The sequence below is a fragment of the Nonomuraea typhae genome, assembly GCF_009760925.1.
Lineage (GTDB): Bacteria > Actinomycetota > Actinomycetes > Streptosporangiales > Streptosporangiaceae > Nonomuraea > Nonomuraea typhae.
On the sequence record NZ_VRLV01000015.1, the window covers coordinates 1 to 56582 of the forward strand.

A 56582-nucleotide genomic window follows, 5' to 3' on the forward strand; every position below is an offset into this window, starting at 1 on the left:
CTAGGAGCTGTTCGGAGTTCGGATCTAGGGAGGTCCGGTGGCGGCCTGGACGTGGCTGGTAGAACTCGGATGTGGCGCGCTTCGATGTGACCGATGCCGAGTGGGCGTTGATTGAGCCGTATCTGCCGGTGGCGGCGACTGGGCCGTTGCCTCGGCGGGTGCGTGATCAGTTCAACGGGATCCTGTGGCGGTTTCGCACCGGATCTGGCTGGCGTGACGTTCCGGAACGGTACGGGCCGTGGTCCACGCTCTACTCCCGGTTCAATGGCTGGGCCAAGGCCGGGGTGTTTCAGGGGTTGATGGAGGCGCTGATCGCCGAGGCCGCCTCGCGGGGGCAGGTCGGGTTGGAGCTGGTCAGCGTGGACTCCACGATCGTGCGGGCGCATCAGGAGTCGGCCGGGTTGGCGATCGCCGGGGAGACCTTGGATGCGCTGGAGCAGGCGCTGACCGAGGAAAAGGGGGCTCCGCTGCCGGCGCAGCCGCCGGTGCTGCGAGTGATGCGCCGCAGGTCACACCCGGCGCGGATGACGCGGACGCATCGTCGGGCCACGATCGTGGCGCCAGGCGGCGACGCCGGAAGGCCCGGGCGAAGGTGGCCGGGCTTGGCCGATCCCGAGGCGGGTTGAGCAGCAAAATCCATGCCGCGGTCGACGCCGCTGGGCTGCCTCTGGCCTTCGTGCTCACGCCTGGGCAGGCCGCCGACTGCCCGCGGTTCATCACCGTCCTGAACAAGATCCGCATCCCCGCTCCGGCAGGGCGGCCCCGGACCCGCCCCGATGCCGTGGCCGCGGACAAGGCCTACTCCTCCAAAGCCAACCGTGTCCATCTGCGCCGCCGCCGCATCATCGCGGTCATCCCGGAGAAGAGTGATCAGCGGGCCAACCGAAAGAGGAAGGGCTCAGCCGGTGGGCGGCCCGTCGGCTTCGATCCAGGTCGTTACCGGCAGCGCAACACCGTCGAACGCTGTTTTCAGAAGATCAAGACCTGGCGTGGCCTGGCTACCCGATCCGACAAAGCCCCGGAAAGCTACGAGGCCGGACTCCATCTGCGAGGCTCGATCATGTGGTTGAAGTTACTCACCCTAGCCACATGATCCGAACTCCGAACAGCTCCTAGGACGCGTTCGCTGATCGGCAGCAGCTCGGCGTACAGGGCGCGGGCGGCGGGGCGTCACCCGCCTCCCCCGTCCAGCGGGCGAGGTTGGCGCGGACGGCCAGCGTGCTGGGGTGCTCGGGACCAAAGGTTTCGGCCTGGCTGGGCCGGCTGTCGGCGTCGATCCACCACACCAGCGCGTAGTCCAGACGGCGGCCGAAGGCGTACTGCAACGCCAGCTCGCTCTTACCGACACCGCCCAGCCCGACCACCGCCTGACTGATCACCCCCGCGCCGGTGCTGGCCTCAAGGGTGGCCGCCAGCAGGGCCAGAGCCTCGTCGCGGCCGACGAACCACGGCGCGGCAATCCCAGCAACCCGGCGGGCGCCTCGATCTGGGCCGGCGCCGGCAGGGGCGGCCTCCGCGCCGCGTGCAGGTCGCCCGTGACGATGGTGCCCGAGTTGTCCCGCACCGCGGCCGAGCGCGGCCCGCTCGCCTCCACCCGCGCACCCACGGGCTCAAGGGGAGAAGCGGCATCATCGTGGACACTCACAACCGCCACGATGGCCAAGCCCGCCACTCCGGGCAACTCCTTCCGCCGAATCCGGATCAGGCAGACGTTCAGGCGAAACACATCGGTCGCAGACAACACAGAACGTCGATTTCTTTACGGCGCCCCGGGTGGCGTCGCGGTCAAGGTGCTGCAGAGGGCATCGCCACGGGCGGGCACACCGGGCGCTCCCTGATCCTGGACCTGGTCTTGGCCCACCTACCGCCACCACGGTGCTACCGATGCTGCGCGAGCACGACCACGCCGGCCAGGCCGCCGAGGTGGCCTCCCCGGAAGCCACCGCCTGACTCTTCGGCACCTCGATCGCGTCGGCGAGGCCACGGACCCTTACCGCAGCTGCGATCGACGCGGCCCGATTGGCACCGCGCCGCTGCCCTTGCCCGACGAACTGCCCAGGGCGCTGCGCGCTCGACGACTTCTCCAGCCGGTCACCGGCGAGACCTCCAACGCCCAGCTCACCACCGCAAAGGCACCAAACCCCGCCGCACCACATAACCGGGCAACACAGCCACCACCCGGAATGTCACGAACGCCGCGAACACGAAGACCAGAACGTCGGGTGGCCCAGGGCGTCGCAGCCCTGGGCTCCCACAGAACCGTGCTTAACAGTCGCCCGTTACACGGCTCCTCTCACCATTTCCAGCAGAACTGGCGCTCCCACGCCCAGTGCTTGAACACAGCGGGGTCTCGATCGAGGAGCCCGGTCCACCAAGCCCTGAAACGTTCATGAGCGCGCAGCCGTCGGTATTTCTTCCTGGCCCACCGCATCAGGTAGGTGTTGCCGCGTCGTAGGAGTGGATATAGCTGCGACCGATAGAACCGGCCGTAATAGGTCATCCAGCCCACCAGGATGGGATTTATCCACCGGGCGAGCTCATCGAGGTCGTACCTGCCGCGCATGTGGATCCGCCAGGAGCGGACCAGTTGACTCATGGCCTTGAGGGCCTCCGCGCCGACCGCGGACAGGAAGGAGGTGAACGCCTTCCCATCCGGATAGCGGGCCTTGCGGGGGCCGAAGGTGTAGCCGAGAAAAGTGAACGAGGTCTGCTCGAACGAGGTCTGCTCGAACGAGGTCTGCTCGAACGAGCCACGTCGCCGCGAGTCCCGGCAATACACGATCTTGGTCTTGTCGGGATGCAGCCGCAGCCCGGCCTGTTCCATCCTCTCGGCGAGCGCGGCCAGCACCTGGCGGGCCTGACGCTCGGTCACGCAGTGCACCACCGCATCATCCGCGTAGCGCTCGAACTCCGCGGTCGGGAACTCGCGTTCCAGCCAGGAATCGAACGCATAGTGCATGAACAGGTTAGCCAGGACGGGCGAGAGCGCCGACCCCTGCGGGGTTCCCCGGTGCCGCTCGACCAAGGTGCCATCAGCCTGCTGGATGGGAGCGGCCAGCCACCGCTTCACATACAGCAGCACCCAGCGCTGGTCGGTGGTGATGTTGGCCTGCACCGCCTTGACCATCAGGTCCCACGGCACGCTGTCGAAGAACTTCTCCACATCAAGGTCGATGATCCAGTCCTTGCTCCAGCACCGCTGACGGCACTTGGCCACCGCATCCAGCGCGGACCGGCGCGGCCGATACCCGTAGGACTCGTCATGGAAGATCGACTCTGTGCGGGCCTCCAGCGCCAGCGGCGCCACCGTCTGCGCCACGCGATCGCCCACGGCCGGCACCCCCAACGTTCGGGTGCCTCCCCCGGGCTTGGGAATCTCCACCGCCATCACCGCAGGCGGGAAGTAGGTCCCCGACTACATCCGATTCCAGATCTTGAACAGGTTGTTCCGCAGATCGGACCCGAACGCCTCGATGGACTCCTTGTCCACCCCCCATTACAGGAGCTTCATCACTACTACGAGCCGGTCCGCCAGCGGACGCCGCGACAGTACTCAACGCCTCACGGTTCCTGCCGCCCGGCGCGCTCCCTGTCGCCACCCAAGCCGCACGCGACCTGGGCAGCGGTATCGACGTCCGCCTTCCCACGTTCCATGCAGAAGCCGCAGACCGGACTCGCGCCGCCTCCATGCCGGACACCGCCTGGCCAATAGACGGGCACCCGCCAGGCTCATCCCGGGCCCATTCAACCGACCCGGTTTCGATGTCATCTACTTGTTACGACACGTCATCAGCGGTTCGCTCGCGCTCGCCGTCCCGGTCCCCACCTGACGCATCACGTGCGCCTTTCCCCCAACGCTCACCACGACGGTCTTCAGCCAACGCAGCTTGGGGCGGTTTGACGCCTCCCCCCGCACGGCGACGCCGAAGGGCCAGACCATCATCTCCTGCACAGCACCACATCCAGCGAGATCACCTACACAACAACCTCACCTTCTGCGCTCGTGGCGCACATAAAGAACAAGCTCAGAGCCAGCTGGTGTCCTGAACCAGGGTCTCTAGCTCGTTGATGAGGCGCGTCACGTGGAATCCGTCTGCCACGGCGTGATGTACCTGCGCCGCGACGGGAAGTCGCACACGGCCCTCTCGCTCGATGTAACGACCGAGCGTGAAGATCGGCGACAGGTGGTCCCAGTCATTGTCGATGTTGAGGTTGAATGCGGTGAAGGACGCCCACGGGATGCTGGAGATGTCGAAGGCGTTGGGGGGCCGGAACCCTTGCGGAACGAATTCGGTGGCCTGACTGTGCTTGGCGAGCAGCGGGGCGGCGACATCGTGGAACGCGCCGAAATCGGGGTCGTATTCAGCGAACACGCCCGCGAAAGTCTCGAGTTCGGGGTTGAAGACCGTGAAGGCCGGGTGCACGACGGGCCATACTGCCGGGGTGCCCTCCTCGGTGAGGCACATCTTGAACTCATCGTGCCGGTTGACGATCGTGGCGAGCGCCCAGACCTGCGCGATGTACGACTTGCGCGGTGATTGCCGCAGCGCGGCGACGAACGCGGTGACGTCGATTTCGAAGGTCATTGAGTATGTGCAGGGAACGCGCCGGAAGTGGTGGAAGTGCTGTTGCCGCGGCCACGTGTCCATGTTGAGGGGTTCGGGGGCATGATCCATGTGATGGATCATGCCAGTGCTTTCTCGGCGCGGCTATGGGTTACGACGGTTTGGGATGATGCTTCACTTCATGCACCAATTTGCGCCTGGTCTTGCCCTGGTTTGGTGGACATCTGATCTCTGAGGAACCCTGGTTCCCGAAAGAAGGAGTTCACTGTGCCGAACAACTATCCGCCGGAGTCTCGCCGGCAGATGGTTGGTTTCTAGCGAGTGAGTTGGCCCCATCTACGGCCGACGGATTCGCATGATCATCGCAACACGCGGTCATTCGACTGTTGCGACGATCTTAGCGAACAGCTCGGCGGGCACTTGCCAGTCGAGGGTCTTACGCGGGCGGTTGTTGAGTTCCGCAGCGACGAAGGCGAGGTCTTCGGCGCTGTAGATCGACAGGTCGCTGCCCTGGCGAGGGGCTACGGGCTCCGCCGTGCTGGAGGCGGGCCCGCACCCCGATGCACGATCTTCGCATCCCGTGACCACGCCACCGCGTCGCCGATGACACGACACCCGAAGGGATTCTTCGTGGCCGTCCCTCACACCATCGGCTACCACCCGTACCACTGCCTCAGCAGGCTCTCACCGGCAGGGCATCAAGGGCACCCGTAACGACCGGTCGTCGGTCCGCCGCTCTGGCTGCCTCCGCCCGGGAGGTCGCCGAGCGGGCCACCTCGATGGTGGCCGTCTACTCCCGGCCGGACGGGGCGGTGGAGGACGCGACGGCGCTGCTGCGGCAGGCGCAGCGGCTGCTGGAGCGGGCCATGATCGCGCAGCGCGCGGCCGGGATCTCCTGGGAGGAGATCGGCGCGGCCTCGGGCGTGCGCTCCAGCCTGCCCATGCCTCAGACCTGCCCGAGTGCAGACGCGGCAGGCGCGCCAGCCGTAGCGCCGGGCGCGGCCGGACCGGCAGCAGGCGTGAGCGCATCGGTGAGGGATGCGGCCCGGCTGGTGGGAGGAACTGCGGGAACGGGGGTGGCCAGGTGCCGGGTGAGCGAGGTCGCCGCGGTGGTGGCACCGGCCACGATCAGCAGCACGGTCTCGGGCGTATACCCGAAGTAGAGCAGGAACGCCGTGAAGCGCATCACGAGGATGAGGACGCCGATCCCGGCACGCGGGGGGCGCAAGCGGAGGGAGAGCATCGGGGAGGACCACCTGCCTTCGACAAGGACGTCGACCACGGAACAGGCCCGCCGGATCGGTGATCCCCGCACGGCGCCAACCGGCACGGGATCGCGGGCGTTGAGCCCATGATGACCCACTTCACGAAGGCCGGTCGGGCGGCCGGGCAGACGAGCGCGGCCGCGTGCGACGGTGGCGTTCGCCGGAGTTCACGGGTGTTCGGAAACGCTCGGACTCGTGCCCGATCTGTGCGGGCCCGCGCGAAAACGGAAGACCCCGCCATCGGTCCGAAATGACCGTGTTCAATGGGAGGGCAGTGCAAGAGTCGTTGAACAATCCGGCACCTTGCGATGCACGTTGCACGGCATGAGGAGAACGATGGCGTGCAGCCCGGGGAATCCGCCTCGACCACGGAACACCTCGACCGTAACAGGGGCCCGCTGCGCCAACAGCGGGCCCCACCTCCCCGACTCGGCACCTCATCACGCGGACACCAGCGCCCCACCCGGACGGACCACACAGCGCAGAGCGCCTCCTCCAGCACGTTGCCGACCAGCGCAGCATGAACAACGCCGCCCCGTCCCAGCCGGCGAAGGTGGCCTGCCGCACCAGCCCCGGCCCGCGCCGTACGGCGACCTCGACGGTGAAGCCGTCCTCACCGATCTCTCTCCGGCCAACAGCACGTTCACGTGCTGGCCGTCGCCGACTGGCCGGGCCGGCCGGTACCCGTGGGTGCCCTTGCCCTGGTAGCGCTGGTCGCGGGCGTAGATGACCGCTGGTTTTCCGTCGCCCAGGGTGCGGCGGTCCAGCTCGAACAGCGCTGTCGCGGCGATCAGATCGCTGAGTTTGGCGTAGCCGTAGGTGCGGGCGTCGAAGTCGGGTTGCTGCTTGGTGATGATGTGTCCAATGTTGGTCAGGCCCGCCCATCCGTCGTCGTCGGAGTATGCCTCCACGGCGTTGCGCAGGAGGTTTACCAGGGCCGTGTCGCCCTTGAGGTTCGCGGCTGAGGTGCGCCGGGCCGGAGCAATTGCCGTACCGGTGGGCAGGGCGGCGGTGGAGGCTGCTGAGCTTCACGGCGACAGGCCGCCGACGACCGGGGGTCCCTGATGCCTAGCCTGGCCAGGCTCCCAGGCGCCGAACTCGCTGACGATGACGGATAGGCCCGGATATCTGCGGTCGTCAGCCGAGCAGGAACGTGCGTGCTTGTTCGGCCACCGGTTCGGGTGCCATCCAGAATGCGGAATGGTCCTGGTCAGCAAGGGTGAGCACGGTGACATCGGGCAGGAGTGCGGCCAGTGCGTAGGCGCCCTTGCGGATGAATTCCTCACCTTTGCCGCCGACGGCCACCGCGATCGGCACCTTGATCGACCAGCGGTCGGTCGGCAGCGGCTTGCCGTCCTGCAGGCCGCGCACGATCCGGCCGTCGTAGGCGTAGGTGTGGGCGTAGGCGGCCATGGCATCCCAGGAGGGGTCCTGCTTCATCGCGGGGATGTACTCGGCCGGTACGCGGATCATCTCGGTCATGAAGTATTCGACGGCCTCGCTGCGCTTGCCCGCCGCGACCAGGGCCTCCTGGTGCTCGGCGTAGCCGGCGGGTGCCGGCGGGCGGGAGTCGTCGACGATGAAGGGCGGCTCGTAGAGGTAGAGCCCGGTTACTTTGCCGCCCAGTGAGGATGCCGCGTCGAGGGTGATCGCGCAGCCGCCGGATCCACTGGTCAGGGCCGCGGAGCCGCCTGCGATGTCGATCAGCGCGGCGATGTCGTCGATCTCGCGGGCGGGGTCGTAGGGCTGGGGGTCGCCGCTGGCGCCGCGGCCGCGGCGGTCGAAGCTGATTACGGTGAAGTGTTCGGACAGCGCCTTGGCCACGCCCGCGACACCGGTGTGGTCTTCGGCGACGTTGCTGATCACGATGATCGCGGGGCCGGAACCGGCCTTTTCGTAGGCGATCGTCGTGCCGTCGGCGGAGGTGACGGTGGAAAGGTCTGTCATGATCGTTTCTCCTTCGGTTGTCGGTGCGTGTGGATGGGCGCCGTGCCCGGTGTCCGGCAGGCCGCCGAGCCGGTCGAGGGCCTCGGCGTACCTTTCGGCCATGTGCAGTTCGACGGCGTGCTGTAGCGCCTGGAGGCCGGGCAAACTCGCGGCGACCTCGACGGTGCGGCCTTCGCCGGCCGGGATGAAGGTGACCGCGGTCGGGAAGGTGCCCGTGCCGATAACGATCCCGCTTCTGCGCAGGTGACCGCCCTGGTTCAGGGGCGGCGGTAGCACAGGGCGACGGCGCCTGTGGCGGGGATGGTGGTGGCGTGGGACAGCTGCCATGTCGAGGCGAGGCCGTCGGGCAGCAGGCGCACTCCGCCGCCGAGGGTCGCCGGGACCACGGTCATATGGAGCTCGTCGATCAGGTCGGCCTTGAGCAGCGCCTTGATGATGCTGGCGCTGTTGATAACGAGGATGTCGCGGCCCGGCGCGGTCTTGAGGGAGCGCACCTCGGCTTCGAGGTCGCGGGAGATTCGGGCGTTGCTCCATTCCGTCTTGTCCAGGTCGGTTTGCTGCAGGGTGGTGGAGATGACCACCTTCTCGACCGTGGCGAGCCAGTTGCCCAGGTCACGGGTGCGGGCCGAGCTGCTGGGGTCGCTGGTCAGGCCGGGCCAGACGGAGGTGAAGCCCTCCCAGTTGATGCGGCCGACGACCGCCGTGCTCACCCCGCGCCAGATCCCCTCGTACATGAGCTCGCTCTGCTCGCTGGTGATGTGCGCCATTGCCCAGTTCATGTCGTCCTCGGGGCCGGTGCTGGTGTATCCGTCCATCGAGACGACGGCGTCGGCGATGACCTTGCGCTGCTGTTCGGTGTTCTCAGGCATGGAGGTTCCTTCTCATCATTCAGGGGTGTCTCGTTGCGGTGTGGTCGGGCGAGTCTGCGGCGAGCTTGTCGAGGCTCTGGCCGAAGCGGATCTCGATACCGGACGTGTGCGCCGGGTCGTGTGCCGTCACTGGTTTGCGCGGTTGCGGTCGTACAGCAGGCAGATCGCGCTGCTGTCGGTGGTGTGGGCGGCGGTGAGCGACCATGAGGCGGCCGTGCCGTCGGGGAACAGACGGGCGCCGCCGCCGAGGAGTTCGGGGCACTGGGTGATGCTGAGCCGGTCGACCTCGTCGGCCTCCAGCAGTTGCCGGATGACGCTGCTGCTGGCCAGGACAATGATGTCGCCGCCTTCCTCTTTCCTGAGCTGTTTGACGGCGGTGGCCGGGTCGGTGGTGGCCAGGCGCGCGTTGTCCCAGTCCGTCTGCCCGAGGGTGCCGGAGAAGACGATCTTGTCCACGTCGTTGAGCCAGCGCGCGAAGGTGCGGTCATCGGGGTCGGCGTCCTCATCGTCGGCGACGGCGGGCCAGAAACCGGCGAATCCCTCGTAGTTCTTACGGCCGAGCAGGGCAGTGGTGGCTGTGCCGGTGACGGCGACCATGTGCGAGCGGGCGCCCCGGGTGAGGGCGTGCGGGACGACCCAGCTTCCGTCGTATTCGCCGCCCGGGCCCGTGACGCGACCGTCGAGGGACAGGGCGATGTTGGCGACGACGGTACGCGGACGGCGGATGTGTTCGGTGGTCATCACTGACCCTTTCGGTGGCCGGCGGGTGATGTGCCGGCGCTCGTTGCCGGTGTGACCAGGTTGTCTTGCCGGGTGGCATGCTGTCGTCGTCAGACTTGGTGAGATCGAGTCCGGGCTTGGGGGCGAGGTGGGGATGGTCGGGTCGGCTGCCGGCCTGGTCCTGGTCGGCCGGCACAGGCACAGTGCCGCGATCTTGGCGGCGTATGAGCGGGCTCGCTCGCGTCGGCCGGTCACCGTCCTGGTCTGTGGTGAGGCGGGGATCGGCAAGTCCCGGCTGGTGGCCGCCGTGACGTGGGATCTGCCTGGTGAGCCGCTGGTTCTGGCGGGGGGTTGTCTAGAACTGGGTGCGGAGGGCGCTCCGTACGTGCCGTTCGTCGCCATCGTGCGCGAACTCGTCCGCCGGCTCGGCCGCGAGCGGGTGCGGGCTCTGCTGCCGCAGGCGGGATCGGTGCTCGGTGATTGGCTGCCGGACCTTGGTCCGGCGCCGCGGCAGTACGCGCGGATCAGGCTGCTGGAGGAGATGCTGGCATTGATCAGCCGGGTGTCGGAGATCCTGCCGGTCGTCGTCGTGATCGAGGACCTGCACTGGGCTGATGCCTCCAGCCGGGAGCTGTTCGCCTACCTGGCCCGCAATCTGGCGGGCAGTGCCGTCCTGCTGATCGGTACGGTCCGTACCGGCGAGCTCGCCGCGGGACACCCGAACCGCAGGCTGCTGGCCGAGCTGAGCCGCGGCGGCGACGTGGTACGCCTGGTTCTGGACCCACTGGAGCACGAGCACGTGGCCGAGTTGCTCGCGCTGCTCGACGGGCGGCCGCCGGAGCGGTCGCGGAGCGTCCGGATCCACCGGCGTAGCGGCGGCAACCCGCTGTTCGTCGAGGCGCTGCGCAGCGCCGATGAGGCGGCGGCCGACGACCTGAGAACCCTGTTGCTCGATCGGATCACCAGCCTGCCCGACCCCGCACGCGAGGTGATGGCGATGCTGGCGGTGGCCGGCGCCGACGTGACCGACGAGATCCTGTACGAGATCGCCACCATGCCGGAGGAACTGCTGGTGTCGGCCCTGACCGATCTGGCCGGGCGGGAACTCGTGACGGCCGGCGAAGAGGGGTATGCGGTCCGGCACGACCTGATCCGGGAGGCGGTGTACGCGTCGCTGCTGCCGGCCAAGCGGCGTCGCATGCACGCCCGGTACGCCGGCGCACTCGATTGCCGCGCGGCCGGAAGTGCCGCGCTGGCAGAGCACTGGACGGCTGCCGGGGAGTTTGCGCGCGCATTGCCGGCCGCATGGCGAGCTGCCGAGCGCGCCGGCCGCCAGAACGCCTACGACGAGCAGCTCCACCTCCTCGAAATGGTACTGACGCAATGGACGCGGGTCGCCGACCCGCCACAGCTCATCGGCGCCGACCGTACGGCCGTGCTGGAACAGGCGGCCTCAGCGGCCTTCGCAGCGGGCAAGTCCGCGGTCGGCATCGCCCACTGCACCGCGGCGTTGGACATGCTCGACCCGGCGATGGATGCGCACCGCGTGGCCGGGCTGCTCGGCCTGCGCGGCCGCATGCAGAACCGCACTGACGGCACCGGAGCACACGACTTGGAGCGCGCGGTCACGCTGCTGCCACCGGGCCGGTCGGACGCCTCGGACGCGCTGCGTAGCCGCCTGCTGTCCGCTCTGGGCTTCATCGGCGTCGTGGCACATCATCCCGACCGGGTACGGCACCACGCGGCCGAGGCGCTGCGCATCGCCGAGCGGCTCGACGACGACCGGCTGCGAGCGCCGGCCCTGCTGATAGCGGCCCAGCTCGACGGCACCGCCGGGGAGCTGGAATCGGCCAGACGCACCTTCGGTGAGGCCCGCCGCATCGCCGAGGCGGCCGGGGACGAGCACACCTTCCTGACCACTTTCCAATGGGAGGCGGATGCCATCGAGGCCTGCGGCCAGTATGCGCAGGCGGCGGACATGGCCCACGCCGGGCAGCAGGCCGCGCAACGGCTCGGCCAGGCCCGATCCCGCGGCAGCATGCTCGCCGCGGCACGCGCCTTCCCCCTGACGTTCCTGGGCCGATGGGACGAGGCCCTCGCGGTCGTCCAAGACGCGCTCGCTGAAGGCCCGCCACCACTCTACGCCGCGTTCCTGCGCCTGGCAGCCGCCGACATCGCGCGCTGCCGAGGCGAGATCGGCCGGTTCGAGACACTGCTGCGTCAGCTGACGGAGTTCGCCCGGCACACGCTCGCGGCGACCGAGGTCAAAGCCGGCCTGGCCCTGCAGCGGATTGCCTGGGCGCTCGACCAAGGTGACCCGGACTTGGCCGATCGCATCCTCGGCGAGCATCTGGCGCCGCCACCCGCCTGGCCGCCGCACTACCTGCTGCGGCTCGCCGTGCTCGGGGCCCGGGTGCAGCGCATACGACGGAGCTCGGCCCCGCGCAACCGGCAGGTCGCCCACCACAGCGCCGACCGGCTCGCCGACCTCGACCGCATGATTGCCACCGTGCGGCCCGCCGCACCGACGCTCACCGCCTACGGCCTCACCTTCCACGCGACAGCCACTTCTGACAACTTGCCCGCCTGGGACCAGGCCGCCGCGGCCTGGCGCGACCTCGGCAACCGCTACGAGACCGCGGCCGTGCTGACCGATGCGGCAAGCACCGCCCTGGCGACCAACAACCGGCCCGGCGCCCGCTCCCGACTTCGCGAGGCGCACGCCATCGCCACCGATCTGGGCGCTGAACCGCTGCTCGCACGCATCAACGACCTCACCGACCGTGGCCGCCTCGGCGACGCGGCCACGGCCCCGGCGCGTCGCGTCTTCGATCTGACCCGCCGCGAACTGGACGTGCTGCGCCTGCTCGCCCACGGACGATCCAATCCCCAGATCGCCGGGGAGTTGTTCATCACCACCAACACCGTCGCCACCCATGTGGCCAGAATCCTCACCAAGCTTGGCGTCTCCACCCGCACAGAGGCCGCCACCCGAGCCCACCAAGCCGGCATCTTCGACACCTGACAGTAAGCTGGGCCCCATCAAGCAGGGGATCCTGGAATCGGCCATAACGTTCAGCTTCCAGGTCACCGACGCCACTGACCGCGGTCTGCTTATCTGGACCGCAAGCGGCCGACGGCCATGAGCTGCATCGATGACGCCGTGGTATCCAGAGGCATGGACCGAGGCTTCGGCCAGACGGTTTACCGTCATCTGTCTTCGGTCGCTCATGGCGCCGAGGCCGGGCTCGTCGGCTCGCTGCTCGAGATAGCGGTCGCAGGCACGCATATGACATTCGGCAAGAACGCTGACTGAGCGTTTGGTCCTGGGTGTGGTTGGTTTGCCCTGCTTCCGGAGCGCTGCGTCGTGAGGCTGTAGTTACTGGTGGGTCTGCCGCTGCAACTGGGACGACAGAGGGGCACTTCGCTCACAAACCTCCTGTCTCATCCCAGAATGCCCAGCTCACAGGGCTTTGTCCTGGTGGCCAAGCCCGCCCGGGCGCGGTACATCGGAAACATGACTCCACCCGGCAGCTACCCCAGCGACCTGTCCGACGAACGCTGGGAGCTGATCGCGCCCATCCTGAACGCCTGGCGAGCCGAGCGCCGGGGCCAGGGCCTCGACATCGGCCGCCCGCCCGAACACGACCTACGCCACGTCATGAACGCGATCTTGTACGTAGACCGCACCGGCATCCCCTGACGCTACCTACCCCACGACCTCCCGCCCTGGGCCACGGTGTACGGCTACTTCGCCAAATGGCAGCACGACGGCATCTTCACCCAGCTGTCCGGGCTGCTACGCGCCCTCGTCCGCACCCAGCAAGGCCGCGATCCGGAACCGACCGCCTGCATCCTGGACTCCCAGACCATCAAGACCTCCGCCAACGTCCCGCTCTCGCAGCAGGCACAGACGCAGGCGAACGCATCATCGGCCGCAAACGCCATATCGGCACCGACACCCTCGGCCTGCTGCTGACCGTCCTGGTGACCGCAGCCAGCGTCTCCGACACCGCCGCCGGCACCCGGCTACTGACCCGCATCGCCGCAGCCCACCCCCGCATTCGCAAAGCCTGGGTGGACTCCGGCTACCGCACCACCGCCATCAACCACGGCGCCCGCCTGGGCATCGACGTGCACCCCGTCCACCGCCCACCCGGAACCAGAGGCTTCACGATCATCCCGCGACGCTGGTGCGTGGAGCGGACCTTCGGCTGGCTCATGCACCACCGGCGGCTGGCCCGCGACTACGAGACCCACCCGCACCGCTCCGACGCCATGATCCACCTCGCCATGATCGACCTCATGGCACGCAGACTCACCGGCCAAGCCACACCGAACTGGCGCGGAACCTAACCCAGGACCAAACACCAATCAACCGACCAAACGCTCAGTGAGCAGCACGCGAAGCACTTCATCGTTCCAGTGCTCGTCCATGTGTCCATGGCCGAGCGCTTCATCGCCCACTTCGCTGGAGCACGGTCTGGTGGAACCCCGCGCGTGACGATGCACTCAGCTTCTGGGTCGACCACGCCCCCCGCGAGGCAACGGCAGTGCCAGACGAGACCGGCGACGAGCAGGCAGGGAATACCGCACCCTTGGAATAGGTGCTCTGCCCCAGTAAATGATCAAGTGATGGGCATCGGGCAGATCGTCGTGCCCGGCACGCCGCGCGACTCGCTGTACATCCTGGACTGCCTGATCAACATCGACGCCGGGCTGAAACCCGAGCTGGTCACGACCGACCAGGCATCCGATTCGGACACGGTATTCGGGATCTTCTCCATGCTCGGCTACCGGTTCGCACCGCGCTTCGCCGACCTGGGCGACCAGCGCTTCTGACGCGCCGACCTGCCCGACGGCACGACGCCGGCGTATGGGCCGCTGGAGGCGATCGCCCGCAACAAGATCAACAGGCGGAAGATCACTACGCAGTGGGCGGACATGACCCGGGTGGCCGGATCGCTGGTGACCACCAGGTGCGCGCCTACGACCTGCTGCACATGTTCGCCCGCAACGGGCGCCCGACCCCGCTGGGGCAGGCCTTCGCCGAGTACGGCCGCATCGACAAGACCCTGCACCTGCTGTCGATTCTGGACCCGATCGACGACACCTACCGTCGCAAGCTCAACAAACAGCTCACCGTGCAGGAGTCGAGGCACCGGCTCGCCCGTAGGATCTGTCACGGCAACGGCGGGCAGATCCGGAAGGCGTATCGGGAGGGCCAAGAAGATCAACTCGCCGCGTTGGGGCTGGTCGTCAATGCGGTCGCGCTGTGGAATTCCAGGTACCTGTCGGCCGCCGTCGACCTGCTGCGCGCCCAGGGCGTCCCGGTCAAGGATGAGGACGCTGCCCGGCTCAGTCCGCTCGGGCACGCCCACCTGAATGTCCTGAGCCGCTACGCCATCTCCTCCTCCGCCCCCGCCGAATGCCTACGCCAGCTCGGCGAGATCCCTGAGCTGTCCGATGGCGAGGGCGCAGTGGATGAGGAGGGCGTATAGAAAGCGCTTGGCTGACCGCTTCACCGCCGGGTGCTGTCCCTACGCCTGCTCCTTGTAGACCGCCTCGATGTTGTTGCCGTCCGGGTCATCCACGAACGCGCAATAGGCGCGATACTCCGGCCAAAGCCGGGGTTCGTACCGGGACTTGCCGCCAGCCGCCAGCGCGGCCGCGTAGAAGGCGTCGACCGTGGCCCGGTCGCGGGCCGTGAACGCGATGTGCGCGCCCCGTGTCACCGTGGCATCCCCCGCGGGATAGAGCCCGAAGGACGGGGTGTCCAGCTCCTCCTCCCAAAACTCCGCTCCACCGTCAGCCTCCTCCCCGACGACACCGAGAGGCTTCAGTGCGGCGGTGTAGAAGCGCGTACTCGCCTCGAGGTCCGATGCGATGAAGGTCACGTGGTGGATGAAGGGCCATCTTTCTGTCATGACCGCGAAGTCTACGAGAGTCCGGCGCCGACACCTCGCGCCGGGCCTCATGTAGTTCGCCGAGCACAGCGCGGCCCCGGGAGCATTAGCCGGGGGCGCCGGGAAACGAGTGACTCTGCGATAGCTGCGCGGCTCGCGACCCCTTTCCTCGAGGAGCCTTCGGTGCGGATCGTCTACTCCCGCTCGTCCACCGCAACGCAGGCGCTGCTGCGGCAGCGGCACATCCTCACCGAGGCCGGACTGCTGGTGCGGACCGAAGGCGTCGCCGAAGGGTTTCGCCCGGCCGAGGGGGTGCTGCTGTTCGAGGACCCGGCCACCACCTCCAAGATCCCCGCGCGGGAGCGGCCCGCGTTCGCCAGGGTCGCCGCCGCCGCGCACCCCGGGGACGTCCTGACGGTGTCGGAGCTGTTTCGGCTGTGCCGCGACCTGATCGACATCCACGCCGTCCGCGACTGGTGCCAGGTCCGTGGCGTCGCCCTGCGCGTCCTGTCGGGACCGCTGTCGAACTTCCATGACCTCTCGGCGAACGACGCGACGACAGCGCTGCTCATCAATGTGATCACCGCTGTGGGGCAGTTCCAGCGCGACCTGCAGAACGAGCTGACCGCCGAGGGGATCGCCGCCGCTGAAGCCGAAGGCCGCTACCGCGGTCGGCCGCCCGCCCTGGCCGGTGCCCGGCTTGAGGAGGTACGGTCGGCGTTCGCCGACCATGGCGCTTCGATCGCGGCTCTCGCCCGTGCGCATGGAGTCAGTCGGGCTGCCATCCGAACCGCACTGACCGGGCTACTGCCCGGCCAGCCGGGTCCGCCCTCGCTCATCCCGACCGAGGGCGGACCCGCTGCGCGAGACGACCCTGCCGAAGCGTCCAGCTAAGTTACTCGCGGGTACCGCCAACGGCTGTCCGCAGGTTCCTCAACCCCGGTGGTGGCGGAAGGCTCGGCTATCTCTTCCGGGTGATGTGCAGGCGGATGCGGAAATCCCTGGGGAGTTCGCACAAGACACCAGAGAAAGATCGCATTTCTAAAGGAAGCAATATGCACACGAAATTATTGAAGGTGCAAGATGCACTTGACATCGCCTGCAGGAGGACGAATGGCCATTGGTCAACTGGCACTTTCACGTCACAGTCCAACTCCAGCCGCATGCGTGGCCGGCCGTTGACGGGGTCCGGCCAGGCAGGGTTCCGGAGAAGGGGCGGAGAGACCATGATCGTCCGGCTGTCCGTGCTGCGGGCAGGTGAGCGATGAGCTCGCTGCGCTGGCTGCGTGGAGGCAACCTGCCGGCCGAGGCCGGCAGGTTGCCTCGGGCGAGGCCGGCTGGTCGGCGAGCTGAGCGCGGCGCTGGAGCAATCACGGCTGGTGACCGCTGTCGGCGCGGCGGGCGTGGGAAAGACCCGCGTCGTGGTGCACACCGCTCGCCGCCTGCTTGAGCGGCGCCGCTATGCCGATGACGTCTGGCTGGCCGACCTGTTCCCGCTCGACGATCCCGCGGCGCTGGCGCACGCCGTCGCAACGGCCTGCGGCCTGGCCGCGTGTCTCCGATCGCAGCGACCTCACGCCTTTGACGCAAGCCCTGGCCGACCAGCAGCTTGCTGCTGGTGCTCGACACCTGCGAGCGCCTGATCCATGCCGTGCGAAATCTCGCATCCTTTCTGCTGGCCGCCGCGCCCAGACTGCAGATCCTGGCCACCGGCCGTGACCCGCTCGGCCTCGACGGCGAACACCTGGCCCATGTGGAGCAACCCCTTGTTTGGGAAGGTCAGCTGCCGGGGCCGTCGCGCATCACCTAGCCATGCGTATGGAGACGGTGCGGGAACGCCCCCTCCACGCGGCGTAGGGCTGGGGTTACCGCTCGCGGCTGGCGTGCAGGCCCCCGGGTAGGGAGCACTCCTCGTACGTGGGCATCTTTGCCGACGCCGAGCTGCGCATAAGGCGCATGCCGTCTCCCCCTCGAGCTTGATCGAGGCATGGGGTCCCGTTGATCAGAGCCGGTCTCGGTGATCAGATGAGCGTACTGATCTAAGGCGGGAGGACCTGGCGCGATGACCGATGACATCGAATACGACCCCTACAGCCATGCGATCCAGGAAAATCCCTATCCGGTCTACGCCGAGTTGCGGCGGCGGGCGCCGCTGTATCACAACACCGAGCGCGACTTTGTGGCCTTGTCCCGGCACGCCGACGTATTGGCCGCGATGCGCGATCCGGGCCTGTTCTCCAGCGTCTACGGCGATTCCCTGGATCTGTGGGGTCCAGAGGCTCCATTGGCGAGTTCACTGATCGCGATGGATGCGCCCAAGCTACCGGAGTACGCGTAGGTTCCTCTGTGGTCGGCGGACGTGAATAGGCGCATACTGGCAGCTCTGTGGACCGGCATGGACCCGTGAACAACCCTGCGGGATTCCGCGAGTTACTACACGATTCCATGAGTAGCTAATGTAATCTGCACGTTTGTGAACGATTCCGATAGTCCTCCGTTGAGGCTGGTGCGTTCAACGAAGGCCGATGTGCCGCCGACGAGGGCCGACCGGGTCATCGAGGACGGCCTGGCCGAGGTGGTGACGCTGGGACGCCGCAATGCGGCGGGAGCAAGTGAGGCGGAGGAGCGGGACTTCTTCGCGGACACGATCGCCGAGTACCAATGGGCGCGAGACGCGGCCGGCCTCGCACCGAGCACTCTCGACCACCTGGTGCAACCGGTACTTGAAGTCTGCGATCACTACGACGTCGTGGCCTGGCGGCTGACGCCGCGGATGTTGGACCGATACCTTGCCGGTCCAGGCAAGCGGGCAAGTTCAACCTTGCGTGGGAAGCTGATGCGGCTCGACCACTACTTCGCGTTCCTGGAGCAGCGGTATGCGGGCGAGATCTTCCGGCGCTTCGGGGTGGCGGTGGAATCACCGGTCGACGATTTCAACCGGCCGGTGCACCGGGGCGACTTCGGGCTGAGAGTGCCGCCGTCGCAGCGAGCGATGCGGGAGTTCTTCGCCCGCTGGCGGGATTCTCTGGAGTCTGCGCGGAAGGCGGTGGTGGCTCGCCGCGATTACGTGATGGGAAAGATCGTCTACATCTCCGGGGTGCGGGCGGCCGAGTTATGCGGGGTCAAGCTCTGCGAGGTGCACTGGGAGTCCGGCCAGTGGGGCCGCTTCCTTGTGCACGGCAAGGGCGCCCGCAGATCGGGCCCCCGCCAGCGGCTGGCCTACTTGTTCGAGGAGGGCCGCGACCTGCTGTGGTGGTATGTGGAGGAGGTTCGCGGGGAATTCGCCGACGATCCGGAAGACCCAGCGGCGCCACTTTTCCCGTCCGAGCGGATCCCCCGGGCGATCTCCGCTCTGAACGTGGCCACCGGGGGTCTGGCTGTGACGCCATCGACGTTTCGGCGCGCCCTGCGACATGCGGGTACGCGGTTCCTGACCGGCCCGGTCACCGAACTTTATCCGCATCTGCTCCGGCACGCCTGCGCGACCCACAACTACGAGCGCGGCATGGGCTTGTGGGAGGTCCAGAAGCTTCTGGGCCACGAACGACCGACCACGACCGTCCAATACCTGTCGGCCGCCCACGCGGATCCGGAGCGGGCGAGCCTGGCCGCGTCCAGCCGGGCCGTGCAGCGGTTGCACGTTGACCAAGGAAACCTGCGATGAAGTGGAACCTGCGCTGGGCCGCCGCCCAGCGAGACATCTGGCGTCCCAGCGAGTTGCTTGCCGCCTTCAAGGAGGTTGGGTTCGAGCCCTCGTTGAGCAAGGTGGCTCAGCTGTGGAGCAAGAAGCCGATCAGCCTGCGGCTGGACGAGCTCGATAAGATCTGTGCGGCCTTGGACTGCACTATAGCCGACCTGCTGGAGGCTGAGCCCCTGGCCGGCGCTGGCGCGAGCGAGCACCAAGCGCTCAAGGCGGTCGGCGACGGCGGCGCCGACGGAGCTCGGCGACCGACTCCTCGCCAGCGGCGCGCCACCGGTCGTCGCTCGCTGCCGCCGAACTGAACGGGCGTGATATCCATGCCCCCGGCCTTACCGCGCGGACTCGGCAACTGCCCCACGTGCCATGGCTGGGGTGTGCTGGTCGACCGGCGCGCCTGCCAGGCGTGCAGCGATTGGGTGAGCAAGAACCCGCGCCGAGGCGTGTGCCTGCGATGCAGCCACATCGCCAACCTCAACCGCAATCAGCTGTGCCGTTTGTGCCTGGTGACCATACGCACCATGGACAAGACGTGGCTGGCCGATCCCCGGCCACACCGCTCGACGCCGCTGTTTCTGCTGCTACCGGAGGTCCGGTTGCCGATCGCGCGGCCGCTGGATCGCACACCCGCGGCTCCGCGTACGCTGCCGCCCCGCAATCCTGCGTGGGTGTGCGCCGAACTCGCCACCCCGCCTAAAGACGATCCGGAGGTCTGCCCGCCGTTGCCATCCGGGCAGCAACTGCTGTTCACGGCCCCGCGCACGCTCACCCTTCGCCTCGTCGCCCGGATCGCCGACCGGGTCCCGGCCGGCTATCTGCGAGCTGCTGAAGCCGCCCACGCGTACGTGGCCGAGAACGACTTCACGATCGCGTGGCGGCGCAGGTTATGCCGGATGCTCGGGCTCGTGCTCGCAGCGGCCGCCGCCGACGGGCTGGACCTCGTTGACGAGGCCGCCATCGCCGACGCCGATCTCGCCGACTCCCTGATCGTGATCCTGGCAGGAGTCGGGCTGCTCAAGCGCGAGACATCCAGTGACTCACCGCCAGGGCGCCGAACGCCGTCTGGGGCACGTTCATGCTCCACGTGCCTCAGCTGGGGCCTAGAGCCAACTTGCGGACGCTGCCGGTACTGGGCCAGGACTTACCCGCACGGCCGCTGCACCCGCTGTCACCACGACGCTCATGTCGGAGCGGCCGGTCTGTGCCACCCCTGCACCGTTGTGGTCACCGAACTCGGGCCGCAGACCATGGCCACCGGGGCCAGGCAGCTCACTCTCGGCGGAGCCTTCGCGCCCCGGCTGAGCACCCCGAAGGGGCTGCTCGGCTACCGCCCGCGGCACTGGAAGAGCGCCGACCTGGAACGGGCACGGCGGCCAGACCCGCCGCCGATCTCCCCACATCTGGTCGATCCCGCGCAGACCGTTGTCGTCCAGGTCCGGCGTGACTGGTCTGTCATCACACCCGGCAAAATCCTGCCGTCGCTGACGGCGGACGCCGATGCGGTGATCGCCGATGTCCGTCGTGAGGCCACGGAACTCGGCTGGAACACCTCGACCGGCGCCCAGGTCATGCGCACCTTGCGGATCCTGCTTGGCTGGATCGGCGCGCAAGCCCCCATCCCGGAGGAGGACATCCGATCCCTCCCTGGCCTGGTCCGCCACACCAGCGCCACTCGGGTCGTGTTCATGCTGGAGCGGCGCGGGCTCGTGATCCCAGCCCACGACCGCACTACCATCGCCGAACAACGCTGGGTGGCCAACCGCATCCAACGGTTGCCCGCCTCCTTCGCCGAAGAACTTGACCGCTGGGTCACCGCCATGCGCGGACATGGCCGCCGCCGGCGACATCCCCGATCCTGGGACGTCATCGGCAATTACCTCCGCGCCGTGCACCCCATCCTGCTGCGTTGGAGCACCAAGCACACCAGTCTGCGAGAAATCACCCCTGACCACGTCAAAGCCGCGCTCGACAACCTCACGGGCACTCCGGCGCAAGGCGCTCGAACAGGACTGCGTAGCATCTTCTCGATGCTCAAGCAGGAACGCGTCACCTTCCGGGACCCGACCCGCGGCATCGTCTTGCCCGCGATCTCCAATGTGCCTGTCCCACTTCGCGACGACCAACTCCGCGGCCTCATCGACCGGGTCCATGCCCCGCTCGACCGGTTCGTCGTCGCCCTCGTCGCCATCCACGCACTACACACCAAGGACCTGCCGGCTCTCCGACTCGACGGTGTCGACACCGCCAACGGCAAGCTCACTCTGCGCCGGGACCAGCGCAGGCATACCTACTACCTTGACGAGTTCACCCACATCCTGCTCGCTGCTTGGCTCCACGACCGGCAACAGCGCTGGCCCACCAGCACCAACCCGCATCTGTTCCTCACCGCGGCGACCGCTTTCCACCGTGACGACGCTCCCATCAGCATGAGTTCTCTTACTTTGATCTTCCGCCGGGTCGGCATCAATGCCCACCGGATCCGCGAGGACCGCCTGCTGCACGAGGCCACCGTCACGGCCGACCCCGTCCACCTCATGCGCGTCTTCGGCGTTTCGGCCGGCACGGCGATGCGCTACGTTCACGCGGCTCATCCCGAACGCGCGACAGTACCGCCCTCGCGTTGAAGCCGGCAGAGTCGCGGCGGGGAAACTAGTCGAAGGGGATGCCGTCGAAGGTGCCCGACAGAGACGGGCGGGTGGAGAACGCCGTCCAGGTCAGCGTCACCTCGTGAGTGCGCCCGCCGCTCTCGGCGCGGAGCGTGGCGGTGGCGCGGCCGTCCGGGGTGAGCTTGATGGGGCCGCTGACCCACAGATCGCGCACGAATTGGACCTTGTCCAGGGTGATGTCCTGGCCGAAGGCGACCTGGCCGCCGCGCAGTCCCGGCTCGTGCTGCACCGTCGTGTAGAGGTAGCCATTGGGGTTGCGGCGGGCGGTGGCGTCCGCGACGGTGGCGAAGGTGGCCGCGAGGATCCGCCGCTGGGCGGCGCTGAGGTTGCGGACCGGCTGTGGCGGCACGTCCCCGACCGTCTGTGGGAAGGCGCCGATGGCACGGTAGTTTTCGCCGGTGCAGTTCTGGTCACGGACCTGCTTGGTGGTCAGGAAGGTACGCAGTGTGCCCCGTACGCAATCGCCCAACGGCCCCGGACGGAAGGACATCGCATGCCACCCGAACGGGACCCGGACGACAGTGGCGTTCGGGAAGGCCCGCAGCGAACGCTCCACTTCGGCGGGGCTGTTGCTGACATCGAAGTCCCCCGCTATCACCAGGACGGGCACCTTGGGCAGCGCCTGTCCGGGCGGGCGAGGTGCGCTGTTACGCGGGGTCGGCCAGTTGACGCACCACTCCAGGCCGCTGACGCCGGCGGAGACAAGGTCGGCGATCTGATAGGGCGCCAGCGGGCGTACCCGTTCGTAGTACCGCTCGGCCTGCGCCTCACGCTCGGCCGCCGATGCCAGCCGGTCGAACGGGAAAGCGCCGTCACCGCAGCGATAGGCCAGGTATCCGGCAGGATTCGGGTGAATGCCCGGCGGAGAGGTCTTGGGCCCCAATCGGGCCAGACGACGCAGCGGAGCCGGATCGCCGCGCAGGTAAGCTGCCGCGGCCGCGTTGATCTCTCGGCCGAGCACCGGCTCTTCCGGGATGCTCATCGTGAAGGTCCGATACAGCGTCACCTCCGGGTCGGGCCTTTCCCGCAGCCGGTTCACCAGCCGTGTCCAGGTGCCAGAGGCGCTGCCCGGCAGGGCATCGCACGCCTTCGACTGCCCGCAGAGTCGATCGAGGTAACGGAGCTGGGAGCGGGCCTGCCAGCTCGCGTACCCGTCGGGTTCTACGACCACGGTGCTGTCCAGGAACACCGCGTCCAGACTGTCGGGGTATCGGGCCGCGTATGCCTGGGCATACAGGGTGCCGTAGGAGTTGCCGAAGAAGCTGACCTTGCCCAGGCCGAGCGCCCGCCGTATCGCGTCGAGATCGTGCGAGGCCTGGTCGGCGGTGAAGTAGGCGCCCTGTGATCCCACGCTCTTGGCGCAGGCGGCGACGGTCTCGGGCTTGAAGAAGTCGACCCCCTCACACGGCGGCGGCGAGGACTTCCCGAGGCCGCGCGGATCCATGACCAGGAGGTTCTTCCGCTCGAGCACGGGCCCGAGGGTTTTTTGAAGGTCGGGCACAGTTGGCACAGCCGCCAGTGGCCCGCCGCGATTGGCCACCACCGTCCCGTCGGCGTCCTTGGCCGGGATCCAGGTGAAGGCCACGGAAAGCCCTTTGGAGGAGGCATTCTCCCAGTCGAGAGGGACGTTGATGGTGCCGTCACAGGGGGTGCTCGCGTTCGCGCACTTATGCAGGCCGGTCGGAGGGGTCCTGGTCAGAGGGGTCGGTGTGCCGGGCAGCAGAGCCGCGGTCAGTACGAGTCCCAGGGCTTTTGCGATCATGCCTCCAAGCTTCGTTTCCCGTGCTCCGGATTTCTTCGGCCTCTTGGAGGGTTCCCTCTGGGAGCCTGCTCCCAGAGGGATCTGCGACCGTGAGATGATCTCGGTGCAACACCACTGGTGGCGGTAAGGGCGGCTCACGACGATCGAGTGCACGCTCGGCGCCGGCATGGGGTGCCTCGCCCTTCCGTCTTGAGGAGTTGCGTGCCAGGCAGGCGCTGTTCACCCACCTCCCCTCCCTCTGCCGACCGTCTGCCATGAACTCGCCTGCGTTAGATGACCTGGGACTCCACCACGCACGGTTCCCCTGACTACAGGATGAGGAATCCGCGAACCCGCGTGCTTCACACGAAGGTGCGCAACTTGGTCTCCAGCGGCTTCACAGCCCGTCGGCTCGAAACGCTCCGGCCGGCCATCCAGCAACTGGCCCGGCACCACCTGGAGGCTTTCCTGGAGCAGGGCGAATTCGACTTCGTCGAAGCAGTCGGCGACATCCCCGTGCATGTGATCGCCGAGCTGATCGGTATCCCGCCGGAGGATCGTGGCGATCTGCTGCGGATGACGAACCTCATGCTCGAGTACAACAGCGAGAGCGGGCAGTCACCCCCGGGGTTCTGGGAATCGGCGATCAAGGTGAAGGACTACTTCACCGGACTCATCGCCGACCGGCGTCGCCACCCGTGCGATGACCTGGCCACCGTGGTGGCCACTGCCGAAGTGGAGGGCGAACAGCTCAGCGATGACGAGATCGTCACGCTGATCGGAGTGCTCAATATCGCGGGCAGCGAATCCACGGCCAAAGTCATCACGAACGCCTGGTACCAGGCTTGGCGTAACCCCGAGCAGAAGAAGCTCATCTGGGCGGGAGCGATGGACGGGTGGGTGGAGGAGACCCTGCGTCATGACAACTCGGCTCAGCTGATCGCCCGCCTGCTCACCGCCGACACCGAGTTGCACGGGGTCGAGGTGCCCGCCGGGTCGCGCATCGTCTTGCTGGTGTCCTCGGCCAACCGTGACGAGAGGGTCTTCGGCCAGCCCGATCGATTCGATGTCGGCCGAGGCCCGGACGTGTGGCGAAAGGCGATCCCGTTCGGATGGGGCCCGCACTTCTGCCTGGGGGCGGCCCTGGCCCGGCTGACCGCGAGCACCGTGCTGGCCGAACTGGTGCGGACGGTCGCCGACTTTGACGTATTCCCGGACGGTGCCACCTACCTGCACCACCCCAACCTGCGAGGATTCGCCTCTTTGCCCACCGCCGTCCACCGGCGGTAGCTGCAGGCAGCGCTTATGGGGTGAGCAATCCCTCGGTGAACCACTGCTCACCCTGGAGGACCTGCCGGCTCCGATGAAGAACAGCGAACCAGCCCTGAACCAGCGTTAGGGCTCATGATTCTGTACGAGAAGTACAGCGCACCCACGTGGCGGCGGCGCTGATCCGCCCCGACGGGCACGTCGCCTGGACCGGCGAGGACGCGAGCGTGGCGGTCGCGGCGAGGTGGAGGTGAGGATCTTCGTCGCGGGCGCAAACGGCGGCGTGGGCCGCGCTGTCGTGACCACCGCGCTGCAGTATGGGCACTTCGCCACCGCTTCGAGGCCACCGCCATCCCCCGCCGCGCCGAGCTACCGACGGTCGTCGAAGGCGCCCTCGCCGACCAGCCGGACCAGGTCGAGCGCGCATTGGCCGGGCACGACGCCGTCGTCTGCGCCGTCGGCAACCCGCCGTTCGTCGTCGCCGCCACGCTCAACCTGGTCACCGGCATGCGCGCCCAGCACGTGTCACGGATCGCGATGCCGCCGGCCTGGGGCGCCGGCGCCTCACGCGCCGTCGAATGCCCGCGAACAGGAGGCCGCGTCACCTGCGTATCGTCATCACCGGAGCCAGTTCCGGCATCGGAGCCGCCGCAGCCAGACGGCTGCACCATCTCGGGCACGAGGTGATCGTGGTCGGCCGCGACCCGCCCGCACCCGCCAGATCGCCGGCGAACACCACACCGCCGACTTCGCCCGCCTCACAACCATCCGCACCCTGGTCGCACACCTTGAAGGACCCATCGACTTCCTGGCCGCCTCCTCCCGCTCCCACCGCACCGTCACCATCGACGCCTGCCTGGCCGAGGGACGGCAGGGCCTGTCGCCGCACCACGCCTACGCCAGAGCCCAACTCGCCGCCGGCAGCCTGCTGTGCGAGTACGGCTGCCGCCACCCGGGCATCGACGTCGGCGACTTCCACCCGGGCATCATCGCCTCCGATTCCGGCCGCTACCTCGGCCCCGCCGGAAGGATCCTGATGCTCGCCGCCTGGCCTATCCTCGCCTCACGCCATCAAGGCGCCGGGCGCCTGGCCGACCTGGCCCTGGCCACCACGCTGCTCGGAGGCGCCTACACCTCACCAGGCCGTCCCGGATCCCCCACCTCAACGACCCGCAGCTCGGCACGATGCTGTGGGACCTGGCCGAAGCACTGACATGACCAACAGCAGACTCACCGCCCCCAGCGGCGACGGGCCCCTACTACATCCCTGGCGCCCCCGCACATCCACTTCAAAGCCACGCGGTACGGCAGGCCGCTGCTGGCGCAAAGGGCATTGGTCATGATGGGTCACTGCTGGGCGCGAGCGAGCCATTTCCGGGTCATGATGTCGCGGCACAGGCTGGTGAGCAGGTCCGCGGTCACGGGATCCTGGCTGACCGACGGGGTCGCCAGCCAGGAGGTCACCACGGCGGCGACCCGCTCCAACCCTGCTTCCACGGCGGTGAGCGCCTGGCTCGTGGGAAGTTCTCCGAAGGGCAGCGATTCCAGGGTGTTGCGTTCGCTCAGGGTCTCGCTGCAGGCGTCCGGCCAGCCGCCCAGGGCCGCGATGCGTTCAGCCACCCCGTCGGTGTGATCCCGGAGCGTGCCGGCCAGTTCAGCACGTCCTGAAGGGCGGCGATCGCCAGATTGTCGATATGCGTGGTCGCCTTCGTGGTGGTCATCTTCAAGGGGCCCTTCGCCGGGCGGGTGGGTGGATTCGGATTCGGCTCCAGAGGTGTGTGGGAGGGCCGTCAGCGGGTGATGAAGGAGAGCAGGTCGTTGTTGAAGTCCTGCTCGAAGGCCCCGGTCAGACCATGTGGCGCGCCGGGATAGACCTTGAGCGTGGCGTCCTTGAGGAGTTCGGCGCTGCGCAGAGCACTGGCGGCGATGGGCACGATCTGGTCGTCGTCCCCATGGGCGACCAGGGTCGGTACGTCGATGCGCTGGAGGTCCTGGGTGAAGTCGGTCTCGGAGAATGCCTTGATGCAGTCGAGCGCGCCCTTGATCCCGGCTTGCATGCTCCACAGCCAGAAGGCGTCGAGCACGCCCTGGGACGGTTGCGCGCGCTCGCGGTTGTAGCCGTAGAAGGGGACGGCCAGTTCCTTGTAGAACTGGGAGCGGTCGGCTGCGACCCCGGCCCGGATGGCGTCGAACGCCTCGATGGGCAGGCCGCCGGGGTTGGCGTCGGTCTTGAGCATCAGCGGCGGGACGGCGCCGAGCAGGACGGCCTTGGTCACCCGGGCGCTGCCGTGGCGGCCGAGGTAGCGGGTCACCTCGCCGCCGCCGGTGGAGTGGCCGACCAGGATCGCCTCGCGCAGATCCAAGGTGTCGAGCAGGGTGGCCAGGTCGTCGGCGTAGGTGTCCATGTCGTTGCCGTGCCAGGACTGGCCGGAGCGGCCGTGGCCGCGCCGGTCGTGCGCGATGGCGCGGAAGCGCAGCTCTGCGGCGATCGGTCAGATGACTGCATTACCATGCGCCTATTTGGTGATCACTAACGACCTCCGCGGGGTGGAAGGGGGACGATGAGCGACTTCGAGCTCGTCGACTCGCATGTGCATTACTGGCAGCCGTCGCGGCGGGACTGGTATCCGGTGCTGCGTGATGTCGCTCCCAGCCTGAACCGCGATTACCTGCCGGGCCACTATGAGGGTGATACGACGGGTGTGCGGGTGTCAGGGCTGGTGCACGTGTCCGCGGTCAGCAAGCCGGGGACGTTTCTGGACGAAGCGCGCTGGCTGGATGGGTTGCGTGTGGAGATCGGCGTACCGCACGTGCTCATCGGGACGATCGATCCGGCGGCGCCGTACGAGCGGATCGAACGGGACCTGACGGCCCAGGCGCAAAGCCCGGCGTTCCGCGGCATCCGGGTGCTGGAGGGGCTCGACCCGTCCGCTGAGACGGCGGCTCGGCTGTTCGCGTTGCTCGGTGCGCGCGGATGGGTGTTCGACCTGCTCACGCACCCGGCAGGGATGCGGGAGTACGCCCGGGCGATTGAGAGCGCGCCCGAGACGGCGTTCGTTCTGGAGCACATGGGCTGGCCGGAGCGGGACGACCAGGAGGAGTTCCGGCGATGGCGTGAGGGCATCGCCAGGCTCGCGAAGCTCGGGAACGTGGATTGCAAGTTGTCCGGCCTGCCCATGGCCTTCATGACGATGGACCCCGGGCGGTTGCGCCCGTGGATCGGGACCTGCTTGGAGCTGTTCGGCGTCGACCGGTGTTTCTTCGGGAGCAACTTCCCGGTGGACGGAATGGCCGGCACCTACGGAGAGCTGATCGACGCCTATCAGAGGGTTACCGCAGAGCTGTCCGACGGCGAGCGGCATCGGGTGTTCGCCGCCAACGCCCGGCGCCGCTATCGCATCGAGTAGCGGGATTCAGGTCGCGCGGTGGTGGAGCCGCCATTGGCGGGGGGTGAGGCCGTAGGTCTGGCGGAAGCGGCGGGAGAGGTACACCGAGTTGGTGACGCCCCAGGAACGCGCGATCGCCTCGATGGTGCGGTGCGCGTGCTGCGGGGTGATCAGGTCCTGGCGGATGCCTTCCAGACGCCGGCGGATGATCCATTGTTCGAGGCTCAGGCCGCCGTTCTCGCAGAGCCGGTAGAGGGTGCGGACGGAGATGTGGTGAGCGTGGGCGATGCGGGCAGGAGTGAGGTCGGGTTCGGTCAGGTGCAGGCGGATGTAGGCCAGGATCTGCGTGAGCAGGGTGCTGTCGGTGACGGCGCGCTGGGGGTCGGGGGTCGTGACCGACACGATGAGGGCGCGGGTGAGTTCCAGGGTGGCGGTCGCCAGGGCCTGCGCGCCGGGGTCGGCGCTGAGCCGGTCCGCGTCGCGATGCAGGGCGCGGATGTGATGCAGCAGCAGCGGGGCCACGGCACTGGTGGATAAGCGCGGGATCGCGGCACGAATCTGGTGTTCGGGCAGGCCGACATGGTCGGCGTCGACCATGAACGCCACCGCGTGCCCGGTACCGGACCACCCGTAGTCGTAGCCGGCGCTCTTGTGCGCCATGACCAGGGCCTGCGGGCCGCGGACGCGCTGCTCGTAGTCGTTCCACGCGAAGGCGGCGTTGCCGCGGCTCTGGGTGGTGACCGAGATGGTGTTGACCGGGTCACGCCTGACCTGCCGCGTCGTACGCCTGATCGTGAATCCTGAGCCTTGGGTGGAGAACATCGTCAGCGGGCCGAAGCACCATCTCTCCAGCCGGATTCTGACCCGCGGGCCTTCGTGCTCGATGGTGCAGGTGCCGCTCTCCTTGGCTGCGATGCCCCAGAAGGCGTCAATCCGTTCGTTGACGGGATGGGTGTCGGTATCCACCAGCAACAAGGCGTCCCCCCGAATATCGCGGTCTCACAAGGCACGGCGAAGCAATCTTCGATGCCCTCATTTTCACTCGGGGTTCGTGGGGTCGTGTGCCGCGTCACCGGCGCTGTGAGAACAACGGCGGGCCGTGTCGGCGTGGCCAGTTCACAACGCGGCACGCACGGTACAGAGCGGGTTTACGTGGCCGGTGACGATCTCAGCGGGAATCGCCCACGCCGCCGTCCGCTGAGGAGCCGCCGATGAAACCCGACACGCCTATCCACAACGCCGGCCGTACCGTCGCTGCGCCGTCATGTCGCCAGGAACTCCAGGATGAGCTCATTCCACTGCTCATGGTGGGTGAACGGCGCGCCGTGCGGCGCGTCGGGGATGGTCACCGCCGAGCTTCCCGCGATCGCCCGTGCGACGCGCGCCCCGCTGTCCTCGAGCGCCACGAACGCATCCCTCTCACCCTGGATGATCAGCGTGGGCGCGGCGAGGTGGCCCAGGTCCGCGCCGGGGTCGGCGGCGCCCCAAGCCGCCAGCGAGTCGGCGGTTGCCTTGGCGGAGGCGTCCGCGGCCTGTCTCAGCAGGTACTGGCGCGTCGGCTCATCCAGCGTGCCACGCCCGTCGACGGCGAAGAACCTGAGCAGCACGTCGTCGAGCATGGGGATGCGGTGGCGTCGCGAGGCGATCAGGAGCTCGTGCGCGAGCGGGTCCGCATACACCACGGGGCTGCCCAGCACCAGCCGGGCCACGCGTCCCGATGCGGCGGCGTAGCTGACGGCTTCGGCGCAGCCGGTGGAGAAGCCCACCAGCGCCGGCTCAATCAGGTTGAGGTTCTCGATCAGGGCCGCCAGGTCGGCGGTGAAGGTGCCGAGGTCGTAGCCGTTCCAGGGCTGGCTGGAGCGTCCGAAACCACGCCGGTCGTAGCAGACCACCCGGTGCCCGGCTGTGACGAGCGCGCCGATCTGGGGCTCCCAGAACCGGAGCGACAAGGGCCAGCCGTGCACCAAGACGACGGGCGGCCCGTCGCCGACGTCCTCGTAGCGGAGGCTCACGTCGCTTTCCACCTGTAGTCGCGGCACCCGCTCAGCATGCCGCCGGGGGCAGGTCCGGCAATCGGTCACATGACTGCACCGAAGGAGACGAATCATGGACATCATCGGCCGGGCCGGGGAGCTGACCGCGCTGCGGCGGGCGATCGATCGCGCCCCCGGCGTCCTGCCGAACGTCGTGCTGCACGGCGATCCGGGTGTGGGCAAGTCCGTGCTGCTGCAGGCCACTATCGATTACGCCCGGCAGCAGGGCGTCAGAGTGGTGGGCGGCAGCGGCTTCGAAAGTGAGGCGCAGCTGGCCTTCGCCGGGCTGCACCAGTTGTTCGCGCCGGTGATGGAGTATCTGGACCGAGTGGAGCCGTTTCACCGGGACATCCTGCGCCGGGTGCTGGGGCTGCAGGACGGCCCCGCACCTGACCGGCTGGCGATCTCGGTGGCGTCTTTGGCCGTGCTGGCCGCCGTGTCCGCGGACGGGCCGGTGCTGATCGCCGTGGAGGACGCGCACTGGGTGGACCATCCCACGCGCGAGGTGATGATGTTCATCCTGTTGCGGCTGCAGCCGTACGACCTGCGGGCTGTCTTCGCCCGCCGGCCGCTGACGGCCACCGAGCGCGTCACGCCCGGCATCGACATGCTGGAGGTCGGGCCGCTCGATGATGGGGCGTCCGGGCAGCTGCTGGACCTGCTCCACCCGGGCCTGCCGCCGTCGGTGCGCGAACGCGTGCTTGCCGAGGCCGCGGGCAATCCCCTGGCGATCACCGAGCTGCCGCAGACCTCCGTCGGCGTGGAGTTGCTGCCCACCGGGGCGTCCCTGCGCACCCGTCTCGAAACCGGGTTCGCGGGGCGGCTGCTGGAGCTGGCGCCGCGGATCCGTACCACGCTGCTGGTCACCGCGCTCGACGGCGACCGGCTGGAGCATCGGGCCGAGCTGTCGCCGTACGAACTGCTCGAGGCGGAGCGGGCGGGCCTCGTGACGCGCGATTCAACCCCGTCCGGCTTGCGTTTCCGCCATCCCCTGGTCAGGTCGGCGATCATCAAGACGGCCTCGCCGGAGGAGACGCGCCAGGCGCACGCCGTGCTGGCCGAGCAGCACCAGGCCGACCCCGAACTGCGCATGTGGCACCTGGCGGCGGCCACGGTGGAGCCGGACGAGCGGGTGGCCGGCGAGATCGAGAAGGCCGCCCGGGCGGTGAGCCTGCGGGGCGGCAGCGGGCTGGCGGTCAAGGCGCTGCAACGAGCGGCGGAGCTCACCCCGGACCCGGCGGCGCGGGCCGTGCGGCTGGAGCGCGCCGCGGAGCTGGCCGGCGAGTCGGGGCAGCTCGACCTCGCCCAGAACCTGCTGGATCAGGCGCGCCGCCACCTCGACGACCCGGCGAGAGTCGTTGCCACCCGGGCCCAGATCCTGATGCTGCGCGACGGTGATCTGGACGCCGCACGCCGGCTGCTGCGTGGCACGCCCGCGGCGGCATCCCTGGTCAGGGTGATGGCCGCCTCGTACGCGCAGGATCCCCACGAGTGGCAGGAGGTGAGCGACGCGGTCGCCGGCTGCGACGACGACCTCGTTCGCCTGCTGCACGATGTGTTCCTGGGCCAGGGCTCGGCGGCACTCGTGCGAACCGCCCTCGACACGCTGCCCGACGACGCCCCGCCGGGGCGCGTGGCCGCACTGTGCAGGGCTGCCACCTGGATGGACCTGCTGCCGGACTACCGGGCCCGCATCCGCGCCCTGATCGAGGGTGAGACCGGTCAGGGCGCGGTGACGCACGCGGCCAGCGGCTACTGGCTGGACGCGCACGACCACTTCCTGGCCGGCCGATGGGAGGACGCCGAGAACGCCGCCAACGCCGGGCTCGACCTGTGCGTACGCCACGACCTGGAACTGCTGGCCCACGACCTGCGCTGCAGCCTCGGCTGGCTCGCCGCCGCCCGCGGTGACGCCGACAGCGCCCGCGAATACAGCAAGACGGTCGAGCAATGGGCCGCGCCGCGTGGCAGCGGGCTGCATCTGTCCCTGTCGGCCCGCAACCTCGCACTCGCCGCGATGGCGCACGGCGACTACGACATCGCCTACGCGTACTGGACGAGCATCAGCCCGCCGGGCGTCATCCCCCCGTACGTGGCCTACGCGCCGTGGGCGGTCTTCGAGCTGGTGGAGGCGGCAGTGCGTACCGGCCGGACCGAGGAGGCCAACGCGCACACCGCCGCGGCCAAGGGCCTGGCCGACCGGGCGCCCCGGCTGCGCCTGCACATCATGGCCGCGCAGGCGCTCGTGGCGCCGCCCGAGGAAGCGGTTACGATCTTCCGGGCCGCGCTGGCGCTCCCGCGGACCGAACGCTGGCCCTTCGACCACGCCCGGATCCGGCTGGCCCTGGGCGAGCTGCACCGCCGCCGGTTGCAGCCGGGTGAGGCGAGGCCAGAACTGCGCAGGGCAGCCGACTTGTTCGCCTCGATCGGCGCGACCGCCTGGCAGCAACGCGCCGAGCAGGAACTGCGCGCCACCGGCATCGCGGTGCCCCAGCGGCCCAACGCCGCCCACGGCCTGACCGCCCAGCAGTTGGAGGTAGCCAGGCTGGCCGCCTCCGGACTGAGCAACAAGGAGATCGGCGAGCGGCTCTTCCTGTCATCGCGCACCGTGAGCGCCCACCTGTACCGGATCTTCCCCAAGCTCGGCATCACCTCCCGGGCCGCGCTGCGAGACGCCCTCGAAGGCGTGACCCCAGGTGCAGTCAATTGACCGATTCAGACCACCCGGTGGGCACCGGATGCTCGTGCTGCAACCACGGCACGAACCCTTGAGGAGAAACCCGGACATGATCGCCCGACCGCTGACGCGCCGCGGAGTGAGCCGCCTCGCCCTCGCCACCCTGACCCTGACGCTCGGCCTGACCGCCACCGGCGCGCCTTCCGCAGCTTCTGCCGTACGGCCGGCGGCCGTCACGACGGCCAAGCCGACCGTGGTCCTCGTACACGGCGCGTTCGCCGACGCCTCAGGCTTCAACGACATGATCGCCCGGCTGCAGGCGGCCGGCTTCCCGGTGCTCGCCCCGGCCAACCCGCTGCGCGACGTGGCCGGTGACGCCGCCTATGTCTCCAGCATCCTGGACACCCTCACCGGGCCGATCATCCTCGTCGGCCACTCCTACGGCGGCATCGTCATCACCAACGCCGCCCGCGGCCACGACAACGTCAAGGCGCTGGTGTATCTGGGCGCCTTCGCCCCCGACAAGGGCGAAAGCGCGCTGAAGCTGGCCGACCAGTTCCCCGGCAGCGAGCTGGGACACGCGCTGCTGGGCCGCGACTACAAGCTGCCCGACGGCACTGTCGCCGGGACCGACGGCTACATCGTGGCCGAGAAGTTCCGCGAGGTCTTCGCCGCCGACCTGCCCGCGTACAAGACCCGGCTCATGGCCGCAACCCAGCGGCCCGGCAGCGTGAACGGCCTGTCCGGCGGCAGCGGCGAGCCGGCCTGGAAAACGATCCCGTCCTGGTACCTGATCCCCACCCAGGACAAGGTGATCCCGCCGGCCGCCCAGCGGTTCATGGCCAAGCGCGCCGGCAGTACGGTCAGGGAGATCCGCTCCTCCCACGTCGTCATGACCTCCCACCCGGACGCCGCCACCGCGGTCGTCCTGTCCGCCTACGCAGCCACCCGATAGGAGCCGGCATGAAACCCGACACGATCGTCCTGATCCACGGCTTCTGGGTCACCCCCCGAAGCTGGGAACACTGGATCACCCGCTACAAGGCCAAGGGCTTCCGCGTCCTGGCCCCCGCCTATCCCGGCTTCGAGGTCGAGGTCGAGGCGCTCAACGCCGACCCCACCCCGATCGAGCAGGTCACCGTCCCGCAGATCATCGAATCCCTGGAGACGCTCATCCGCGGCCTGGACACCCCGCCGATCATCATGGGCCACTCCGCCGGAGGCGTGTTCACCCAGATCCTGCTCGACCACGGGTACGGCGCCGCCGGGGTGGCCATCAACTCCGCCCCCGCCGAAGGCGTCAAGATCATCCCGCTGTCGCAGCTCAAGGCCACCTTCCCCGTACTCAAGAACCCCGCCAATCGCCACAGGGCAGTCGGCCTCGACTACGAGCACTGGCGCTACGCCTTCACCAACACCTTCCCCGAGGACCAGGCCCGCGCCACCTATGAGCGCTACCACATCCCCGCCTCCGGCAACATCTTCTGGGGCAGCGCCCTGGCCAACATCCACCCCGGCAAGGACGACAACTGGGTCAACTACCGCAACGACTCCCGCAAGCCGCTGCTGTTCATCGCCGGCGAGAACGACAACCTCATGCCGCCCAAGATCCAGCGCTCCAACGCCGCGCACTACAAGTCGCCCAAGACGATCACCGAAGTGGCCGAGTACTCCGGCCGCTCCCACCTGATGCCCGCGCAGGACGGCTGGGAAGAGATCGCCGACCACGCCCTCACCTGGGCCCTGGACCACTCCTGACGTCGAAGGCCGGCTTCCGGACTCGAGGCTCCGGAAGCCGGCCCCGGGCGCAAGCGGTACGGGGGCGGCCCCATGGGACTGATTGCCACCATCGCCGCGGCCGACAACTACAGGCGCTGACCCCGGAGGAGGTCCCCCATGACGCAGGTCCGCTTCACCCACATCGGCGGCCCCACGGTCCTGATCGAGTTCGGCGGCTGGCGGCTGCTCACCGACCCGACCTTCGATCCCCCCGGCCGCACCTACTCCTTCGGCTGGGGAACCTCCTCCCGCAAGCTGACCGGCCCGGCCATCGCCGCCGCCGACCTACCGGACTTGGACGCCGTCCTGCTCACGCACGTGCATCATGGCGACAACCTCGACCACGCAGGATTCGCCCTGCTGCCGGCCGCTGACACGATCGTGACGACCTCCTCCGGCGCCCGCTCCTTGCCGCACCCGGCCCGAGGGCTGCGGGTGGGACAGACCACCCGTCTGGAAACCCCCGGACGCCCGCCCATCGACATCACCGCCACCCCGTGCCGGCACGGCCCCCCACTCAGCGGACCGGTCGTAGGCGAGGTCATCGGCTTCGCGCTCACCTGGCCCGGCCAGGAACACGGTCCCCTCTGGATCACTGGCGACACCGTCTACCACCGGGCACTTCGCAACACGGCCGCCCGCCTGCGGCCCGGAACGATCCTGCTGCATCTGGGCGGCGTCGGCTTTCCGATCACCGGATCCCTGCGCTACACGATGACCGCCAGGCAGGCCGTCCGCCCGTGTGAGATGCGGGTTGGCTCATGCGAAACCGACCGCAGGGTGCCCCCCACGCCATCCTGCCCGCCGAGGTGTTCGCGACCTTCTTCGGCGGCCGCGGCCGGATCGATGCCATCGCCGCGCAGCGCCGCGGCCTTCCGCGCGCGGGTGGCGCTCCCCTCGGCCACCTCGCCCGGCGCGAACGGCCGGACCCCAAGGGTCGTTCTCCGGCTGATGTACCGGATAAACGTGTGCGAGTCCTGGCCTTAACCCAGCAGGACGGTCCCCAGGCCGAGTAGCGCGCAGATGCCGAGGATGCGCAACATCGGCCACTTCAGGGCGAAGGTCATGACCAGCGCGGCGGCGGTGATCGCCGACGCGACGGGGCTGAGCGTGGCCAGGTCGGGCACCTGGATGCGGAGCGGCCCGCCGTACCAGGTGAAAGTGCGGGCGAACAGGGTGTGCTCGGCGAAGTAGAGGGCGAGGTTGGCGATGACGCCGACGACGGCGGCGGTGATCCCGGTCAGGGCGGCGCTGATGGCGGTGTTGTGCCGCAGCCGCTCCACGTACGGCGCGCCCAGGAAGATGAACAGGAAGCAGGGGACGAAGGTGACCCAGGTGGTCAGCAGCGCGCCGAGCACGGCGCCCGCCCACGGGTTCAGGCCGCCCGGGTCCCGGAAGGCGCCGAGGAAGGCCACGAACTGCACCACCATGATGAGCGGGCCGGGCGTGGTCTCGGCCAGGGCAAGGCCGCGCACCATCTCGCCCGGGGTGAGCCAGGCGTAGGTCTCCACCGCGCGCTGGGCCACGAAGGCCAGCACCGCGTAGGCGCCGCCGAAGGTGACCAGCGCCGTGCCGGAGAAGAACAATCCCTGTGCGGTGAAGACGCTGCCGGGGCCGAACAGCAGCGCGACCACGCCGACGGGCAGCCACCACGCCACCAGCCCGACGGCCAGAATCTTCCCGGCCGAGCGCCGGCTGGGCCGGGCGTGGTGCAGGGCGTCGTCCGGGATCAACGGGGCGGGGCCGCCGTCCGTGCCGTGCCCGTTGCCGCCTTTCAGCGCGTGCGGGACGAGCTTGGAGACGGCCCACCCGGCCACGGCGGCGACGGCGATCACGATGGGGAACGGCACCCCGAACAACGCCAGCGCCGCGAAGGCCACCACCGCCAGGGCCGCGAACACCGGGTGGGTCAGCGACCGCCTGGCGACCCGGATGACGGCTTGGGCGACGATGGCCAGCACCGCCGGCGCGATCCCGGCGAACAAGGCGGTGACCACGGTGGTGTCCTGCCACAGCACGTAGATCACCGACAGCACGAGCAGGGCGAGCATGCCCGGTAGGACGAACAGGGTGCCCGCGACCAGGCCGCCGCGGGTGCCGTTCAGCAGCCACCCCACGTAGACGGCCAGTTGCTGCGCCTCAGGTCCGGGCAGGAGCATGCAGTAGTTCAGGGCGTGGTTGAAACGCTGCTGGCCGATCCAGCGTTTCTCCTCCACCAGGGTGCGCTGCATGACCGCGATCTGGCCGGCCGGGCCGCCGAAGGTCTGCAGCGAGATGCCGAACCAGGCCCGCACCGCCTGCCGGAACGGGATGACGTCGCGACCGGTCCCGGTGCTCATGCCGGCTCCCGTCCCAGAAGAAGCGCCCGCCGATGGAACTCATACAGCCCGTCGAAGAGCGGCCCGGTGATCTCCAGGACCTTCTCGTCGTCGCACACCATCGACAGGCCACGCAGCACCGTGTCCAGGCCGGGGGCCTCGGGCGCGTCGAAGCGGCCGTCGTCGACGTCGGCCTCGTGCACGATCTCGGCGATCTTCCACAGCACCGGATCGGCCAGGTCGTAGCGGCGCAGAATCGTCTCGAACGAGCAGTCATCCCCGTGGTGCGACAGCTCCGCCCCGCGCATGTCGAACGGCCTGGCATCGCCCGGCACCTCGGCGGGATCGTCGACGAAGACGAACTCGGCCCCGGCGTCGACCTCGCGCCGGATCAGCCACGCGCACGCGGCACGGTCGATGTGCACCCCGGCCCGGGTCGCCCACCTCATGACATGCCCTCCGCTGCTGTCTGCCGGGCCAGCTCCCGTACCGCCTGGCGGGCCGACTCTCGCTCGGCGGGCGGGAAGTAGTCACGGCGTTCGATCCGGCGCAGTTCCGCCTGCAGCTTCCTCACCGTGCGGCTGCGCTCACCCGGCCGCGCGCCCGCGGCTTCGCGTGCCTGGTCGATCACCGCCCCGTACTCGGCCGTCCGCGCCTTCCGCATCTCGGCCGCCACGGCCTTCTCCTGCGCCAGGCTGCCCGCCACGGCCAGCCAGACGGTCGAGGTGCCGCCCACCTCACCGATCTCCTCGGCGATCCACTCCAACTGCTCCCGCGTACGGGCGTCGGCGGGCAAGGCCACCAGGCCGTCACCCAGCCGGGCCACACCGAGCCGGTCCAGCTTGCGCCAGACCGTGATCCGCAACGTCGACGGCTGCCGCGGAATCCGGTACGCGAGCAGCACCCACTCGCCCGCAATGCCCATCGAACCTCCATCAGCGCAACCACAGTTACAGTAACTACGGTTGCACCAGTCGTCCAGGTGGCGTCCCAAACGGAGCGAGGGCCCGCGGATGAAGGCATCCTTGTGCCCGGACTTGCCTGAGAAATAGGTGAGCCGGCTTGGCGGGACGATCGTCGTTTTCTCTTTTGATGCCGCCTTGTGAACCCCTAGATTCGGGCCGGGGCTCCCTAATTAACCGCGATAGTCTGCCGTGGACTTCGCCCTCGACTGCATGATGTACCTCACCGGCGCTGTCGGCCTGCTCATCCTGTTCTGGCCGGCGCGCATCCTGCTGCTACACACCACGGTGTGGGGCGTGTTCACCGCGCTGCTGCGAGAGATGGTGGTCATTCACTGGGCCATGCGCGGCGGGCTCGGTTCGGTGCTGATCGGGCACGGCGCCTTCGAGATCCTGCTCGGGCTGGCGATCATCATCAAGCCCTGGCGATGGCTTCGGCCAGGAGGGCGATCTGTTCCAGATCACCCGAGGCCGTGTAGAACACCACGTCGGTGGCGCCGGCTTCGCGCAGTGCCTGGATCTCCTGGCGGATGCGGGCGGGGCTGGTCAGCGTGTCGGCGCGGGCGGCGGCGAAGAATGCCTGGCCGTAGTAATGGTGGATGTAGTCGTCGGCGACGCGCTCGGCGTCGTGGCCGAGGCTGACGTAGCGGCCGGTCGCGATGCGAGGCTGTCCCTCACGTCCGATCTCCGCCCACTGCTTGCGTACGGCTTGCGCCCCCTCGCGCAGGACGGGCAGGCCGAACAGCGGGGCCACCCAGCCTGTGCCGTGCGTGGCGGCGCGGCGGTGGGCGGCGGGCACCATGCCGCCGAACAGGAGCACCGGCCGCCCGGAGGGCAGGGCGGGCATCGGGCCGCCCTGCCCGGCCAACTCGCCCGACCATGCGCGGCGCATGGTGCTCAGCGTCTTGTCCCACGTCGCGCCGCCGCCGCTCTGGGGCACGTCGCTGGCGGTGTAGTCATCCGGCCAGCCGCCCAGCCCCATCCCGGCGACCAGGCGCCCTCCGGACAGCAGATCGACGGAGGCCATCTGCTTGGCCAGCAGGACGGGGTTGCCGCGCCAGCCGACGTTGAGCACGGTCGTGATCAGCTCGGCGCGAGAGGTCGCGGACGCGGCGGCGGCCAGCGCGGTCAACGGGTCGAGGTTGTCGTAGACCAGGCGGTCGATCACGCCGAGGCTGTCGAACCCGGACCGCTCGGCCTCTGCGGCCCACCGGCCGAGCGTTGTCATGTCCGTGCCGGGCACTGCCGCGGGAAGTCCAATTCCGATCTTCATATTCGCGACGATAGGCCGGGCCGAGCTGCCCGGTCTTGCAGGAATCGGACACTCATGGCGATCATCGGCACCCAGCTCGCGCCACCTTACAGCCGACTCCGGCCGGCCAGTCCCCACGTCGCTGACCTGCGCTGGCACCCACGGCCTGAACCGGGCGGAACGCTCCGCGCCAACGGGTCCGGCTCGGGTTACGCGGTCTCCGCGCACACCTGGGAACTCCCGCCGGCTCACCGAACCGGCCCGAGACGCCCCGAGGATCAAAGAAGCCGACCGAAAGACAAGCGCCCCGTTCACTCTCGGGGGCTGGTGTTACTGCCCTGTCATCGCGTCCCGCAGTTGGCGACGTGAGGTGACCTCGAGCTTCCTGAACACTTTGCGCAGATGATATTCGACGGTGCTGGAGCTGATGAACAACTCGGTGGCGATCTCCTGGTTGGTGGTGCCGCCCGCTGCCAGCCGGGCTACGCGCAACTCCTGTGGGGTGAGGTCGCGGACCGTGCTGACATCGCGCGGGCGCGTGTGCTCGCCGGTGGCGGCCAGTTCGGTACGGGCCCGCTCGGCGAAGGCGGATGCGCCCATTTCGGCGAAGAGCCGGTGTGCCAGCCGCAGGTGCTGGCGTGCTTCGGTACGGCGGTGGCGCCGGCGTAGCCATTCGCCGTACAGCAGGTGGCTGCGGGCGGTCTCGGTAGCCAGCGGGGTCGGAGCCAGGTAGTTGAGCGCTTCTTGATAGCGGCGTTCGTCGTCGGTCACCAGGGCCCGGCTGCGGGCCAGCACACCGAGGGCCCAGGGGGTGGCGCTCGCCTCGGCGCGCTCACCCAGCCGGAGGAGTGCGCGCTCGGCTGCGCGGGTGTCGTTGTTGCGCACAGCCGCCTCAACGAGGTCGGGCAGCACGCCGCCACCGTAGTGGGGCGGGTTGAGGTCGTGGATGAGCTGGGCGGCTTGCTGCGCCTGGGCGTAGCGGCGGTGCCCGAGTTCGAGGATGACGTGGGCGGTGCGGGCGAGCTGCACCTGCAGGCCGCCCGGTTGCTCGGCGTCCGGGCCCGCTTGTGCCGCCACGGCGGCCAAGGTGCGTTCGCGATCGCCCCGCCAGGCATGCAGCAGGGCGTCACTGCTGCCGGCGTAGCGCAGGTCCGCGCCTATCGCGCCGGCCACGTCCATGAACTCGGCGAAGTGCGCCTGAGCCGTGTCGAACCGGCCGCAGAACAATGCGTGGGTCGCCATGCCGTGAACGCCGGCCTGCAGCATGCGCAGCGCCCCCTGCCGCCTGGCCCCGGCGGCGAAGTGCTGGGAGGCGGCGCCCAGGGTGTCGATGTCCCATAGGTCGAGTGCGAGCACCGCGCCCAGCAGGAACCAGCGGGCGGCGTCGCCGTGGTCGGCGGCTGCGGCTCGCATCGCCGCCACGCCGCGGCGCATCAGCGGCACCGCTTCGGCGTACCCGCCGGCGACCAGCGTGGCGTGTGCGCTCAGCAGCAGGTCGGCCGTGGTGGGTTCGCCTTCGGGGGCCGGCGCCGCGAGCGCCTGCCGGGCTACGGTCACGGCGCTGACCCCGACGCCGATCCTCGCCACGACAATCGCAGCGTCGAATGCCTCAAGCAGTGTGTCGCGGCTTGCCTTCGGGTCGAGTTCGCACAGGATCTGAGCGGCCTGGAGCAGAAGGGCGACCGCGCCCTCTCGGCCGAGCATGACGTTGAGGAAGCCGCGCAGGCGCATGACCTGGGCGTCCAGGAAGGGGGCGCCGGCTCCTGAGGCGAGCAGGTCCAGCAGTTCCTCGGCCAGGTGCGGCGCCCCGGCGGTCAGGGCTGCGCCGCAGGCGGCGAGGATCCGGCTGTTGCGGTGTGTCGGGGCGGAGGTGAGCTCGGCGGCGCGGCGCAGGAACGCGGCCTGCGCCAGGTGTCCGCCGCGCTCGCGGGCCCGGTGCGCTGCCGCTTCAAGCTTGTCGGCGACATCGGTGTCGGGGCCGGTGGCCGCGGCGGCCAGGTGCCAGGCCTGCCGGTCGCCATCGGCATGGGGGTCGGTGACTGCGGCCAGGGCGGCATGCGCCTGGCGCCGTCGGCCTGCTGGGGCTCCGCCGTAGATCGCGGAGCGGATCAGGGGGTGGCGGAAGTGCCCGGCCGAGCGGGGGGACAGCAGGTCGCTGCGTTCGGCATGGTCGAACGCGTCGTCGATGTCCGTTGCGGAGGCACCGGATAGGTGGGCGACCGCCAGCCGTGTGATCGCGAGATCTCCGGTGGCATCGGCAGCGGCCACGAGCAGCACCTGCTGCGCTAGCGGGTTGAGGTCGCCCACAAGGCGCAAGAAGCGCTCTTCCAGCTTGCGGTCGAGGGAGACCGGCTCACCGTAAACCGCTTCGCTCTCCCCGGTGGCCAGCCCGCGGCCAAGTTCCAGGATCGCCAGCGGGTTGCCGCGGGTCTGCTCGACGCAGCGGCGCAGGACCACGCGGTCGATGTCGGCGTCGAGCAGAGCCGACAGCATGATCGCGGCTTCCTCGTCCGCCAGGCCATCCAGGGGAAGCTCGGGCAAACCGGCGAGGCCGGCCAGTGCGGGATGGTCGTCGCGGACGCCGAACATCACGATGATGCCGTCGGCGTACAGGCGGCGGGCGACGAAGGCGAGCACGTCCAGCGATTCGCGGTCCAGCCATTGCGCGTCGTCGCACACGACCAGGACCGGTCTCTCGGCGGCGGCCTCGGCGAGCAGGGTCAATGCGGCGAGTCCGACGAGGAAGCGGTCGGGCGGAGCGGCCTGCAGCATGCCGAAGGCTGTTTCCAGCGCATCACGCTGCGGGCCGGGCAGGCGGCCGCGCTGGCCCAGGTAGGGCAGCAGCAGACGGTGCAGCGCGGCGAAACCGAGCTCCTGTTCGGCCTGCACGCCGGCGATCTGGGTCACCTGCATACCGGCGGCGTGGGCCACGGCGTAGTCCAGCAGGGCGGTCTTGCCGATCCCGGCCGGGCCGCTGAGAACCATGGTTGCGCTCAGCCCCGTCGCCGCCCGCTCCAGCAAGGTGTCGAGCTGGGCGGTTTCAGCCTTCCTGCCGCGCAAAATCATGGGCTCAGCCTAGAGGTTCGACCGATTCGCGCCACTTGCACTGGGGTGTTTCAAGGATTCGATCCGCCTCAGCCGGGAGGGATGCTGACCGAGGTCCCTGACATCGCAGAAGGAGTTCGACAATGTCAAAACCCGTCCTGGAGCCCGCCGCGCAAGCGTTCGCCGACGCGACGGCGAATCCGCCCTATCTGTTCGAGCTTTCGCCTGAGCAAGGTCGCAAAGCGGTCGACGCGGCACAGTCACCTCAGCTCGACGTGCCGGGCACGCCGCCGTCCGCGGGCCGAAGGACACACGCTCCGGGTCGGCGGACCAAGACCGTGTCACCACCCAGGTGACCGCGTAAGAGCCGCGCCCGTCTCCCGTTTCTCGCAGGTGCGTCCCCATGGTCAGGTTGCCGGCGCCTCCTCGATGACCCACTGGATCCCATGCTGGACGAGGAAGTCGAGGAAGGCGGTCGGATGGCAGGCTTGGGCGGGGGCGAGCACTCCCGGCTCGGCCGGGCCGACGATGAGGCGGCGGGCGCTTTCGACAGCGATCACCGCGGTCGTGCCGTAGGTGTCGGGGCCCCGGACGATGCCGCGGGCGCGGCGGCCGGCCGTACTGGTGGCGTCGAGCACGTAGGTGAAGCGCTGGGTGCGGCGGCTGCCCGTATCGGGTCCTTCCGGCAGGCTTTCGATGATCTCCGGGGTGAGCGAGGTGTTCAGCTGGTCGCCCAGGGCCGCTTCGGTCAGGCCCTCGACGTGCCGGACGCGAATGTGACGGGGAATGGTCACCACCTCCGAGACGGGGAAGGCCGTCACCGGGGTCGCCTCCGACTGTCCGGGCAGCCTGATCGCGGTGTGGCGGGCGGGCATGCCGGAGTGCCAGTCGCCGTTGTCGTAGGCCATGCCTCCCGTCTTGATGGCGTCGATCGTTTCGAGCACCGAGCGCAGCGAGCCGCGCGACATGCCGCCCCCGACGACCACGTGGGTGGTGATGAGCTCTTCGAGCGGTCCGAGGCGGTCGGCCAGCATGTGCGGAACGCGCTCACCAGCGCCTCATGGTCGCTGGTGTCGGCCACGCGTCGTTCCGCGTCGGGGAGGCCGACCGCCACGGCGGCCTCCTTCAGGCGCGCGGGATCGTGTCCGGCCAGGACTGTCTCGATGTCGCGTCGTGCCAGTTCGGTGAGCACGAGCTTGCCCTGGTATCCGCTCGCACCGTAAACGGCGATCTTCATGTCGTCTCCTCACGATGGACGCTGCGCGGCTGCTCAGCCCATCAGCACCGTAGGACGCCGATACAAGACGATAGGACGTGGCGTTCCTGCCGCGCGGATCCGCGCACGGGCTGGCCGACGACCCCTCGACCCCGGTCAGCGAGCCGCCCACAACGCTCGCCGGAGAAACGTCAGCCGACCGGCCGCCGACGGTGGTCATGCTCTGCGGCGCCTATCTCCTGGACGGATCCGGGCCCCATCCGCTCCTGAACGACCTGCCCGAGGTCATCCACCTGCCGACGCGGGTAGGGCGCCACCGGGAGCTCCGCGCCGCGGTCGAACTCCTCGGCGTGGAACTGGACGGCGACGCCCGCCCAGGCTCCGACACCATCCTGCTCACCCTGCTGGACCTGCTCCTGCTCTACATCCGCACCTCCGACGCCCCCGTCAACACGATCGCCCAGCAGGTCGGCTACAGCTCGCAGTACACCTTCACCCATGCCTTCAAACGCCAGTACGGGTCGCCGCCCGGCGGTTACCGGCACCGCCGGGAAGATCAGGAGGCCGTCGGTCACACGTCGCCGAACATGCGCTTCTTGTCGCTCTCCGGGGATTCAAGCGCATGAAGTGCCTGGTTCAGTGAGCCTTCCTCGAAGCCGAAATGCGCCTTCATCGCGGCCTTGATGTCGTTGATCTGTATGAAGAGCTGGTGCGGTGATGATTGCGGATCGTCGAGGCTCAGCTGGAAATCGGCCAGGAGGCGGGCGAGAACCTCGTGCTCGCGGCCCAGGCGGGTGATCGTGGGCTCCAGCTCGGGCAGCTGGTGCAGCAAGGCCGGGAAGAAGTCGCTGTCCTCGCTGCGGTGATGGCTGCCCAGGGCCGCGCAGAAGGTGTAGCAGAAGTCGCGGAGCTCGGGTTTGAGGCTCTGGGCGCGTTCGCCGGAGCGGATGGCCCTGCGGGCGTCTTTCAGTGCCTTTTCCAGGCGGTGGTGGACGTCCTGCAACTCCCGGTGCCAGGCGAAGATGCGGTTGCGCAGCATGACGGCACTCAGCGGAAGTCGCCGGCCTGCTGCGCGGACCCCCGGGCGGGCAGCCCGGTGAGCGAGTGTCGCCGGCCCGCGTGTCCGCCCTTGAGCACCGAAAAACCGGTCACTCCGGTCACCAGAGTCATTCTCGGCGTCCTTCCGCTGTCGGCGCTCGGCCGCGGTCGTTCGCGGCGAGCAGTTTCGGTAGCTGCTCCAGCAGGCTCTCGTGCCAGGCGATCTCGGCCCGCAGGCGGGCCGTGGTGTGGTCGAAGGTCAGCGGCTCCAGCCCGCGCAGGTACGGCTCGGCCTGCTCGCGCTGGTGCCGCCAGGCGGTAAGCCGGGCGGCCAGCACGTCGCGCCGCCCGCCGATCAGTGCCCGCAGGTCTTCTTCGGCGAGATCGCCGGCGTAGTGCAACGCGAGATCCACCGGGTCAGGACGCAGCCGGACCTCGCGCAGCGTCCGGTCGCGCAGCGCGATGAACTCCTCGCGCCCGGCTGAGGTGAGCGCGTACACCGTCCGCGCCGGACCCGCCCCCCGCTCGGTACGGACCACCTCGATCGCGCCCTCGGCGACGAGCCGGTGCAAAGCCCCGTACAGCGAGCCCACCTTGATGTCGGTCCACAACTCCGTGCGGTCCAGTTGCGCCTGCCGGCGGATCTGATGCCCGTGCATCGGACCGCGCAGCAGGGCGCCGAGCACGAACATGCGCGCGTCACTCACCCAGCTACTCAAACACGAGTAGCGCCAACTAGTCAAACACGAGTAGCTCCGATGGAGACGACGGAGGATGTCGAGAATCGGCACGCGGTTCCGTCCCCCGAAAGAAGAACCACCCAGCAGACACACAAGCGAAAGGCGCCGCCAGCAATGCGCAAGCTCATCGTTCAGCAGTGGGTCACCCTCGACAACATCGCCGCGGAGGAGGACGGCGGGCTCGGCTTCGTGTCCGTGGAACCCTTCTCCGAGAAGAGCGACCCCGCGTACAAGGCCCGCGTGATGGGGCTCATCGACGCGGTCGACACGCTGATTCTCGGCGCGAACACCTACGCCCAGTCCACGGGCTGGGCCAGCGCCACCGAGCAGGGCGAGTACGGCGAAAAGCTCAACAACCTCACCAAGTTCGTCGCCTCCTCGACACTGGAGCAGGCCCCCTGGGGCGCGTTCGCCGCCGCGACCGTGACGCGCGACCCGGCCGCCACCATCGGTGAACTCAAGCGGCAAATCGGCAAAGACATCTGGCTGTGGGGCAGCCTGACCCTCATGCGCTCCCTGCTGCAGGCCGGCCTCGTCGACGAGATCACCCTGCTCGTCTGCCCGACCGCACGCGGCAAGGGCACACGCCTCTTCGAAGACCGGCAGGACCTGAAGCTCATCGAGGCCACCGGATTCGACAACGGCGTGGTCATTCTGCGCTACGAGATCACGAAGTAGGCACTCCAGGCCGGGCAAAGAGCCGCCCAAGGCATGCTCTAGCGTCATCCCCATGAAGGCGGCTCGGTATCTGTGCTGGCTGGCCTGGGCGCAGAAGGGCCGGGTCGCGCTGGGCGCGATGCTGGGAACCCTCTGGATGGTGGGCCTGACGCTCCCGCCGTACCTGCTGTCCAGAGCCATCGACGACGACCTGGCGCCCGGCTGGGTCATGGCGCTGCTGGCGGCGGGCCTGGTCAACGCCTGGCTGGCGATGTTGCGGCACCGCACGATGACCAAGATCCGGATGGACGCCAACTTCCGCACCGTGCGCGTCCTCATCGAGCAGATCAACAACCTGGGCGCCGACCTGCCCAAGCGCGCTTCTGCGGGCGACGTGGTGACGATCGGCATCGGCGACGTCATCGCCATCGCCGCCTCGCTGACGGTGACCGGCCCCGGCGTGGGCGCGGTGATCAGCTACGGCGTGGTGGCGATGCTGTTGCTGCAGGTCTCCGTGGTGCTGGCCGTCGTGGTGCTGCTGGGCGTGCCGCTGCTGGCGGTTCTGCTCGGCCCGCTGCTCGGGCGGCTGATGAAGGTGCAGAACGGCTACCGCGAGAACCAGGGCAGGCTGACCACGCGCCTGGTCGACCTGATCGAGGGGCTACGGGTGCTCAACGCCTTCGGCGGCAAGGCCGCCTACGCCGAGCGGTACCGCGCCGACTCGGCGAGCCTGCGCGAGCAGGGCTACCGGGTGGCGTCGCTGACGAGCTGGATCGGCGCGCTGGGCACCGGATTGCCCGCGCTGTTCCTGGCCGCGGTTACCTGGCTGGGCGCCCGGCTGGCCGCCGAGGGGGCGATCACGGTGGGCGAGCTGGTCGGGGTATACGGGTACATCGTCATGCTGGTCGTTCCCGTCTCCTTCTTCATCGAGGGCAGCTTCCAGGTCAGCCACGGCCTGGTCGCCGCCCGCCAGGTCACCCGTTTCCTCGGACTGCGCGCCGGGGAGCGGCCCCGGCCCGCCGGGCCGCAGGTCGCGCCGGGGAGCCTGGTGGGGCTGGTCAGCGCCCGGCCTGAGGAGAGCGTGGCGCTGCTCGAAGAGATGGGCGGGTTCGACGGCACCTCGCTGATCGCCGACCACGACGCCGCCCTGTTCGCGGGCACGCTGCGCGAGGTCCTCCAGGGCCGGGGCGAGGCGGACGACGCGGCCGTCCAGCGGGCCGTGCACGTGGCCGCGGCGCAGGACGTGGTCGCGGGGCTGCGCCACGGGCTCGACTCGATGATCGAACCCGGCGGCCGCAACCTGTCGGGCGGCCAGCGTCAGCGCGTGCGCCTGGCCCGGGCCTTGCTGGCCGAGCCCGAGGTACTGCTGGCCGTGGAGCCCACCTCCGCGCTGGACGCCCACACCGAGTCCCTCCTCGCCGGACGACTCCGTACGGCCCGCGCCGGCCGTACCACGGTCGTGGCCACCACCTCCCCGCTGCTGCTCGCCGAGGCCGACCAGGTGCTGTTCATCGAGGACGGGCGGGTGGCCGCGGCCGGCACCCACCGCGAGCTGATGGACTCCGCCCCCGCCTACCGATCGGTGCTCGCATGAACCGCGACCTGCCCGTCGCCGACCGGCAGCAGGTACGGCGGGCCGCCCTGCGCCTGGTCAGGCGGGACGTGCCGGGATTCACCGCGACGCTGCTGCTCAACTGCCTCGCGGCGGCCGCAGCGCTGGTCAGCCCGTGGCTGCTGGGCCGGATCGTCGACTCCATCGGCGCCGGGGGCACGGTCGATCTGCTGGCCGCGATCGCCGTGGGCGCGGCGCTGGCCCAGCTGGTCCTGTCCAGGTACGCCGAGAAGACCGGGCATCGGTTCAGCGAGCGGGTCCAGGAACGTATCCGCGCCGAACTCCTCGATCGGGTGCTGGCCCTGCCCGCCGCCACGGTCGAGCACATCCGCACCGGCGACCTGACCGCCCGCGGAACCACCGACGTGGCCGTCGTCGGCAGCACCCTGCGCGACGCCGCCCCCGAGATCCTCGTCTCGAGCCTGCAGGCGCTCTTCCTGATCGTCGCCGTCTTCCTGGCCGACCCGGTCCTGGGCGCCTGCGGCCTGATCGCGCTGGCCGGCATCGCGGCCGCCTCCCGCTGGTACCTTCGCCGTGCCCGGCCCGCGTACCTGGAGGAAGGCGCCGCCCGCTCGGAGCTGGCCGAGCACCTGGCCGCCAACGCCGCCGGCGCCCGGACCATCGAGGCTCTGGGCCTGCAGGCCAAGCGCACGCGCGCGGCGGAACGGGTGATCGAGCGCGGCCGGACCGCCCAGCTGCGCACCCTTTTCCTGCGCAGCGTGCTCTGGCCGTCGGTGGAGGTCTCCGCGCTCCTGCCGCCCGTGCTGGTGCTGCTGCTCGGCGGGGTGCTCCTGGACCGCGGCCAGGTCACGCTGGGCGCGATCGTCACCTGCGTGCTGTACCTGCGCCAGCTCGGCCAGCCGATCGAGACGATCCTGATCTGGCTGGAGCAGCTGCAGAGCAGCGCCGCCTCCTTCGCCAGGATCGAGGGCCTCGCGACCCCGGCGCGGCGGGAGGTCGCCGCCGCGGCGCCCCAGGGCGACCGCATCGAGGCGGCCGGCGTGCACTTCGCCTACGAAGACGACGACGTGGTGTCCGGCGTCGATCTGAGCGTACGGCCCGGCGAGCGCCTGGCCGTCGTCGGTCCCTCCGGAGCCGGCAAGTCCACCCTGGGCAAGCTGCTGGCCGGCATCGACCGCCCCCGCCTGGGCACGGTCACCGTCGGCTCGGTGCCCGTCGCCGACCTCTCCCCCGCCCGGCTGCGCGAGCACGTCGTCCTGGTCACCCAGGAACAGCACCTGTTCCTCGGCACGGTCCGCGACAACCTGCTGCTGGCGGATCCGTCGGCCGGCGACGACCGCCTGGACAAGGCGCTGGCGGCGGTCGGCGCCGACTGGGTCGCCTCGCTCGACGACGAGCTGGGGTCCCTGTCGTCAGGTGCCGCCCTCGGCCCGGACCGGGTCCAGCAGCTCGCCCTGGCCAGGGTCATCCTGGCCGACCCGCACACGGTCATCCTCGACGAGGCCACCGCCATGCTCGACCCCCGCACGGCCAGACGCGCCGAACGCTCGCTCGCCGCCGTCCTGGAAGGGCGGACCGTCATCGCGATCGCCCACCGCCTGCACACGGCCCGCGACGCCGACCGGGTGGTGGTCATGGACGACGGCCGGGTGGTGGAGGTCGGCTCCCACGACGACCTGGTCGCGGCGGGCGGGGTGTACGAGACGCTGTGGAGGTCGTGGTACGGCTCGCGGAGTGCCGGCGCCCGGTGAACCCGGGGTGCTGACCAGCGTCTGTCACCCCGCAATTCATGAAGTGTTTCTGGGCGAGATGTCTCCTGGCGGGCCAAAGGTACTTCGATCAGCAGGAAGCATCATCTTTCTCCGGAGGTACCCGTGCACAGCCTACGGCGCCCGGCCATCGCGGCCGCGGCGGCCATCGCCGCCTTGCTCAGCGCGCCCATCCCCGCGGACGGCGCCACACCGTCCCGGGAGGCCGCGCGCTGCTCGGCCGACGCGTCTCTGCTCGGCTTCAGCGACAGCCTGGACAAGACCACGTTCGAGGGTACGGCTGTCGCCGGCCTGTCCGCGCTGGCGCTGACGAGCCAGTCGAGGGCGCTGGCGCTCGTGGACAACATCGGCACGACGCCCGCCCGGCTCTACGACCTCAACCTCACCCGGGACCTTCGCAGCGCCCGGGTGAGCGGGATGACCACGCTGCTGCGCCCGGACGGCGTGCCGTACACCGGCGCGGACTTCGACGGCGAGGGTCTGGTCGCCGAGCGCGGGGGCCGCACGGTGCTGGCCAGTTCGGAGCGTGAGCCGTCGATTCGGCGGTTCCGGCTTTCCGACGGGCGGGAGGTGGCCTCCTTCCCGGTACCGGACAGGTTCCGGGTCGGCCCGGGCGGGCAGGCCGCGGTCAATCAGACGTTCGAGGCGCTGGCGGCCACGCCCGACGGCCGAGCGCTGTATGCGGGGATGGAGGGGCCGCTGTCCGCCGACGGGCCGGGGCTGCGCATTCTGCGGTATGCGGGCGCGCACGGCCGCGACTACGCTCCGGCCGCGCAGTACGCCTATCGGCCCGACGCCGGACTCGGGCTCGTGGAGCTGGTGGCGCTCGGCGACGACCAGCTGATCGCGCTGGAGCGCGGGTTCACCGCGGGGGTGGGCAACACCGTGCGGCTGTACCGGGTTTCCGCGACCGGCGTCCCGGATGTTTCCGGCGTGGCGTCGCTGTCCACGCTGACCGACCCGCGCGCCTGGCTCGGCAAGCGGCTGCTGCTCGACCTGGCCGACTGCCCGCCGTCCGGGGCCACGGCCAAGCAGCCGCAGCCGAACCCGCTGCTGGACAACGTCGAGGGAATGGCGCTGAGCGAGGACCGCCGCACGCTCTATCTCGTCTCGGACGACAACAACAACCCGGCGCAGGTCACGAGGTTGTACGGCTTGCGCGTGCGGTTGCCCGGCCAGGCTCGGCTGAGCGGCCGGGCGCTGCTGCCGGCCACCGCCTACCAGCCAGGCCCCGTCTCGGGTACGCAGCTGCCGCCGGCCACCGTCAACGGCGTCACCCCGCCCTTCCCCGGCCAGCCGATCCCGGGCTTCTCCGCGGTGATCCCGGCCGTGCCGGGCTCCCACTCCGGCAACCGCCTGCTCGCCATGCCGGACAACGGGTTCGGCGCCAAGAACAACTCCGCCGACTTCCTGCTGCGGGCCTACGTCATCGAGCCGGACCACCGCAGGGGCAAGATCGACCTGCGCGGTCACATCAGCTTCCGTGACCCCGACCGCAAGGTGCCCTTCCCCATCGTCAACCAGGACACCGCCGACCGGCTGCTGACCGGGGCCGATTTCGACGTCGAGTCCCTCGCCTGGGACGCGCGCGGCGATCTGTGGGTGGGTGAGGAGTTCGGCCCGTACCTGCTGCACGTGGACCGGACGGGCAAGGTGCTGGAGGCGCCGATCCCGCTGCCGGACGGCACCAAGTCTCCCCAGTCACCCGACCTGGCCCCCGGTGAGCGGCCCACGCTGCCGGCCAGCGGCGGTTTCGAGGCTCTGGCCGCGAGCAGGAACGGCTGGACCCTCTACCCGATACTGGAGCGCGCGAAGACCGGCGACCCCGACCAGCGGCGGCGGGTGGTTTACGAGTTCGACGTGCGCGCACGGGCCTACACCGGCCGCACCTGGACCTTCCGGGTGGATGATCCGGGACTGTTCGTGGGGGACGCGTCGCTGCTCGACGGGAACCGGCTGCTGCTGATCGAGCGAGACAACGGCATGGGCACCACGGCGCTGGTCAAGCGGTTGATCGTCACCGATCTCGACGCCGCGGGGCCGGGTGGGGTGCTGCCCCGCCGTACCGTCGCGGACCTGCTGCGCATCGCCGACCCCAGGGGCGTGTCGACGCCGGCCCGGCCGGGTGAGTACGGGGTGGGGCCGTTGTTCTCCTTCCCCCTGCAGTCGGTGGAGTCGGTGCTGCCGTTGCACGGCGAGCGCGTCCTGGTCGCCAACGACAACAACTTCCCCGGCAACGACGGGCGCATCCCCGGCAGGCCCGACGACACGGAGGTGATCGTCATCGACGTGCCCGGGTTGCGCGACTAGGGCCTGTGCGGCCTACGGTGCGGCGGGGACGGCGGGCTTGAGGGTCTGCGCGCACCACTGCGCGAACGCGGTGGCCGGGCCCGGCTGCGGCGAGCGGCCGGCGCCGGTAGCGGACCGGACGGCCCAGTTCCTCGGTCATGATGCGGGCCAGGTCGTCGGGCGACAGCTCCTGCGGGCCGAGCACCGGGACACTGCCGGCGCCGGTCCAGGAGCGGTCCAGCAGCAACCCGGCCGCCGTCGCGGCGATGTCGGCGAGGGCCACCAGCGGGGCCGGGCGGTCCGCGGCGGCGGTGTCGGTGAAGACGCCGTTCTCGCGGATCGACTCGGCCTCCTCCAGCAGGTTCTCGGAGAAGGACGGGCAGGCCAGGTCGCGGTAGGCGACCCCGGAGCCGGCGATCAGGTCGTCCATGGCCAGGGAGGCGGTGACCAGCCCGGCCCGGGCGGCCTGCGGGGTGCCGCGGCCGAGCACGTGACGGTCAGCCGCCGGGGACGCTTCACCGGCCCGCTGGACGCGGCCCTGGCCGAGCAGGGGCTCGGCCGGCGGGTCGGCGCCGTCCTGCCCGGACACCTGGCGGCGATGGCGCTGGCCGCGGCCGGCGACGTGGTCTGCCTGGTGCCGGCCGCGCTGCCGGGCGAACCCCCTTCACCACTCAGCGACGCGGCGCACGCGCTGGGTCTCCTGCTGGACATCCCGCTGCCGCTGCCCCCGCTGACGATCGGCATGGCCTGGCACCCCCGCCACGCCGCCGACGGGGGTCACCGCTGGATGCGCGACGCCGTGCGCCGGGTCCTGCGTCCGGGCCACGTGGGGTAGCGCCTAGAACCCGGTGGTTCAGGCGTCGCGGGCCCGCAGGAGTAGCCCTCCCCCCAGCATCGACACGGCTGCCCACACGGCGAGCACACCCAGGCCCGCCCACGGGCCGAGGGGCAGGGCGGAGAGGTCGGCGGTCGCCTGTACGGCGAGCCCGGCGTTCATCGGGGAGATCCGCCAGAGAAGCAGCTGCGCATCCGGGTCGGAGATCAGGAAGGGAAGAACGCCGAGGACGTAGATCAGCCCGAGCACCACCCCGACGGCGGCGGCGGAGTCCCGGACGGCGACGGCGATGCCGAGGCTGAGCAGCGCGATCAAGGCCAGGTAGAGCACCGAGCCCATGGCCGCGCGCAGCGTCGGCCCATCGGCCAGGGACAGCAGCTCCTGGCCATGCGCAGGAGTGAAGCCGTTGCCGGGCAGGATGAGCCGCCCGGCGAGTACGGAGGCCAGCACGGCGGCGGTCCCCGCGGCCAGCGTCACCCCGGTGAGGACGGTGGCCTTGGCCGCCAGAAGCGTGATCCGGCGCGGCATCGCCACCAGGGTGAGGCCGATCATGCCGGTGCTGTACTCGCCGCCGATCGCCAGCACGGCAACGACGACGACGATCGCCTGGCCCGCCTGCACTCCCATGAGACTGAGCTTGGGGACGTCGTAGGCGCACGGCGCCGCCGTACACGAGACCGTCGCGCACGCCGCCGCGCTCACCCCCGCGGTCAGCGCGACCAGGGCGAGCAGCAGCCACCCGATGCCGCCGGACGTGCGGAGTTTGGTCCACTCCGCGTGCAGTGCCGGCTTCATGCGTCCCTCCGGCTCAGATGGAAGGCGGCCGCGGCCAGGGCGAGTACGGCATAGCCGCAGAGGACCGCGAGCCCGGCCCACGGCGGCAGCGGGTAGAAGCCGGCCGACGGCGCGTAGTTGCCGAGAACGTGCGCGTACTCGGGGATGCTCTGCTGGATCGCGAAGCCGGCGGCCGGGGTCAGGCGCAGCAGCCATTGCCCCACGCCCGCGGGCAGGACGGAGGCGGTCGCCAGGATGTGCGGCAGGATGACGAGCGCGATGGCCGCGCTGACCGCCGCGGCGCTGCGCCGGAACAGGGCGCCGAGGGCCAGCGCGAGGACGGCCGCGGCGGCCAGGAATGCCGCCATGCCGACGACGACCCGCAGCTCGGTGAGCCAGGACACCGGAAGGACGACGTTGCCGTTCGCGCGCAGGATCCGGGTGCCGGCGGGGACCACGACGCCGGCGGCGGCCAGCCCGGAGGCGAAGGCGGCCGCTGCGGCGACGATCGCCTTGGCCGCCAGCAGCCGGCCGCGGCGCGGACTGGCGAGCAGGCTGGTGTGGATCAGGCCCCGCCGGTATTCGGTGGTGATGACCGATACCGACACCACGACCAGCGCGATCAGCCCGGCCGGCACACCGGTGAGGGTGTTCGCGATGGTGGGACCGTCCAGGCGCGGCCCGATGTCCCCGGTCCCGGTCACGGTGAACGTGCCGGCGGTCCGGCTGGCGCTGCCCGGGTGGTGGGCCGTCCCGTCGGGATTCAAGGTGGCCGCGACATCGTCGTACGTCCACCCCTCGCCCTGCGGGCCGACCTGGTCGAAGGTGGCGCTCGCCTCGGCGAAGCGCTCCGCGGTGATCGACCCGCCGAGATCGGCCGGCGTCACCGTCAGCGCTCCCGGGGAGGCGGCGAACAGCCCGATGCGCACGGTGGCCGACAGCCCGGCCAGCTCGGCCGTGCCGATCCGGGTCCAGTTCCTGCCGTCGGCGGACTCGAAGCCGGTGATCGTGTCACCCGCTCGGGTCAGCCGCAGCCAGCGCGGCGAGTCCTTGGAGACGCCGCCGGGACGTCCGGCCACGTCGTGGGTGAAGTCGTGCTGCATCCGCACCCCGTGGCCGCCGGTGACCATCACCGCCGCGTAGGCCGATCCCTCCCGGGTCCCGTCTTTGATCATGAGGCCGGCCTTCGCCCACGGCACCACGCCGGAGGCGACGTTGCGGACCCCGGGGATGGCGTCGGGCAGGCGCATCTGGCCGGTCATGGAGGTCACCCGGGCGGTGAGGCTGCCGTCCCCCTGCAGTGGCCGATGGACGAAGAAGAACTTGTCGTTCACCGCTTCGCCGTCCGGGCCCACCGGGACGGCGGGGCAGACCTCGCTCGCGCCCCCGCAGGTGGTGTGGCTGCCGGCCGCGGAGAAGAGGCCGAGCGACACGATGACCAGCGCCGCGACGAGCATGCCGAGCACCCAGCCGCGTACCGTCCTGAACTTGGTCCACTCCGCGCGCACGAGCCGCGCGAAATCCGTCATCGGGTCGCCTCACGGAACTCGACGGCGTCCCCGGTGAGGTCCATGTACGCCGCCTCCAGGCTCGCGCGATGGGCCGCCACCTCGGAAAACGGCACCCCGCCCGCGTTGAGCAGCGCCACGATGCGCTCGGCCGCCAGCCCGGTGACGGTGAGCGTGTCGCCATCCTCGGCGACAGGGGTGGCGCCGGCGTGGGTCAGCACCGCCGCCGCCTGCGGGCGAGCGGGCGTGCGCACCGTGACCCGGCCGCGCGACGCGCGGGCGATCAGGTCGGCCACGCCGGCGTCGGCCAGGACCCGGCCGCGGCCGGCCACCACGAGATGATCGGCGGTGTCCTGCAGCTCGCTCATCAGATGGCTGGACACCAGTACGGCGCGGCCCTGCGCGGCCAGCGAGCGCAGGAGGCCGCGCATCCACACGATGCCCTCGAGGTCCAGGCCGTTGACGGGCTCGTCCAGCATGAGCACCGGCGGGTCCCCCAGCAGCGCCGCGGCGATGCCCAGCCGCTGCCGCATGCCCAGCGAGAAGCCGCCCGCCTTCCTGCGGGCCGCCGACGACAGCCCGACCTCGTCGAGCACCTCGTCCACCCGGCGGGCGCCCAGGCCCTGCGCATGGGCCAGCCACAGCAGATGGTTGCGCGCGGTACGGCCCGGCTGCACGGCACCGGCGTCCAGCAGCGCCCCGACCTGCGTCAGCGGGCGGCGCAGGCTCGCATACACCCGGCCGCCGATCAGCGCGCTGCCCTCCTCGGCCGCGTCCAGGCCGAGGATCACTCGCATCGTCGTGGTCTTGCCCGCCCCGTTGGGCCCGACGAACCCCGTCACCTGCCCGCCCCGGACGGTGAACGACATCCCGTCCAGCGCGGTGGTCTGCCCGAACCGCTTGCGCAGCCCCGACACTTCGATGGTTGCTTGCATGCCGCCCGTTGTACGGATCCGGCCCTAACAGGAGCCGAACGGGGGCCGTCATCTCGCTGTTAGGCGCCACCAGGCATCCTGGAGGGCATGCATCTGCTGCGCCTCCCGGCAACCGTACGCCTGCGGTTCACCGTGTTGTACGGGCTCATGTTCCTGCTGTCGGGGGCCGCGCTGCTGGCCATCACCAACCTCATCGGCGTGGGCGGGCACACCTCCACCCAGCCGGGGCCGCCCATCGAGCAGCTGACCCTGAAGGAGGCTCTGGAGGCCAACAGGCAGTTGGAGGCCCAGCTGTCGCAGGCTCAGGAGGCGCAGTCGAACCAGCTTCTCATCGCCTCGGCGGTCGCGCTCGCCGTCATGATCGTGGTGTCGGGCGTGCTCGGCCGCATGCTGGCCGGCTGGGTGCTCCGCCCGGTGCGGACGATCACCGCGGCCACCCGCAGGATCTCGGCCGAGAACCTGCACGAACGGCTGGCGGCGCCGGGTCCGGCCGACGAGGTGAAGGATCTCGCCGACACCATCGACGCCCTGCTGGAACGCCTGGAGGGCGCCTTCGCGGCGCAGCGCCGCTTCGTCGCCAACGCCTCCCACGAACTACGCACTCCCCTGGCGACCATGCGGGCATCGCTGGACGTGGCCGTGGCCAAGCCGGAACCCGTACCCGCGCAGACGCTCGCGCTGGCCGGCCGGATCCGCGCCGAACTCGACCGGGTCGACCAGCTGCTGGAGGGCTTCCTCACGCTGGCCCGCACCCAGCACGACGCGCTGGCGGAGCGCGCCACGATCTCACTGGGCAGCCTGCTGACGGCGAGCCTGGACGCCAGAGCCGGCGTCATCGCGGCCAAGGGGTTGACCGTCGACGATGACGGCGTCCGGCACGACGCCTGGACGCGGGGGAACCGGACGCTCCTGTCCCGTGTGGTGGACAACGTGATCGACAACGCGATCATCCACAACCGGGACGGCGGCTGGATCCGCGTCGCCGCCACGGCCGGCACCGCGTCGGCGCTGGTCACGGTGGAGACCGGCGGGCAGGTCCTCGACCCGGAGCAGGTGGCGCGGCTGGCCCAGCCGTTCCAGCGGCTGGGCGCCAACCGGACCGGTTCCGGCGACGGCTCCGGGCTCGGACTGTCCATCGTCGCGGCCATCGC

The 56582-nt window shown here is 69.8% G+C and carries 51 protein-coding genes and 6 pseudogenes (1 of these 57 running past the window's edge); 26 read left to right on the top strand and 31 right to left on the bottom strand.

Annotated elements, in window-relative coordinates; genetic code table 11:
- The first annotated feature begins 71 nt into the window (after nucleotides 1-71).
- Nucleotides 72-1093 (top strand): annotated as a pseudogene (locus tag FVE25_RS40525) (IS5 family transposase).
- Between the two features lie 19 nt (nucleotides 1094-1112).
- Here the strand turns inward: FVE25_RS40525 and FVE25_RS40530 are convergent.
- From FVE25_RS40530 to FVE25_RS40570, 10 genes and pseudogenes are all read right to left on the bottom strand, one after another.
- Nucleotides 1113-1379, bottom strand: coding sequence for a hypothetical protein (locus FVE25_RS40530; RefSeq protein ID WP_157252822.1), 267 nt, complete (start codon nucleotides 1377-1379; stop codon nucleotides 1113-1115).
- A 914-nt stretch (nucleotides 1380-2293) separates the two neighbouring features.
- Nucleotides 2294-3400, bottom strand: a pseudogene (gene ltrA, locus FVE25_RS40535) (group II intron reverse transcriptase/maturase); the annotation flags it as partial.
- Between the two features lie 625 nt (nucleotides 3401-4025).
- A complete protein-coding gene (locus FVE25_RS40540) occupies nucleotides 4026-4688 on the bottom strand; it encodes a CatA-like O-acetyltransferase (RefSeq protein ID WP_343046179.1) in 663 nt (220 codons plus the stop codon).
- A 252-nt stretch (nucleotides 4689-4940) separates the two neighbouring features.
- Nucleotides 4941-5078 (bottom strand): annotated as a pseudogene (locus FVE25_RS55670) (IS30 family transposase); the annotation flags it as partial.
- A gap of 277 nt (nucleotides 5079-5355) precedes the next feature.
- The gene (locus FVE25_RS40545; protein WP_157252824.1) at nucleotides 5356-5508 is read right to left on the bottom strand and encodes a hypothetical protein; all 153 of its coding nucleotides are present in this window, start codon (nucleotides 5506-5508) and stop codon (nucleotides 5356-5358) included.
- Nucleotides 5509-5511: 3 nt separating this feature from the next.
- Complete coding sequence (locus tag FVE25_RS40550; protein WP_157252825.1) at nucleotides 5512-5808, bottom strand: hypothetical protein; 297 nt, start codon at nucleotides 5806-5808, stop codon at nucleotides 5512-5514.
- A 462-nt stretch (nucleotides 5809-6270) separates the two neighbouring features.
- Nucleotides 6271-6741, bottom strand: a complete 471-nt coding sequence (locus FVE25_RS40555) for an OST-HTH/LOTUS domain-containing protein (RefSeq protein ID WP_246268221.1) — start codon at nucleotides 6739-6741, stop codon at nucleotides 6271-6273.
- A 226-nt stretch (nucleotides 6742-6967) separates the two neighbouring features.
- Nucleotides 6968-8053 carry an alpha/beta fold hydrolase gene (locus tag FVE25_RS40560; protein ID WP_219825870.1) on the bottom strand — a complete coding sequence of 362 codons (1086 nt, stop codon included), beginning with the start codon at nucleotides 8051-8053 and terminating at the stop codon, nucleotides 6968-6970.
- Nucleotides 8035-8646 carry a dihydrofolate reductase family protein gene (locus FVE25_RS40565; protein ID WP_157252826.1) on the bottom strand — a complete coding sequence of 204 codons (612 nt, stop codon included), beginning with the start codon at nucleotides 8644-8646 and terminating at the stop codon, nucleotides 8035-8037. Before FVE25_RS40565 ends, FVE25_RS40560 begins: the two co-directional genes overlap by 19 nt.
- 126 nt (nucleotides 8647-8772) lie before the next feature.
- Nucleotides 8773-9387 (bottom strand): dihydrofolate reductase family protein, encoded by a 615-nt coding sequence (locus tag FVE25_RS40570; protein WP_157252827.1) that lies wholly within the window; start codon nucleotides 9385-9387, stop codon nucleotides 8773-8775.
- A gap of 133 nt (nucleotides 9388-9520) precedes the next feature.
- On the opposite strand from FVE25_RS40570, the gene FVE25_RS40575 reads away from it, so the two are divergent.
- From FVE25_RS40575 to FVE25_RS40590, 4 genes and pseudogenes are all read left to right on the top strand, one after another.
- On the top strand, nucleotides 9521-12391 hold the full coding sequence (locus tag FVE25_RS40575; RefSeq protein ID WP_157252828.1) for a helix-turn-helix transcriptional regulator: 2871 nt from the start codon (nucleotides 9521-9523) through the stop codon (nucleotides 12389-12391).
- A 117-nt stretch (nucleotides 12392-12508) separates the two neighbouring features.
- Nucleotides 12509-12682 carry a hypothetical protein gene (locus FVE25_RS40580; protein ID WP_157252829.1) on the top strand — a complete coding sequence of 58 codons (174 nt, stop codon included), beginning with the start codon at nucleotides 12509-12511 and terminating at the stop codon, nucleotides 12680-12682.
- Nucleotides 12683-12883: 201 nt separating this feature from the next.
- Nucleotides 12884-13722, top strand: a pseudogene (locus tag FVE25_RS40585) (IS5 family transposase).
- Between the two features lie 264 nt (nucleotides 13723-13986).
- Nucleotides 13987-14867, top strand: a pseudogene (locus FVE25_RS40590) (Tn3 family transposase); the annotation flags it as partial.
- A gap of 39 nt (nucleotides 14868-14906) precedes the next feature.
- Here the strand turns inward: FVE25_RS40590 and FVE25_RS40595 are convergent.
- Nucleotides 14907-15293 (bottom strand): VOC family protein, encoded by a 387-nt coding sequence (locus FVE25_RS40595; protein WP_157252830.1) that lies wholly within the window; start codon nucleotides 15291-15293, stop codon nucleotides 14907-14909.
- A 162-nt stretch (nucleotides 15294-15455) separates the two neighbouring features.
- Here FVE25_RS40595 and FVE25_RS40600 point away from each other — a divergent pair, with 162 nt between their 5' ends.
- The gene (locus FVE25_RS40600; protein WP_157252831.1) at nucleotides 15456-16166 is read left to right on the top strand and encodes a recombinase family protein; all 711 of its coding nucleotides are present in this window, start codon (nucleotides 15456-15458) and stop codon (nucleotides 16164-16166) included.
- Nucleotides 16167-16642: 476 nt separating this feature from the next.
- Here FVE25_RS40600 and FVE25_RS40605 read toward each other — a convergent pair whose 3' ends face one another.
- A complete protein-coding gene (locus FVE25_RS40605) occupies nucleotides 16643-16849 on the bottom strand; it encodes a hypothetical protein (protein WP_157252832.1) in 207 nt (68 codons plus the stop codon).
- A gap of 32 nt (nucleotides 16850-16881) precedes the next feature.
- Here FVE25_RS40605 and FVE25_RS40610 point away from each other — a divergent pair, with 32 nt between their 5' ends.
- From FVE25_RS40610 to FVE25_RS40630, 5 genes are all read left to right on the top strand, one after another.
- Nucleotides 16882-17082 carry a hypothetical protein gene (locus tag FVE25_RS40610; protein WP_157252833.1) on the top strand — a complete coding sequence of 67 codons (201 nt, stop codon included), beginning with the start codon at nucleotides 16882-16884 and terminating at the stop codon, nucleotides 17080-17082.
- 252 nt (nucleotides 17083-17334) lie between these two features.
- A complete protein-coding gene (locus FVE25_RS40615) occupies nucleotides 17335-17610 on the top strand; it encodes a hypothetical protein (RefSeq protein WP_157252834.1) in 276 nt (91 codons plus the stop codon).
- Between the two features lie 135 nt (nucleotides 17611-17745).
- Nucleotides 17746-18936 (top strand): tyrosine-type recombinase/integrase, encoded by a 1191-nt coding sequence (locus FVE25_RS40620; RefSeq protein WP_219825871.1) that lies wholly within the window; start codon nucleotides 17746-17748, stop codon nucleotides 18934-18936.
- The gene (locus FVE25_RS40625; protein ID WP_157252835.1) at nucleotides 18933-19274 is read left to right on the top strand and encodes a helix-turn-helix domain-containing protein; all 342 of its coding nucleotides are present in this window, start codon (nucleotides 18933-18935) and stop codon (nucleotides 19272-19274) included. The genes FVE25_RS40620 and FVE25_RS40625 overlap by 4 nt, the downstream gene beginning before the upstream one ends.
- 72 nt (nucleotides 19275-19346) lie before the next feature.
- On the top strand, nucleotides 19347-21593 hold the full coding sequence (locus FVE25_RS40630; RefSeq protein ID WP_157252836.1) for a hypothetical protein: 2247 nt from the start codon (nucleotides 19347-19349) through the stop codon (nucleotides 21591-21593).
- Between the two features lie 25 nt (nucleotides 21594-21618).
- Here FVE25_RS40630 and FVE25_RS40635 read toward each other — a convergent pair whose 3' ends face one another.
- Nucleotides 21619-23397, bottom strand: coding sequence for an alpha/beta fold hydrolase (locus FVE25_RS40635; protein WP_181019880.1), 1779 nt, complete (start codon nucleotides 23395-23397; stop codon nucleotides 21619-21621).
- 360 nt (nucleotides 23398-23757) lie between these two features.
- Here FVE25_RS40635 and FVE25_RS40640 point away from each other — a divergent pair, with 360 nt between their 5' ends.
- From FVE25_RS40640 to FVE25_RS57155, 3 genes and pseudogenes are all read left to right on the top strand, one after another.
- Nucleotides 23758-24666: a cytochrome P450 gene (locus FVE25_RS40640; RefSeq protein WP_157252838.1), complete on the top strand. Its 909-nt coding sequence runs from the start codon at nucleotides 23758-23760 to the stop codon at nucleotides 24664-24666.
- Nucleotides 24667-24782: 116 nt separating this feature from the next.
- Nucleotides 24783-24899 (top strand): annotated as a pseudogene (locus FVE25_RS57150) (aromatic-ring hydroxylase C-terminal domain-containing protein); the annotation flags it as partial.
- 97 nt (nucleotides 24900-24996) lie between these two features.
- Complete coding sequence (locus FVE25_RS57155) at nucleotides 24997-25332, top strand: NAD(P)H-binding protein (RefSeq protein ID WP_157253031.1); 336 nt, start codon at nucleotides 24997-24999, stop codon at nucleotides 25330-25332.
- On the opposite strand, the gene FVE25_RS55680 is transcribed toward FVE25_RS57155, so the two are convergent.
- The 3 genes from FVE25_RS55680 to FVE25_RS40660 all read right to left on the bottom strand — a co-directional run bounded on the left by FVE25_RS55680 (nucleotide 25247) and on the right by FVE25_RS40660 (nucleotide 27134).
- Nucleotides 25247-25624: a hypothetical protein gene (locus tag FVE25_RS55680; RefSeq protein ID WP_246268223.1), complete on the bottom strand. Its 378-nt coding sequence runs from the start codon at nucleotides 25622-25624 to the stop codon at nucleotides 25247-25249. The genes FVE25_RS57155 and FVE25_RS55680 overlap by 86 nt on opposite strands.
- 368 nt (nucleotides 25625-25992) lie before the next feature.
- On the bottom strand, nucleotides 25993-26265 hold the full coding sequence (locus FVE25_RS40655) for a ferritin family protein (protein ID WP_157252840.1): 273 nt from the start codon (nucleotides 26263-26265) through the stop codon (nucleotides 25993-25995).
- A 170-nt stretch (nucleotides 26266-26435) separates the two neighbouring features.
- Nucleotides 26436-27134 (bottom strand): alpha/beta fold hydrolase, encoded by a 699-nt coding sequence (locus FVE25_RS40660; protein ID WP_157253032.1) that lies wholly within the window; start codon nucleotides 27132-27134, stop codon nucleotides 26436-26438.
- A 72-nt stretch (nucleotides 27135-27206) separates the two neighbouring features.
- On the opposite strand from FVE25_RS40660, the gene FVE25_RS40665 reads away from it, so the two are divergent.
- A complete protein-coding gene (locus tag FVE25_RS40665) occupies nucleotides 27207-28052 on the top strand; it encodes an amidohydrolase family protein (protein WP_157252841.1) in 846 nt (281 codons plus the stop codon).
- A gap of 6 nt (nucleotides 28053-28058) precedes the next feature.
- Here FVE25_RS40665 and FVE25_RS40670 read toward each other — a convergent pair whose 3' ends face one another.
- Together FVE25_RS40670 and FVE25_RS40675 are read right to left on the bottom strand one after the other, a co-directional pair.
- On the bottom strand, nucleotides 28059-28997 hold the full coding sequence (locus tag FVE25_RS40670; protein WP_246268277.1) for a helix-turn-helix domain-containing protein: 939 nt from the start codon (nucleotides 28995-28997) through the stop codon (nucleotides 28059-28061).
- A 296-nt stretch (nucleotides 28998-29293) separates the two neighbouring features.
- On the bottom strand, nucleotides 29294-30070 hold the full coding sequence (locus FVE25_RS40675) for an alpha/beta fold hydrolase (protein ID WP_157252843.1): 777 nt from the start codon (nucleotides 30068-30070) through the stop codon (nucleotides 29294-29296).
- A 67-nt stretch (nucleotides 30071-30137) separates the two neighbouring features.
- Here FVE25_RS40675 and FVE25_RS40680 point away from each other — a divergent pair, with 67 nt between their 5' ends.
- From FVE25_RS40680 to FVE25_RS40695, 4 genes are all read left to right on the top strand, one after another.
- Entirely contained in the window at nucleotides 30138-32774 is a 2637-nt protein-coding gene (locus FVE25_RS40680; RefSeq protein WP_157252844.1) for an AAA family ATPase, read from the top strand.
- A 76-nt stretch (nucleotides 32775-32850) separates the two neighbouring features.
- Nucleotides 32851-33696, top strand: a complete 846-nt coding sequence (locus FVE25_RS40685) for an alpha/beta fold hydrolase (RefSeq protein WP_157252845.1) — start codon at nucleotides 32851-32853, stop codon at nucleotides 33694-33696.
- 8 nt (nucleotides 33697-33704) lie between these two features.
- Entirely contained in the window at nucleotides 33705-34499 is a 795-nt protein-coding gene (locus FVE25_RS40690) for an alpha/beta hydrolase (protein ID WP_157252846.1), read from the top strand.
- Nucleotides 34500-34637: 138 nt separating this feature from the next.
- The gene (locus tag FVE25_RS40695) at nucleotides 34638-35507 is read left to right on the top strand and encodes an MBL fold metallo-hydrolase (protein WP_157252847.1); all 870 of its coding nucleotides are present in this window, start codon (nucleotides 34638-34640) and stop codon (nucleotides 35505-35507) included.
- Here FVE25_RS40695 and chrA read toward each other — a convergent pair.
- The 6 genes from chrA to FVE25_RS40725 all read right to left on the bottom strand — a co-directional run bounded on the left by chrA (nucleotide 35504) and on the right by FVE25_RS40725 (nucleotide 43131).
- Complete coding sequence (gene chrA / locus FVE25_RS40700; RefSeq protein ID WP_157252848.1) at nucleotides 35504-36859, bottom strand: chromate efflux transporter; 1356 nt, start codon at nucleotides 36857-36859, stop codon at nucleotides 35504-35506. The genes FVE25_RS40695 and chrA overlap by 4 nt on opposite strands.
- Nucleotides 36856-37287 carry a chromate resistance protein ChrB domain-containing protein gene (locus FVE25_RS40705; protein ID WP_157252849.1) on the bottom strand — a complete coding sequence of 144 codons (432 nt, stop codon included), beginning with the start codon at nucleotides 37285-37287 and terminating at the stop codon, nucleotides 36856-36858. Before FVE25_RS40705 ends, chrA begins: the two co-directional genes overlap by 4 nt.
- On the bottom strand, nucleotides 37284-37763 hold the full coding sequence (locus FVE25_RS40710) for a Chromate resistance protein ChrB (protein WP_157252850.1): 480 nt from the start codon (nucleotides 37761-37763) through the stop codon (nucleotides 37284-37286). The genes FVE25_RS40705 and FVE25_RS40710 overlap by 4 nt, the downstream gene beginning before the upstream one ends.
- Before the next feature lie 452 nt (nucleotides 37764-38215).
- Nucleotides 38216-39073 carry an LLM class flavin-dependent oxidoreductase gene (locus tag FVE25_RS40715; RefSeq protein WP_157252851.1) on the bottom strand — a complete coding sequence of 286 codons (858 nt, stop codon included), beginning with the start codon at nucleotides 39071-39073 and terminating at the stop codon, nucleotides 38216-38218.
- Nucleotides 39074-39382: 309 nt separating this feature from the next.
- Entirely contained in the window at nucleotides 39383-42118 is a 2736-nt protein-coding gene (locus FVE25_RS40720) for a helix-turn-helix transcriptional regulator (RefSeq protein ID WP_157252852.1), read from the bottom strand.
- 386 nt (nucleotides 42119-42504) lie between these two features.
- Nucleotides 42505-43131 carry a saccharopine dehydrogenase family protein gene (locus FVE25_RS40725; protein ID WP_219825872.1) on the bottom strand — a complete coding sequence of 209 codons (627 nt, stop codon included), beginning with the start codon at nucleotides 43129-43131 and terminating at the stop codon, nucleotides 42505-42507.
- A gap of 280 nt (nucleotides 43132-43411) precedes the next feature.
- Between FVE25_RS40725 and FVE25_RS40730 the strand changes: the two genes are divergently transcribed.
- Nucleotides 43412-43939 (top strand): AraC family transcriptional regulator, encoded by a 528-nt coding sequence (locus FVE25_RS40730; RefSeq protein ID WP_157252853.1) that lies wholly within the window; start codon nucleotides 43412-43414, stop codon nucleotides 43937-43939.
- Here FVE25_RS40730 and FVE25_RS40735 read toward each other — a convergent pair.
- Genes FVE25_RS40735 through FVE25_RS40740 form a run of 3 tightly spaced genes read right to left on the bottom strand, consistent with a single transcriptional unit; the run spans nucleotide 43885 to nucleotide 45058 of the window.
- Nucleotides 43885-44352 (bottom strand): hemerythrin domain-containing protein, encoded by a 468-nt coding sequence (locus FVE25_RS40735; RefSeq protein WP_157252854.1) that lies wholly within the window; start codon nucleotides 44350-44352, stop codon nucleotides 43885-43887. The two genes, FVE25_RS40730 and FVE25_RS40735, sit on opposite strands and share 55 nt — an antisense overlap.
- Nucleotides 44353-44360: 8 nt before the next feature.
- Entirely contained in the window at nucleotides 44361-44483 is a 123-nt protein-coding gene (locus tag FVE25_RS56550) for a hypothetical protein (protein ID WP_281367956.1), read from the bottom strand.
- Nucleotides 44480-45058 (bottom strand): PadR family transcriptional regulator, encoded by a 579-nt coding sequence (locus FVE25_RS40740; RefSeq protein WP_157252855.1) that lies wholly within the window; start codon nucleotides 45056-45058, stop codon nucleotides 44480-44482. Before FVE25_RS40740 ends, FVE25_RS56550 begins: the two co-directional genes overlap by 4 nt.
- 51 nt (nucleotides 45059-45109) lie before the next feature.
- On the opposite strand from FVE25_RS40740, the gene FVE25_RS40745 reads away from it, so the two are divergent.
- From FVE25_RS40745 to FVE25_RS40760, 4 genes are all read left to right on the top strand, one after another.
- On the top strand, nucleotides 45110-45769 hold the full coding sequence (locus tag FVE25_RS40745) for a dihydrofolate reductase family protein (RefSeq protein ID WP_219825873.1): 660 nt from the start codon (nucleotides 45110-45112) through the stop codon (nucleotides 45767-45769).
- Nucleotides 45770-45821: 52 nt separating this feature from the next.
- The gene (locus FVE25_RS40750) at nucleotides 45822-47342 is read left to right on the top strand and encodes an ABC transporter transmembrane domain-containing protein (RefSeq protein WP_219825874.1); all 1521 of its coding nucleotides are present in this window, start codon (nucleotides 45822-45824) and stop codon (nucleotides 47340-47342) included.
- Nucleotides 47339-49072 (top strand): ABC transporter ATP-binding protein, encoded by a 1734-nt coding sequence (locus FVE25_RS40755; RefSeq protein ID WP_157252856.1) that lies wholly within the window; start codon nucleotides 47339-47341, stop codon nucleotides 49070-49072. Before FVE25_RS40750 ends, FVE25_RS40755 begins: the two co-directional genes overlap by 4 nt.
- A 123-nt stretch (nucleotides 49073-49195) precedes the next feature.
- Nucleotides 49196-51400, top strand: a complete 2205-nt coding sequence (locus FVE25_RS40760) for an esterase-like activity of phytase family protein (RefSeq protein ID WP_157252857.1) — start codon at nucleotides 49196-49198, stop codon at nucleotides 51398-51400.
- Here FVE25_RS40760 and FVE25_RS40765 read toward each other — a convergent pair.
- Complete coding sequence (locus tag FVE25_RS40765; RefSeq protein WP_219825875.1) at nucleotides 51372-51869, bottom strand: Rossmann-fold NAD(P)-binding domain-containing protein; 498 nt, start codon at nucleotides 51867-51869, stop codon at nucleotides 51372-51374. The two genes, FVE25_RS40760 and FVE25_RS40765, sit on opposite strands and share 29 nt — an antisense overlap.
- On the opposite strand from FVE25_RS40765, the gene FVE25_RS40770 reads away from it, so the two are divergent.
- The gene (locus FVE25_RS40770; protein WP_219825876.1) at nucleotides 51870-52214 is read left to right on the top strand and encodes a type 2 periplasmic-binding domain-containing protein; all 345 of its coding nucleotides are present in this window, start codon (nucleotides 51870-51872) and stop codon (nucleotides 52212-52214) included.
- Nucleotides 52215-52232: 18 nt separating this feature from the next.
- Here FVE25_RS40770 and FVE25_RS40775 read toward each other — a convergent pair whose 3' ends face one another.
- The 3 genes from FVE25_RS40775 to FVE25_RS40785 are packed head-to-tail and all read right to left on the bottom strand — an operon-like array spanning nucleotide 52233 to nucleotide 55431.
- Nucleotides 52233-53009: an ABC transporter permease gene (locus tag FVE25_RS40775; protein WP_157252858.1), complete on the bottom strand. Its 777-nt coding sequence runs from the start codon at nucleotides 53007-53009 to the stop codon at nucleotides 52233-52235.
- Complete coding sequence (locus FVE25_RS40780) at nucleotides 53006-54517, bottom strand: ABC transporter permease subunit (protein WP_157252859.1); 1512 nt, start codon at nucleotides 54515-54517, stop codon at nucleotides 53006-53008. The genes FVE25_RS40775 and FVE25_RS40780 overlap by 4 nt, the downstream gene beginning before the upstream one ends.
- A complete protein-coding gene (locus FVE25_RS40785) occupies nucleotides 54514-55431 on the bottom strand; it encodes an ATP-binding cassette domain-containing protein (RefSeq protein ID WP_157252860.1) in 918 nt (305 codons plus the stop codon). The genes FVE25_RS40780 and FVE25_RS40785 overlap by 4 nt, the downstream gene beginning before the upstream one ends.
- 87 nt (nucleotides 55432-55518) lie before the next feature.
- Between FVE25_RS40785 and FVE25_RS40790 the strand changes: the two genes are divergently transcribed.
- A protein-coding gene (locus tag FVE25_RS40790; protein ID WP_157252861.1) for a sensor histidine kinase crosses the window boundary here: on the top strand, nucleotides 55519-56582 show its 5' portion. Its footprint extends 106 nt past the window's final position; only the first 1064 of its 1170 coding nucleotides appear in the window; it begins with the start codon at nucleotides 55519-55521; the stop codon falls past the right edge of the window.

Excerpts from the sequence above, each read along its gene's own strand:
- FVE25_RS40680 (WP_157252844.1), top strand. The coding sequence starts at position 30,138 with ATGGACATCATCGGCCGGGCCGGGGAGCTGACCGCGCTGCGGCGGGCG.
- FVE25_RS40580 (WP_157252829.1), top strand. The coding sequence starts at position 12,509 with ATGAGCTGCATCGATGACGCCGTGGTATCCAGAGGCATGGACCGAGGC.
- FVE25_RS40725 (WP_219825872.1), bottom strand. The coding sequence starts at position 43,131 with ATGCTGGCCGACCGCCTCGGACCGCTCGAAGAGCTCATCACCACCCAC.
- FVE25_RS40615 (WP_157252834.1), top strand. The coding sequence starts at position 17,335 with ATGACCGATGACATCGAATACGACCCCTACAGCCATGCGATCCAGGAA.
- FVE25_RS40570 (WP_157252827.1), bottom strand. The coding sequence starts at position 9,387 with ATGACCACCGAACACATCCGCCGTCCGCGTACCGTCGTCGCCAACATC.
- FVE25_RS40785 (WP_157252860.1), bottom strand. The coding sequence starts at position 55,431 with ATGCAAGCAACCATCGAAGTGTCGGGGCTGCGCAAGCGGTTCGGGCAG.
- FVE25_RS40665 (WP_157252841.1), top strand. The coding sequence starts at position 27,207 with ATGAGCGACTTCGAGCTCGTCGACTCGCATGTGCATTACTGGCAGCCG.
- FVE25_RS40690 (WP_157252846.1), top strand. The coding sequence starts at position 33,705 with ATGAAACCCGACACGATCGTCCTGATCCACGGCTTCTGGGTCACCCCC.
- FVE25_RS40635 (WP_181019880.1), bottom strand. The coding sequence starts at position 23,397 with ATGATCGCAAAAGCCCTGGGACTCGTACTGACCGCGGCTCTGCTGCCC.
- FVE25_RS40710 (WP_157252850.1), bottom strand. The coding sequence starts at position 37,763 with ATGGGCATTGCGGGCGAGTGGGTGCTGCTCGCGTACCGGATTCCGCGG.
- FVE25_RS40595 (WP_157252830.1), bottom strand. The coding sequence starts at position 15,293 with ATGACAGAAAGATGGCCCTTCATCCACCACGTGACCTTCATCGCATCG.
- FVE25_RS40565 (WP_157252826.1), bottom strand. The coding sequence starts at position 8,646 with ATGCCTGAGAACACCGAACAGCAGCGCAAGGTCATCGCCGACGCCGTC.
- chrA (WP_157252848.1), bottom strand. The coding sequence starts at position 36,859 with ATGAGCACCGGGACCGGTCGCGACGTCATCCCGTTCCGGCAGGCGGTG.
- FVE25_RS40745 (WP_219825873.1), top strand. The coding sequence starts at position 45,110 with ATGGAGACGACGGAGGATGTCGAGAATCGGCACGCGGTTCCGTCCCCC.
- FVE25_RS56550 (WP_281367956.1), bottom strand. The coding sequence starts at position 44,483 with ATGACTCTGGTGACCGGAGTGACCGGTTTTTCGGTGCTCAAGGGCGGA.
- FVE25_RS40550 (WP_157252825.1), bottom strand. The coding sequence starts at position 5,808 with ATGCTCTCCCTCCGCTTGCGCCCCCCGCGTGCCGGGATCGGCGTCCTC.
- FVE25_RS40735 (WP_157252854.1), bottom strand. The coding sequence starts at position 44,352 with ATGCTGCGCAACCGCATCTTCGCCTGGCACCGGGAGTTGCAGGACGTC.
- FVE25_RS40685 (WP_157252845.1), top strand. The coding sequence starts at position 32,851 with ATGATCGCCCGACCGCTGACGCGCCGCGGAGTGAGCCGCCTCGCCCTC.
- FVE25_RS40755 (WP_157252856.1), top strand. The coding sequence starts at position 47,339 with ATGAACCGCGACCTGCCCGTCGCCGACCGGCAGCAGGTACGGCGGGCC.
- FVE25_RS40705 (WP_157252849.1), bottom strand. The coding sequence starts at position 37,287 with ATGAGGTGGGCGACCCGGGCCGGGGTGCACATCGACCGTGCCGCGTGC.
- FVE25_RS40715 (WP_157252851.1), bottom strand. The coding sequence starts at position 39,073 with ATGAAGATCGGAATTGGACTTCCCGCGGCAGTGCCCGGCACGGACATG.
- FVE25_RS40545 (WP_157252824.1), bottom strand. The coding sequence starts at position 5,508 with ATGGGCAGGCTGGAGCGCACGCCCGAGGCCGCGCCGATCTCCTCCCAG.
- FVE25_RS40695 (WP_157252847.1), top strand. The coding sequence starts at position 34,638 with ATGACGCAGGTCCGCTTCACCCACATCGGCGGCCCCACGGTCCTGATC.
- FVE25_RS40720 (WP_157252852.1), bottom strand. The coding sequence starts at position 42,118 with ATGATTTTGCGCGGCAGGAAGGCTGAAACCGCCCAGCTCGACACCTTG.
- FVE25_RS40750 (WP_219825874.1), top strand. The coding sequence starts at position 45,822 with ATGAAGGCGGCTCGGTATCTGTGCTGGCTGGCCTGGGCGCAGAAGGGC.
- FVE25_RS40540 (WP_343046179.1), bottom strand. The coding sequence starts at position 4,688 with ATGATCCATCACATGGATCATGCCCCCGAACCCCTCAACATGGACACG.
- FVE25_RS40625 (WP_157252835.1), top strand. The coding sequence starts at position 18,933 with ATGAAGTGGAACCTGCGCTGGGCCGCCGCCCAGCGAGACATCTGGCGT.
- FVE25_RS40780 (WP_157252859.1), bottom strand. The coding sequence starts at position 54,517 with ATGACGGATTTCGCGCGGCTCGTGCGCGCGGAGTGGACCAAGTTCAGG.
- FVE25_RS40575 (WP_157252828.1), top strand. The coding sequence starts at position 9,521 with ATGGTCGGGTCGGCTGCCGGCCTGGTCCTGGTCGGCCGGCACAGGCAC.
- FVE25_RS40775 (WP_157252858.1), bottom strand. The coding sequence starts at position 53,009 with ATGAAGCCGGCACTGCACGCGGAGTGGACCAAACTCCGCACGTCCGGC.